Below are 57,671 nucleotides of genomic sequence, written 5' to 3' on the forward strand. Positions count from 1 at the left end.
TGGACGGCCACGAACCTGCGGCTAAGACCGGCCACACCTGGGGGCATCCCTGGCCGACAGGGCAGTTGAAGGCGGGGCAGAGCCTGCGGTTATTAAATAGCAGTGGTGAACGAGTGCCGGTACAAACCTGGCCAACCGCTTACTGGCCGGATGGCAGTATTAAATGGACCGGGCATGCGGTGCCCGCCAATATTGCACTGGGCGAACAATTCAAACTCGAAAAAGGCAATGGCCCTGCACCTCGCGCGCCGGTTAAAGTTCGCCAAACCGCTACGGCCATTTCTGTTGATAACGGCATCTTTACCTGTGTGGTGAATAAACAAGGTAAACACATTGTTGAGCGTCTGGAGCGCAATAAAAAAATCATTGCGCAGCATGCCCGCCTGGTCGGTTTGCGCCAGGACAAGCCGGTAAATGAACCGGAATCACCCGCGCGCGTGGAATCTTTCGAATCCAGTATTGAACGTATATCCGTGGAGCAGGAAGGGCCGGTCAGGGCGGTATTGAAGCTGGAAGGAAAGCATCGCACCACCAGCGGTCGTGAATGGTTGCCGTTCAGTTTGCGTTTGTATATTTATGCGGGCGGTGAGTCTTTACAAATCAGCCACACCTTTATTTATGACGGTGATGATCAGCAGGATTTCATCAAAGGCCTTGGTTTACAGTTTGATGTTATTCAGCACGATGAATTTTATAACCGCCATGTACGTTTTGTGGGCGAGCAGGGTGGTTTGTGGGGCGAGTCGCCGCAGGGCATAACCGGTTTGCGTCGCGACCCCGGCAAAGCAGTGCGCGATGCACAAGTGGCCGGTATTGCCACGCCGCCATTAAAAGAATGGGATGAACGCGTCAGCAGCCGTTTGCATTGGGTGCCAGTGTGGAATGACTACACCTTATCGCAGCTGACGGCGAATGGCTTTGGTATTAAAAAGCGTACCAAACCCGGCCATGCCTGGATTGATGCTGACCAGGGGCGGCGCTCGAATGGTGTTGCGTTTCTTGGCGGAGTATCGGGCGGTATTCTTTTTGGTATGCGTGATTTCTGGCAATTGCATCCGGTGCAAATTGATATCCGTAACGCCGGTGCCGATGTGGCTCAGGCAACGCTGTGGTTCTGGTCGCCGGAAGCCGAAGCCATGGACGTGCGCTTTTATCACGATGGACTGGGGCAGGAAACCTACGAACAGCAACTCGACGCACTGAATATTACTTACGAAGATTACGAACCGGGTTTTGGCAGCGCCTACGGTGTTGCTCGCACCACCAATATGAGTTTGTTTGTGTTGGCCGCAACACCTTCCCGCGAGCAAACCATTGCCATGGCAGACACCATTGCCACACCGCCGCGGATTATTGCCGCACCGGCAGATTATCTGGCAGCGGGCGTGTTTGGTGGTTTATGGAGCTTGCCGGATCGCACCTCACCGGAAAAACGCGCGATTGAAGAACGTCTGGATTGGCAAATCGAGTTCTATCACCGCCAGGTGGATCAACGTCACTGGTACGGCTTCTGGAATTACGGCGATGTGATGCACGCCTACGACGAAGATCGTCATGTATGGCGCTATGACATTGGTGGCTACGCCTGGGATAACTCGGAGTTATCGCCGGACTTGTGGTTGTGGTATTCCTTTTTGCGCACCGGTGATGCCAATACCTTCCGCCTTGCCGAAAATATGACCCGCCACAATCGCGATGTGGACATGTACCACGCCGGTCGCTTTAAAGGTTTGGGTACACGGCACAATGTGCAGCATTGGGGGTGCAGTGCCAAACAACTGCGCATCAGCACCGCTGCTTACCGTCGCTTCCATTACTACATTACCGCTGATGAACGCACTGGCGATGTATTGAATGAAGTGATTCATGCCGACAGAGCATTGGCAACGCTGGATGCAACCCGCAAAGTGGCCGCGCCCAGCCCGATACCCGGCAAAGCAAAAATTGGCGTGGGTACAGATTGGGGCTCGGCAGCCGCCAACTGGCTGACAGCCTGGGAGCGCACCGGTAGTGATGAATACAAACACTACCTGGAAAAATCCATGCGTGTCATCGGCGAGCATCCGCTCGGATTTTTTGCCGGTGGTTTTGGCTACGATGCGGATACCAAAACCCTGCATCCGTTCCCGGTAGAAAAGCCTTCCATTTCCCATCTCAGTTCCGTGTTCGGTTTAATCGAAGTCTGTACCGAGCTGAACCAGTTACTGGATGTGCCTGAATTCAAAGCCGCCTGGTTGCGTTATGGTCGACTCTACAATGCCAGCCGCGAAGAACAACGTGCAGAGCTGGGTGCGGAATTCAATAACAATCTCGTTGTTGCCCACTCACGCCTCACGGCTTATGTGGCGCAACAAGAGGGCGATAACGCATTGGCCAAACGTGCCTGGACAGAATTTTCCAGGGAGTGGGGCGGCAATCGTAAGATCGCGTTCGATGAAATCAAAGGGCCGGATGTATTAAACCCGATTGATGAAGCTGCGTGGGTATCTACCAATGATGCGGCGCAGTGGGGGTTGGCGGCGATTCAAAATTTGGCGTTGGTGCCGGAAGCGTTGTAAGTCTTGGAAAAAGCCGGCCTGGGTTCAGGCTGGCTTCAATCGGATAATACGGTTTTTTTGAAGATAAAAATCCGTGCCATTCTGCCCGTTTGTCATTAGGCTGTATGCTCCAAAAACGCATAAATACATCCCTGTAGCTCCTTCGAGTCGTCCCTGACTCGACGGTTTTGGAACATACAGCCTAACGCCAAACTCATATTGTGCTGACCTGAAATTTGTCAGCATTCAGTACCGACCTGATTCCAGGTCGGTTTCTTTTTAACATCAATAGGTAATACTTGCCTCCGGATCCGTATTTACGATACTGCCATCCTGCATCGTTAACTTGAACATATACCAGTAGGTGGTTCCGGGTTCGAGGTCGTTGCTATCAGTCAGTTCGCCTTCTTCGGGCGCGCTGGCAAGAACGCGGGTTCTGCCGTTCGCCTGGTTGCGAGTATTGCGGTAAACCTCTACCACCCGAATAGGTTGCGCAAAATCTTCCAGTTTCCAGCTCAAATGAATACCTTCCGGCACCCGTGAACTGACCAGATGCGTTTGCGGTTGGAGTACGGTTGCTATGTAAGCCGGTTCTGAAATTACCACATCATTGATAACGGCATTATCAATGGCTACCCAGTAATAATATTTCTCTCCGGCAGTTGCAGTCGCATCCTGCCAGGTCAGGCTGTTGACAGCTGGCGCAGCAATAACCTGGCTGGCTGCGAAGTCCGCCGGTGTATTCGCATCGGCAACTTGTTGGCGATAAATCGTAATGCTGCGAATATCCATATTTGCTGCACGCCAAGCCAGCTCCACCGGTACGCGATTATTGAGAATGTTGACGTTCAGTTGGGGAATGTTGCTTACCGTCAGTTTCGTTTTGGATGGGCTGTTATCAAAATTTACATTGCCCCGCAGTGGCTTGATTTCCACCCAATAGAAATAATCCACATCAACTACTACATTAGTGTCCACCCATTGATGCTGACCGGGTTGCAAAGTAGCAACGAGCGTTTTGCTGGCTGAATCATTCACGGTGCTGCGAAAAATTTTTGCAGATTTGAATGCGGTCTGGTGAACATGCAATTGCACGGTAATTTTTTCGTGATCACCCCGCGCTATTGCTTTTATCCAGGGTTCGCTTGCCGGCGTATAAACTCCGTAATCCGGAATATTATTAGCGCTTGCGCCCAGGTTGAAATCCGGATGGGGTGGCTGGTTGTAACCCACGTTTTGCCAGGCGATAGCAACGCGATATTGCGGATTTTGCATCAAAGTCGGGATGGCATAGTTGGTGGGAATGGTGGTAGAAAAAATCATCAACTCAGTGCTGTCTGCATTGGCCCAGACCACTTCTTCTCGCCAGTCGCCAAAAATATCTGCCGACAAGGAGGGGGTTGCTTTGGTGCCGTTGTTGGAAACCGCATTGAATAAAGCGCCTTCCAGAATCGGCACCGATTGTTCATTCTGATAATCCCACTTAAAAATAGTGGTTCCGTCCAGTAATTCCCGCAGCAAATCGCCATCCCACCAGATCGCAAAATTGGTTTGTGACGGGCGGTTTTCAGAAATGACTTCGCCATTCGCAGCTACAAGGCCACCGCGGGTTGCCCAGTTTTCATTGCCGGGAAAACGCGGGTCGATATCAGCACTTAAACCCCTGCCAACATCAGCACCGTTACTGGGGCGACTCCAGAGAATTTCGCCGGTGGCGGCATCGTGCAACTCCACCCCGTATTCAATGCCGTCCTGTGTGTAGCTGGCTGCAGATTCATGCACCATATACACTTCAAGCCCGGGACGCTGCGGGTCGATGTCGCTGACATGCAGTGCGTCACCATGACCAAGGCCGGTGCTGTAAAGCGCATGGCCGTTATCATCAATCACTGCCGCGCCGTAAATAATTTCGTCGCGACCATCGCCGTCTACATCGGCCACGCTGACACTGTGTGCGCCCTGGCCAAAAACAATTTCATCACCATTGCCGTTGTTGGTATCAAATACCCAGCGCTGGCTGAATTGCCCGTTAACCCAATCGTAAGCTGCCACAACCGCACGGGTGTAATAGCCTCGCGCCATAAACAGGCTGGGGCTTTCTCCATCAAAATAGGCTACACCAGCGAGGAAGCGATCAACGCGGTTGCCGTAGGTATCGCCCCAGCTTCCCACATTACCGCGTGGCGGAATATAGTCGATGGTGTCCAGTGCTTCGCCGGAAAGCCCGTCAAACATGGTGAGGTATTCCGGGCCGTTGAGAACATAGCCGGCAGAATTGCGGTGATCCGCCTGAGCGTTACCGATAATATTACCTCGTCCATCGACAGTGCCATCTGCGGTTTTAATAGCAATTTCTGCACGGCCATCACCATCAAAGTCGTAGGCTATAAATTGCGTGTAGTGCGCACCGGCACGGATATTTTTACCCAGATCAATTCGCCAGAGTTGCTGACCTTCCAGCGTATAAGCATCTATGTAAACGTTGCCGGTGTGGCCACTTTGCGAATTATCTTTAGCGTTGCTCGGGTCCCATTTGACAATAATTTCGTACTGCCCATCACCATCAAGGTCCGCCACCGTTGCGTCATTGGCGCTGTAGGTATAGGGCACTCCCAAAATAGAATCGCCAGCGGGTTTATTCAGGGGAATGGAGAGATAAGGTTGCGACCAGGCTTTTGCGGTGCGGTTGGTTGCATCAGGAATCAGTTTTTCACCCACGGCCATTACCTGATAAGTATCCCAGGCTTTGCCATCACTATCGGTAAAGAACGTGGAGGATTTTATTGCCTGTGGCGTTATTTTTTTACCATTGCGATAAATGTGAAAGCCTTTACTGGTATCGTCTTTTTGCAACAAACGCCAGCTGATTGCATTGCCTTTATTTACAGGAATGACCACCAGCCCGCGATCCAGATCTTCAACCCGCTTGCCGGATACGCAGTTCTGTTGAAGTTTTTGTAATCCCGGTGGCAATGCATTGCCAGAGCGATCGTTGATGGTTTTGCAGTAACCTGGCTGGTTGCTTTTTGCTGCAAAAGAGGGAAGGGCAGCACAGGTTAATAAGGGAATCAGCGCAACGCCCAACCAACGGGCTTTCCATGCTGATTGCGGTATCGCTTTCGAGGTCGATCGATGAACTTCATAGGTAGTTTTCATTATCAATTATACTCCCTGAACAGTTGAGGTTAGTTTTTACATAACAGTGTTACTTCCAACAGATTGACGACAACAACAATGAAATAAAAAATCCCCGACGAATTGCCGGGGATTGTTGAAGGCCTGATTAGAAATATGTCAGGCAGATCCTACTCCAGACAATAATTACATTCTGTAGCTTAATCCGATCGCATATTCGCGACCAGTCCAGTCATAGCTTGACATCCGGCCAGGGCCTGAATTGGTTGAACGAACTTCTCCAGTTAAGTTTTTTCCATCAATGTAAACTTTCAGATTGTCATTAACGCTATAGTTGAATTTCGCATCCAGATAGCCTGCGTCATCTACATACAACGGGTTACCTGATCTATCAGCTGCACTTTGCAGAAAACTGTCACGATAGTTGTAGGCCACACGAGCACTCCATCTATCCGTTTCATAGAAGACAGTGATGTTATAACTGTTTTCAGATTGTCCCGGGAAGGGAAGTTCTGCCCCTGTCAATTGGTCAAACAGGCCAACGTCTTTGGAATCCATCCATGTATAATTGACGCTGCTACCAAAACCATCAAATGGTGCAGGAAGCATAGTGAAAATAGTGCTTGCTTGTAACTCGATGCCCTGTGTTTTTGCGCCCCCACCGTTAACTTTTTGTCGAACATCCCATTGACGATTATCTCCAAAGAAATCTGTATTGAACTGTGTATCAGGATCTAATGGCCAACTGGTAATATCTTTGGTAAACCATGCTGCAGAGAGCACAGAATCTTCATTTGGATACCAGGTTAACGCTATATCCATTTGCTTGGCACGGAAGGGGTCGAGATACGGATTACCCGCCGTACAAACGTTTGCTGTTCCATCGATAATGCTTTGCTGATCGCGGTAGATAGTGCAGTTGGCGTTGATGTTGATATCAAGAATTCGGGGTTGCGCCATGACTTTTGCGATACCGAAAAACAACTCCAACTCATCTGGGATCAGACCTAATGTCAAGTTCAGGCTTGGCAGTACATCGTCATAATCATTTTTAAGAGTGTCTCTCCCGGTATATTGCTCTGCGTGATTTTGTGCTTCAATAGGCGCAGTAAAACCACCTGTATTAGGATTGATCATGGGGTTTCCATTTTCATCCAGTTCATTAACCATTACCCGGATACGTACATCTCCATTGGCATCACTCTCGGTGCGCACATAGCGGACACCTGTATTGCCTTTTAATGGCAAGCCAAAGAGGCTGGTTTCGAAGTTACCCTGTATATAAAATGCGTTAGAGCTTAAATCCACGTCGAAGTTGCCGGATTGCACATTCAGGTCAGCACGCGTGGTGTTATCTGCGCTAACAGCTCTCAGGTCAGCAAGGAAAGAGGGATTGTTAACTGCTTGCCAGGAATTTAATGTAGGAACATCAAGGCTGTAGTTGTTGAAAAATTTCGGTGTTTTAGTTGTATTTCCCTGAAGTAGAGCGATCTGATCATCCATTGTCCACGTGTAACCTTCGCCTCCGCCGACATTTCGATTGATGTCGTAACGCCAATTCCAATTGGCGAACATTTGTTTGGTGTATTGGTAACCAGTCTGGAATTTAGTGAAGAAGCCGGATTCAGGTGTAAACACAAAATCCAATTTCCCCATATCTTCTTGGGTTTCATCTCTTGATGGTCGATAATTGAAGGAGGAGCCACCTGTGTAACTAGCCGGACTGTTGATATCAAATTTATTGGATTTATCCGTAGGGTCACTGACATTGTGAATGTAGGCATTACTTAAATCTATATGTGGCAACCCGCTGCCATCAAGCGTAAATTGTATATCAGTTACACCGCTGGCCCATGCTGTAGTGCCTCGTTGGTCATAATCCTGGTCTGCTGTAGATCGAGCAAGTAGACCTATCAGCTGAATGTTATCGCGTTTCAATTCGAAGCCGGTTTCAAACATGTCATTCTTTTGCATCCATTCCTGCTGGATAACTCGGTTACCTACCCGAGCACCCGGGCTGCTTCTGAAAGAAACGACATTTTTTCGGTCATCCACAACTACACTTTCAGGGTTGACCCTGGCGGCTGACTCGGTTTCAAACTGCAGGTTAATATCATGAGCATCTTTATCTCGTTCGTTAAAGGTATAACCTGCGTGCACTGACAAATCATCAGTAACGGCAAATTGCACCATGGCATTAGCACTCAAACGTTTTTCTGATCGCTCCCATATAGCATAGCGGGGCAAATAGGGAGAAAACTCTGACCATTGTCTCGTGCATTCATTCCGATCTGCTGCTACAGAGAAGCTTGAAGCACAGTCGGATTTATTAGCAATATTGGAAAATTTTGGATTCTGACTGATGGTGGTTTTTTGTGGGTCGTTATCGTAATCGTCAAAGCGTTGCCACTCTGTATTACGAACCGCATGCATCATTGTGGTTTTGTCTGATGCAGTGACATTTAGCAACACACCCAGGCGATCATTAATTTTTCTTACGCCGGTGATATTAAACTTCGGCATTACATCACCGATCAGGTCATTATATTGCCCTTCAGCGGATACCGAGAAATAGTGATCGTCAAACTCGTTGGGTTTGCGGGTGTTAACCTGAATGGTGCCACCAATCCCACCTTCAGTCAGGCGTGCTTCAGAACCTTTAATTACATCAAGTGATTTGACCAGCTCGGATGCCATGGATCGGAAGTCGATCTCTCTGCTACCTGCATTACCCATCGCACCTACACTGTTAACTTCTACACGCAGCAGGTCGGGAGATACACCACGTACGCTGACAAGGGAGCCTTCTCCACCATCTCCCGCTCGGGATATTTGCACACCCGGAATACGCGATAGCGCTTCTGCAATATTTTTATCCGGGAATTCGCCGATATCTTCTGCAACCAATGAGTCACTCATGGTTACCGATTCTTTTTTTCTGTCCAGCGCGCTGCGCTGACTGAAACGAATACCGGAAACAATAATTTCTTCAACGCCTTCGCCGTTTTGCGCATTGCTGGAAGTGGTTGTTTCCTGTGCGAAGGTCGAGGCAGTGGGAATCAGAGTTAAACCGGCGGCAGCCATAAGAATGGATGCAACACCAACCGCTAATTTCTTGCGTGAAAAAGGAATGGAGGTGCAGTGCACGCTTCCTGCGTGGGATGATTTGAAGTAAGTCATTTATCGCCTCTGATAAGCAGATTGCATTAGTTATTAGTAAGGACAAGGCGAATACTATTATCATAATTTTGCAACGTCAATCATATTTAGTCACTGCTAGTCACAATCATTCATTTTGTATTTTTTCAGTATTTATCGTGATGAGTGCAAAAAATCCGCTGTTATTTACTGGTTAAAAACGCGCAGGCTGCGCCAAATAAAGGCTGTGAGGAAATTTTCGATTTGCGTAAATCATAAAAAATGCCGCTTTTTTATGATTATTATTTCTATTTTTTGTCGTTTAAATTTCCTTTTATTTTTAAAAATTAGATGTCACCTTATTATTTTTTGAGGTGTATTTGTCACATTTATCATGGGTTGAATGAAATATTCAGGTAAATTCGTTGGACTTAATCAATCATATTTGCTCATAATTGATCATTTGCTTGTGGCCGGAGTTTTTTACAGCAAGCCGCTGCCAAAGGCTGCATCCGGTTCTTGTGTGTGAGCCATTTTTATCAAAAATCTCTATCAGGATTGGTAAGTCTTATGAAACCTTTATTTGGCCTGCGCGCCCATGATTTTGGAACCCGTTCTGCTGAAACATTGGCGCCCGCCATTGCTTCGTCAGGGGCTGCCTGTGTGCAGTTGGCGTTGGCGAAAGCGCTGCCGGGCGAGCGTTTAATGCCGGCTGATTTTGGAGAAGAGGGTTTGCGACAGGTGCGCCAGGCATTTGACGATAATCATTTGTCTATTGCGGTGTTGGGTTGTTACATCGATATGGTGACGCCCGATTTAAACGAGCGTGAATTTTCATTACAGCGTTTTGAAGCGCACCTGGCCGCCGCCGCCGCTCTTGGCTGTCGCATTGTGGGTACCGAAACCGGTTCGCCGGTTCCGTATCTGAATCAGCCGGGTGGTCGCGAGACTGGATTTCGCACCGCTGTAGAATCGCTGCGCCGCCTGGTAAAGGCGGCTGAAAAGCATAAGATTTTTATCGGTGTAGAAGCCGTAGCGGAATTCCACGCGCTGTCTTCTGTAGAGCATGTGAAATGTATTATTGAGGAGTTTGCATCACCGGCACTGGGTATTATTTTTGATCCGGTTAATCTGGTGCCGACCTCCGGTATTGATGATATCGATATTTTTCTCGACGAGTGCTTCGCTGCATTTGGTGAGCACATTGTCGCGGTACATGCTAAAGATTATCGAATGATTAATAGTGAAACCGGTTTAAAAAAATCCGATGCCTTGCCGGCCGGCTTGGGTGAAATGGACTGGGAAGGGGTGTTTCGACGTTTGATTAAAGCTGGTAAGTATCAGGTACCGATTTTGCTGGAAGAGGCTGGCCCTGCGGATGCGCCGCAAGCATTCGTGCGTATGCAGGCAGCGTGGGACAGCGCTGTCGCTAATCCCTGATAGGGTATATGAGGCTCTTAACGCTATTTGAACAATGAAGGGAATCCAAATAGCGTTAAGAGTGTTTCTATTTACATTTTATAGGTCAAACCGATCGCGTATTCACGTCCGGCCCAATCGTAGCTGGAAATACGTCCCACGCCGGTATTGGTGGTTTTGACTTCACTGGTTAAATTGCGACCATCGGCGTGAAATTTCAGTTGCGGTGTAATGTTGTAACTGAATTTCGCATCCAGATAGCCGGCATCATCCACAAAAATCGGGTTGCCCGAGTGGCCCGCCGCACCGGCCAGATATTGGCTGCGGTAGTTGTAGGCTACGCGAATACTCCAATCATGGGTTTCGTAAAACGCCGTCAGGTTGTAACTGTTTTTGGATTGTGAAGGAAACGGCAGTTCCTGGCCGGTGAGTTGATTGAACAGCCCCACATCATCGGCTTCCATGTAGGTGTAATTCACCGCGCCACCCAAACCATCAAAGGGGGCGGGCAGGTGAGTGAAGGTGGTCGAGGCCTGTAACTCGATACCCTGAATTTTTACACCGCTGCCATTGAGTTTTTGCCGAACGTCCCACACCCGTCCGTCCCCAAAGAAATCCACACCGAAGTTGGTGTCGCGATCAATAATCCAGCTGGTGACATCTTTGGCAAAATACGCGCCCGAAACAATAGAGTTTTCATCCGGGTACCAATGCAGCGCTATATCAAACTGGGTTGCGCGGTAAGGGTCCAGATCCGGGTTGCCACCGGCACAGATATTCGCCTGCTGATCAATTTGCGCCTGAATGTTTTTATAAATAGTGCAATCTGCGTTTACATTGATATCGACCATTCTTGGCCGAGCCATCACTTTGGCGGCACCCACATAAAGTTCCAGTTTTTCCGGAATCAATCCCAGGGTCAGGTTGATGCTGGGCAGCACATCGGTGTAATCGGATTTAACGGTTTTACGTCCGCTATAAATGTCCGGGTCATTGGTGGATGGCACACCACCGGCGTAGCCACCGGTTTCTTCGTTAATCAGCGGGTTACCATTTTCATCCAGCCGGTCAACCAGTACACGAATACGCACATCACCGTTGGCAGCGGTATCGGTTTTTACCACACGCACACCCACATTCCCGGTGAGGAGCAGGGCACCCAAAGTTGTTTCAATATTGGCCTGGGTGTAAAACGCGGTGCCATTGACTTCAATGTCGTAATTGCCTTGCTCGCTGGTGAGATCGGCGCGGGTAGAATAATCACCGGACAGTGCTTGTAAATCGCGAACAAGGCCCGCAGGTTCTACCGCAGGGTAGTAGCGAATACTGTCTACCGGCAGGTTATAGCTTTTGAAAAAAGCCGGTGAGGTTTTCAGGTTGCCATTGATCAGGTTTACGTGGTCTTCCAGTGTCCACACGCTGCCCGCATAAGTGCCACCCACATCACGAATAATTTCATGGCGGAAAGACGCATTGGCAAAAGACTGTTCAGTGCGCTGTGCACCAAAGCGGAAGGCGCTGAAAATAGTGGAATCCGGAATGTAGGTAACGTCCAGCTTTGCCATCAACTCTTCGCTTTCATCCACGCTCGGTGTGTAGAGCGAGTTGACGCGTGATTTGTAGCTGGTGGGGTCATAGGGATCAAAGGCTTCATAGGTATTGGTAAGCCGGAAGTTGGCATTGCTGAAATCCACTACTGGCAAGCCGCCTTTGTGCTGGGTTACGCGAATGCCCTGCACGTTGTCTGCAGAAATCGTTGCATCGCGTGCATCAATATCCTGATCGGTGGTAGAGCGCGCAAGCAAGCCGGTAACGTTGAGTGATTCGGTATTAAATTCAAAGCCGGTTTCAAACTGGGACGTGGTTTGGTCCCAATTAAAATCCAGCGAGCGGTTGGAAACCGAACCGGCGCGAGTGGAAAAATCAATTACGTTATGATTTTCATCAACAACGGCAGTGGCAGCGTCAATACGCGCTTTGGATTGGGTGGCAATTTGCAGGTTTAAATCCAGCGCACGCTTGTCACGATTATTCCAGGTGTAACCCAGGTGCGTGGAAAGGTTGTCATTCACCTGATATTGCACCATGGCATTGGCGCTCAGACGCTTCTCTTCGCGCTCACGAATCGCGTAGCGGGGGATGCGCGGTGAATAGTCATACCACTGGGCTTCACAGAGCGCGGTGTTGCCACTTGAGGCGCAATCGGCTTTGTTGAGAATATCGGCATAGTCCACATTGACGGTGGTTTTATCCGGAGATTTATCGTAATCCTCTACACGCACCCAATCAGAGTTTTGCAGTGAGTGAATAACGGTGCTTTTATCCGAGCCGGTTATGTTGATCAATACACCCAGGTCATCGTTGATTTTTCGTACACCGGTAAAATTGAATTTCGGCATTACCTCGCCCAGCACATCGTTGTACTGACCTTCTGCCGACACCGACAGAAAATGATCATCAAATTCGTTAGGCTTGCGTGTGTTCACCTGAATGGTGCCACCAATACCGCCTTCGGTAAGCCGTGCTTCAGAGCCTTTAATCACGTCCAGCGATTTCACCAACTCGGAAGCCATATCCCGAAAGTCAACGCCACGGCTGCCGCCCATGCCCAGCGCACCGACGTTGTTTACTTCCACGCGCAACAAATCCGGATCAACGCCACGAATACTGACCGATGAGCCTTCGCCGTTATCGCGTTCCAATTGAATGCCCGGAATACGTTGTAATGCTTCAGCAATATTTTTATCCGGAAACGCACCTATATCTTCGGCCACTAGGGAGTCGGTAATCGTGCCGGCTTCTTTTTTACGATCCAGCGCGCTGCGCTGGCTGAAGCGAATACCGGATACCACCACTTCTTCAAGGTTATCGCCGTGCAGTACTACGGCATTGCTTGCGCTGGATGAACTGGCGGCTTGCTGTGCGTAGGCAGTACTCGCCAGAGTTACCGATGCTGTTGCAATAACAACAGATGTTATTTGAGCCAGAGTTTTGCGGGAAAAAGGGAGAAACAAATTTCGTAAATTATGATTGGGGACGTACAACATTTATCGCCTCAAGGTGATTGGTTTTGTGAGAGAGGCGAATACTAATGAACTATTTTTTTCATGGCCAAGCATATTCAATCATATTCTTATGCATTTCATTCATAAGTGGACGTAAAAATTTTATTTGATTAACGTCAAACAATAATTTAAAAAAAGCCGCTACGATCTAACGACGGTAGCGGCAAACGGACTGCTTTTTTTTAAACACCGGAGTGTTTATTTCCCGACAGAATTTTTCCCCCAAAGCTTTTCATAAGGCCAGCCGGAAAGGTCTTCAACCACTTTACGGCTATGCTCGCTGGAAGGTTCGGTGGCACCGGTTTTCAGGTGAGCAATTTCCTGCATTAACAATTCGTGCGTGTCTTTGTTCAGTTTGAATTTTCCCGCTACCCAAAAACCGAACAGCAGCAAAATAAGCGGGCCGACTACCATGGCGAACACAATCGTATTAATGGCTTCGGTGGATTGCGTTGTGCTGCCGGAGGTAAAACCGCCCCATTCCAACACAATGCCGACCGCCATAACGGCAACGGCTTGCGCGGCTTTACGTATAAATGTCATCACCCCGGCGAAGCTGCCTTCGCGGCGCTTGGCGGTTACAATTTGATCGACATCGGGAATATAGTTGTACACATTCCAGGGAATGTAATTCAGCGCACCACGACCCAGCCCCGCCAGTACTACCGCGCCAAGCAACCAATACATGGATGGCAGTTCAGAGAACATCAGGAAAAGCGTGAGCAGGGCGGAGATACCCAGCAGATAAAAAATAACGGCGATGCGGTAGGTAAATGCCGGGCCAATGCGAATTACCAGGGTGATGGCCAACATGACCGCGATTAATTGTGCGATATAGGTATTGGCAATCAACGAAGACGCAATAGCAACCGAGCCGCCCAGTGCAAACACAATAAAATAAGTAAAGGCCGCGTTAAAAATATCCTGGCTGATATAACCGCCGAGATACATCCCCAGGTGCAAACGGAAAGCACGAATACGCAGAGTGGAACCGAGGTTTACAAATACCATTTTCAGAGACGCAAACGCGCTGGTTTTGGGTTTATCCGGTACATCCGGTTCTTCAACCGGTTCGCGCTCCCAGGTAAAGAAGTAGGTGATGGCCACCACGCACATAAAGGTAACCGCAAAAATACCACCCATGATTAAAAAGGTCGTTGCGTTCTCATCACCACCCACGTAGTTAACAATCCAGGCAGGCAAAATGCCGGCGAAGATGGCAGAAATTTGACCCACCAGAATACGTGCACCGGCAAATTTTGCTTTCTTGGTGTAGTCATCGGTCATTTCTGCGGCAAGCGTTTCGTAAGGGATCAGTACCGAGGCATACACCAATTCAAAAAACACGAACGTCAGCAGGTAATACCAATAATGCTGCCCGCTCACCCACATAAAAGCGAAGCTGGGCAAGAGAGGAATGGCGGCTAATAAAAAGAAACGGCGACGGCCAAAGCGGCGGCCAATGCGCGTTTTGCCCAGGTTGTCGGAAATATGGCCAATAAGCGGGCTGGCCACGGCATCGAGAATGCGCGCAATGGCGAAAATTGAAGCAGCCTCTACGGCAGACAAACCACAAAAGGTGGTGTAGAAAAAAATTAGCCAACCGCTGATCACGGCCATGGAACCAGCGCCTAATACATCACAAAGACCATAGGCTACATAATTACGGGGTTTTATCTCGCGCTTTATCATGGTTGATGCTCATTATTGTTGTAACTTGTTATCGGGCGTCCAGAGAACCTCTGAAGATAAATGTGTTTGCACCGGCCGGTTATTCTAATGAGTCAGTGCTTACGCGTTGTTCGGTGTTTGAAAAAAGCCCTGTGCTGCACGCAGCAGCAACAGGGAAGCTGAAACGACTACAGGGGTTAAATATAACGGTTCATAAATTCCACCAGGGCAAGGATCGCCATGGACTGTCCGTAAGGCATGGAGGTTAAGGGAATATCACGGTAGCCTTGCAGATCATCAAATACCGGCGTACCAAACGAAACCTGTTGCAGCTCGCCATCGGCACTGATATTTGCCAGCACGGCTTTAATCGCTTTGGTGGCCATCGGCTCATACTTCGCATCCAGATAACCTTTGCGCACGGCTTTCAAAATACCGTAAGCAAAACCGGCTGCTGCCGAGGCCTCCAGATAAGAAGATGTATCGTTGATCAAGGTATGCCACAAGCCCCCTTCATCCTGATACTGCTCCAGCGCTTTTACCTGGGCTTCCAGGGTTTCAATCAGGAACAGGCGCAAACCATCTTCCGGCGGCAAGTCCAGCAACTCAATAAATTCCGGAATCGCAATCGTCACCCAGCAATTACCGCGAGCCCACAAGGCATCGGCAAAGTTATGACGGCCATCGAACGTCCAGCCATGGAACCACAAACCGGTTTTACGATCCGCCAGATATTTAATGTGCAACATAAACTGGCGCTTGGCTTCTTCAACATAAGCCGGGCGATCCAGTAACAGGCCGATCTTGGCCAAGGGCAACACGCACATCATCAGGGTGTCATCCCAGATTTGCTGGTAATTCACCGAGTTGAAAACAATATGTTGCAAGCCGCCTTCTTCGGTGCGCGGCATTTCGTTCATCACCCACTCTGCCCACACATCCAGATACGGCAAATAACTCCGTGTGCCAAGACGTTCGGCCAGGTAGGCGAGGGTAAGGAAAGGAGAAACGGTATTCACGTTTTTGGTCGGGGTGCCTGCTTCAAAACGGTTCTTGAACCAGTCTTGCATAATCTGCAGCGGCTTTTCGTCACCGGTAATGTCCCACAGTTTCAGCAAACCGTAGAGGCCTATACCGTGAGTCCATTCCCAGTCATTCCAGCCTTTGGTGTCAATAACGCGGCCATCATCCAGACGCAGCAAAAATTCGCCACTGGTGTCTTTGATGTTGACGAGATTATCGATCAGATTTTCGATTGTGCGCGTTAATTCGGAGCGCTGAATGCCTTGTACTGTAGCAACCATAGAATACTCACAACATATTATTGGTTTATAAAAAGAAGATTGGTTCTGCCTGACCTGCTCGCTCCCGCAGTGAATGTGGCGGGAAAGGTTCGTTCGGGCATGTCGTGGAGTTGATCCTACCAGTGAATCTTCATTGTGTCGATCATATTCAATCACAACTAGTCATTATGATTCAAGCATGATATAAACGTGATTGAAAATCTTTACGTTTCTGTCATTAAAATCCTTGTTTTGCGTCTGGTTATGGAGTTTTTACCCGGAAATTTGGAAAGAGAAATGTATTACGCACGTGAGTAGAGGCATCTCTATCAGGTTTCAGACGAGTGGGAAAACCTCACCTCCGGCATGGCGCGAGTTTGGCATCCGAACAGGTATTCCAAAACCGTCGAGTCAGGGATGACTCGTCGGAGCCACAGGGATGTGTTTATGCGTTTTTGGAATACCTGTTCGGATGCCAAACGGACAGAGGAGCGCCGGTTTTTTTAAAAACTCACAGCACATATCCATCGCAATAAAGTACCTCAGGGTTGATAGACAAGAACAATAATTGAAGAGAGTGTAGTTATGGTATTTCGAGTTTTTTCCAACAGCTTCCGTTTGCTTCGCTGGTACCTTGCCTTATTACTGGTTTCCCTCCCGGTTCACGCGGCGGAAATACAAATATTTATTGCCGGCGACTCCACCGCAGCCACCTACAGCGCCCCCGACCAACAAGGCTGGGGCGCATTACTCGGGGACTACATCGACCCGCAAAAAGCCACTGTACACAACCTCGCCCGCGGTGGCCGTAGCAGTCGCACCTTTATTAGCGAAGGCTCATGGCAAAGCCTGATTGATCAGGTAAAGCCGGGTGACATCGTCATCATCCAATTCGGCCACAACGACGCCAGTAAAATAAACGACGACAGTCGGGCGCGGGGCACCTTACCCGGTATAGGTGACGAATCCGTCACTATTGATAACCTGCTAACCCGCCAAACAGAAACGGTATACACCTTCGGTCACTACCTGCGCAAAATGGCCAACGACGTATTGGCCAAAAAAGCAACGCCGGTGCTCATGTCGCTCACCCAAAGCAACAACTGGCAAAACGGCAGCCTGCTGCGCAATGGCAGTTACGGACGCTGGGCTTACGAACTGGCACTGGAATTAAACGTTCCTTTTGTTGACCTAAACAATCTGGTGGCTGATCGCCTTGAAGCGCTCGGGGCAGAAAAAGTCGCTGCCTTCTATCCCAAAGACAACACCCACTTTAATCCCGACGGCGCAAGAATTCATACCGAAACTGCACTGTCCGCTTTCAAAGGCCTGCGGCCGGATATGTTTACCGGCCTGCTCAATGAAAAAGGGCAAGCACTAAAAAAAGATGACCTTAGCTGGCTGCGCTTGCCCATACCGGCCAATGCCAACTTGCGTTCGGTATTTCTAATAGGCGACTCCACCGTGCGTAATGGTGCCGGTGATGGCGCCAATGGGGAGTGGGGATGGGGTGATTTTCTGCTGCCACATCTGGATGCAAAAAAGGTCAACGTGGTCAACCGTGCCGTCGGTGGTTTGAGCAGCCGCACTTTTTATACCGGCGACTACTGGAAACGCGCTCTGAATATGATGCGCTCCGGTGATGTGCTGGTCATGCAATTCGGGCACAACGATGCTGCCCCCATCAACGACGACAGCCGCGCACGAGGCACACTGAAAGGCACCGCAAATAATGAAGAGCAGATTGATAACCTGCTGACCGGCAAACCGGAAACGGTTTACAGCTACGGCGGCTATTTGCGTCGTTTTATCGGCGAGGCCAAAGCGCGTGGCATTACGGTGGTTGTCTGCTCATCCATCCCGCGCAACGTCTGGAAAAATAAACAGATTGTGCGTGCTGAAAACTCCTACCCGCAGTGGGCAAAAGAAGTGGCACTGCAAAGTGGCAGCGCTTTTATTGATCTTCACCACCTGATTGCACACGAATACGATCAGTTGGGTGCGAAAAAAGTGGAAGCGCTGTTTGCCGATGAGCGCACCCACACCAGCAAGGCCGGTGCAGAGCTGAATGCAGCTATTGTAGCGAAATCATTGAAGCCTCTTTTGGGCCTCTGACAACGAAGCGATCCGCTTTATTTTATACCAAGCGAGTCATTTCATTTTATGGAGCATGAACAATGACGTTTACTTTTACTAAAAAGCGCCTGCCGCTTTTTGCTGCGCTCGCAGCCACCCTGGCGGCAGGTTTGACAGCCTGCGCACCGGTAGAAAAAAGCACTGGCAACGAAACAACCGCTGCGCGACAAATGGAGTTTCTGGATGCCGGGCTCATCGCGGTACCGGCAGAAAACGGCGTGCTGGTATCCTGGCGCAAACGGTATGACGATGCCGATAATCAACTTATTGATATCTACCGTGATGGTAAAAAAATTACCGCGCAACCCTTAATCGGTAAAACGTCATTTTTCGATACCCGTGGTGGTGCAGGTGCAAATTATGAGATACGTGCTGGCCAGAAAAAGCTGGCAAATACCAACGCCTGGCAGCAACCCTTTTTATCCATTCCTATCACCCCGCCAGCAGACGGTGTAACACCGGACGGAAAAAGCTATTCCTACACCGCAAACGATGTCAGCGTGGGGGATCTGGATGGTGACGGCCAATACGAAATCATCCTGAAATGGGACCCGACCAACGCCAAAGACAACGCTTTTGGCGGTTATACCGGCAATGTTTTTATCGACGCCTACACGCTGGAAGGTGACCGTCTGTGGCGAATTGACCTGGGTAAAAATATTCGCGCCGGTGCCCACTACACACAATTTATGGTGTACGACTTTGATGGTGATGGTCGCGCTGAAATCGCCATGAAAACCGCCGATGGTACGGTAGATGGCAAAGGGCAGGTTATTGGTGATGCCACCGCTGATTGGGTAAGTCACGGTGGGGAAACCGAAGTACGCGATCGTACCGGTTCGCTGGTAACACCCGATGGCCGTTTACTGGGCCAATTACAGGGGCGCATTCTTTCCGGGCCGGAATATTTTTCAGTCTTTGATGGCAGAACCGGCGCGGCACTCGACACTGTACCTTATATTCCTCAGCGCGCACCGGGTAATGACAACCCGACGATAGATGAGATGAAAAGTATCTGGGGCGATGGCTACGGCAACCGCTCCGAGCGCTATCTGGCCGGCGTCGCTTATCTGGATGGTGAACGCCCCAGCGTGATTATGGCGCGTGGCTATTACGCACGCTCCGTTATCGCCGCCTATGATTTTCGCGATGGAAAAATTTCCACCCGTTGGGTATTTGACTCTGCTGCACCGGGAATATCCAAAGACTATTCCGGGCAGGGCAACCATCAACTTTCTGTAGCGGATATTGATGGCGATGGTAAAGACGAAATCATTTACGGCTCCATAGCGATTGACCACGATGGTTCACCCAAATGGACCACCGCTCTGCGTCATGGCGATGCCATGCACGTATCCAACCTTGACCCCACCCGTCCCGGTTTGGAATCCTTCGGTGTGTATGAGGATATTCGTGGTAATGGTGGTATAGGTTCGGCATTGATCAGTCTGGAGGATGGCAGAATCCTCTGGAGCAAACCGGCTGACAAGGATACCGGTCGTGGCGTTGCGGTAGATATTGACCCACGTCATCCGGGTGCAGAAGTATGGGCAGCCAATTCTGAAAAATTATTCAATATTAAAGGTGAAGAAATTGCACCGGTTCGCCCCAGGCAAATGAATTTCGCCGTCTGGTGGGACGGTGATTTGTTGCGTGAATTGCTCGACGGTAACACCATTTACAAATGGGATTGGAATAATAATGTTGCGGTTCCATTGATGGTGGCCGAAGGCGCAACATCCAATAACGGCACCAAAGCGACTCCGGCATTGTCCGCTGATATTTTCGGTGACTGGCGCGAAGAGGTAATTTTACGTGCAGAAGATAATCGCTCGCTGCGTATTTATTCCACTGCGATTCCTACCGATTATGCCTTCACAACCTTGATGCACGATCCGCAGTACCGCCTTGCGGTGGCCTGGCAGAACACCGCTTACAACCAGCCACCACACCCGGGGTTTTATTTGGGGGAAGGGATGGAGAAGCCTGAAAAGCCGGTTTTGAAAATTATTAAAGCAGACTAATTTTGGGTTATTCGAAAACGCTTAGGTGTCAGGGATGACTCGTCGGAGCTACATGGATGTATTTATGCGTTTTTGGAACCTTTATCCTGTCAGCAAACGTATGATGAAAAACAGAGATTGCGGGTTTTATTTATAGTATTCGCCAGTCTGTCCGCTTTCCCTTACGTTATTTGTTTCAAAATCGCATGAATACTTCCCTGTAGCTCTATCGAGTCATCCCTGACTCGACAGTTTTGAAACAAATAACGTAAGGAAAAGCTGCTTTTGTACGCATAGGAAATTTTCTAAAAGCTTTAAATCACCGCTGAGGCCGACCACCAGAGTCGGCCTTTTTAGAAAAACTACAGCGGATATTTTGGCGCATCTACCATCGGGTCGAAAGCCAGTTCCTTCACCGCGGCGTGTTCGGCATTGCGACGATCATACTCGCGAATCTGATCGGGTGTAGCATTAACCGGGTGCGGTGTTATCACGATATCGCTGGCGTGATACTCAAACGCTGGCGGGGTTTTTACCGGCTTGGGCAAATTGCTAACCGGATCATTCAACTTCGCCATCTCAAGCCCTGCCAAAATATAACCACCCGACGAATAAAGTGTTGTTGCCTCGCGTCGTGTCGGCACCGGTTGATCGCCGGCAGTCTGTACCTGGCCAAGAATACCATTAGGTAAAATATACTGGTTAAGCCCGTTCCAGCCTTTCAGTGCATGCGGCAAATAGGTTTTGCGATCGAGAATGCCGTGGTTGATGCCGAACGCCAGTGCGTAAGTAAAAAATGCTGTGCCAGAGGTTTCTGCTTCCGGGTAGGCTTCCAAATCCAGCAAACTGGCTCGCCATAAACCATCCGGTTGTTGCAAGGTTATCAAACGAGCAACCATCTCCTGAAACAAGGCGACATATTTAGGCCGCGACGGATAATCCGCAGGCATGGATTCCAGAATACGAGCTATACCCGCAACCACCCAGCCCTGGCCTCGCGACCAGAAAATTTGCTGGTTGTTGGCAGAGCGGCGCTCGATAAAGCGTTCGTCGCGAGCGAAGAGATGTTCTTTTTTATCGTAAAGGCGGTCGTAAACTCGCCAGAACTGTACATCCATCGCATCAATATATTTTGCATCGCCGGTAATAGCAGACATTTGCGTCAGCACCGGTGGTGCCATAAACAGGGCATCGCACCACCACCAAACGAGGCGTTTTGGTGCTGGCGTTAATGTCAGGTAGGGCAATGTGTAATCAAGCCGCTGCTGCAATGGCATGAGTACACCGGGCAAACCGGTGTGAAGATAAATGGACTGGTACAAGTCACCAATCGCCTGGTCGTCGGCATTGATTAAATTAACCGGGGCGCTATTGCCCTGATGGGCATAGTTGAAACGTTTGGCAACCGCGAGGTTGTAATCGAGAACTTCCGGCACGTTGGCGGCTTCAACCAGTTTGGCGGTGCCCACGAAAAAGGTGGCAGAAATCCAGTTGGTGTTGATGCCACGTTTTCCCGGGCCGGGGTTTTGTTCTACGTCTTTGAGGCGATTAACTTCGGCCAGCGCCAGTTTTTCTACCGCGTCCATCACCTGCTTTTTATCCGGAATGGCAGTTTGGGCAGTGGCTGTGGTCGCTTGTGGCGAAGTTGCCGCATGAACATGTAGCGGTGAGATTGCACCGCCCAGCGATAGCATAATTATTAAACCCGACAGCTTTTTTAGACGCATAAAATCCACCTGTTATGTTATAGGTTGGTAAACGGGATATTTCACAAAACTACGGCATAGGTATGAATTGGTCCGTGCATATTGGAGCGGAATACGAGGTATTTATTATCGGGAGAGAATTGAATATTGGGTTCGACACGGTAATCGTGCTGGCTCATATCCACCAGCCTGGTACTTTTCAGTTTGCCTGGTCGAATCAGTTCTGCTGCATTGGGTGCGCTGACAGCGATGTCTTCGATAATTTGCGGTTCAAAAAGGTAGAGATATTTTCCGTCTTCAGCACGGGCAACCATTTCATGGTCGCCACCATCACCGGCCAGCAGTTTTCCATCTTGCGATATTTGAAAGTGTACCGACCATTCGTTGCGCTCCATGTGGTACCAGATGCGCTTGCCAGTTTCCAGGTGGTAGGTCGCCAGCCAGAAATCTTCACCGCGTGGTGTTTGCAGGTCGTAATAAATCGTTTTTCCGTCAAAGGAAAAAAACTCATGGCCGGCGATTTCCATGTTCATTCGTCGGGTATGAATGCTTTGTTTGTTACTGCCATCGGTGCGAATGGTCCAGATTCTATCCACCATATGCCAGGGGCCTTCATGGCAGTACATCAGCTGCTGCGGGTCGGTGGGCGAAAATTGAACGTGGTTTAACCAGTCAGTGGATTGGGTAACAACCTTGCGCTCACCGGTTTCGATGTTGATGGTGAAAATTTCCATGGGAATATTTTGTGCCAGCCGGTCAGCCATGCGCAGCTCTTTGGCATCGGCAAAACTGAGCGGTTTTCCATCCTTGCCTATGGCATTGTAACCGCCGTCGGTGTTAGCGACTTGTTTGCCGGGTTGCAGTGCAAACAGACGCGTGGCATAAGCACCGGCCATCAGTGTGTCGTCGGCATTGACGGTGGTAATGAATCCTTTTTCGAAGATGCCGATAAATTTTTCCTTGCCGCTGGGGATATCAATAGCGTAGTACTCAATATTATCGAACAGGTTGTTATTGTCTTTCTCCCGCGGTTCGCCAATCGTTTTTCTCGCGTAACACACCGCTTTGCTGCGAGATACCATAATGACTTCATACTTGCCTTTGGCCAGCAAGGTGTTTTTTTGCTGTTGGAAATCATATAAACCAATACCGGATGGCGTATTCATCACCATGTAGCGGCCATCATGGGTAAAGGCGTTGTCATGGAAATAGAGCGAGCGGGAGTTATCTTCTTCGGAAAGGCGAAGGATTTTTTTACCGCTAATCGGGTCAGTCCACCGGGTCGGGATAACAGATGGTTTTCCGGTTTCCGGTGTAGTGGGTTTTGATGTGCCAGTTTCTGAAGCCGCCAGGGTCTTATTGCCCAGCATTAAAGCAGCACTGCCAATAGCAGAAGAAATTAATAGCTGTCGTCTTTTCAGGGAAGGGTTTTTATGCATAAAATTTTCCTGTCAGTCGAAGTGTATGTTTGTCAGGTCAGAAGCTATTTTTAAGTTAGAGAGTTGCCGTAGCCAATAACCACGGTAGAACCCACTAAAAAGGCCAGCCCGGTAAAAACATAGGCCAGTGTCTTTTTGCTGGAGCCTTTCCACTCGCTTAAGGCAAAGCCCCACAATGATGAAAAAATAATGATGGATGCCATGTGCAGGGTCCAGGAGGAAAAACCGTATTCTCCCATCTGACTTTCGCCCATGACATAAAAGAAGAATTGAAAATACCAGGTAACTCCGGCGATAGCACACCACAACAGATTCCAGCCACTGCTGGCGACCCGGTTGGCTTTGCTATCCTGGCGGGGTTTTAATATTTCACGCGCGGTTTTGTTTCTGCGAATTAAATAAGCGCACCAGATAAGGTTGGTAATGGTGCCGCCAATCAGCACAATACAAATAACGGGCAAGCCTTTAAACAACTGATGGGTGCCAGCGGCGGCTGACAGTTCGGCAATGGGCGCTCCGGCAGCGATGCCAAAGGCAAAGCAGGAAGACATCAGCCCGCAAAAAAGGGCAATCCAGAGTCCCTTTTTCAGATCAAATTCAGCAATATTTTTTTGGCGTTCTTCCGGAGAGCTTTCTTTTTCTTTGTTGATGCCACCAGCGCCGACAATGGCAATACCAATAAGACACATCACCAGCCCGAGCATGACGATTTTCCCGTGAGTGGTCGGTAAAACCTCGGTAAAAAAAGTGCCTTGTACTATCGGCGGTACGATGGTGCCGAAAAAAGCACACAATCCCAGCGCAACCGCCATGCCTAATGACAAACCCAGGTAACGCATGGTCAAACCGAACGTCAGGCCGCCCATACCCCACAAAAGACCATAAAACACGCACAGTAAAAGCGTTTCGCTATTCGCTGCGGCGATAACGCCGAATAAATTTTCGGTGCGAAAAAATGCAAAAATCCAGGGCGCCAGCACCCAGGAAAACAACCCGCCAATCAGCCAGTAAATTTCCCATGACCAGCCACGCACTTTGCGAAAAGGCACATAAAAACTGGCTGAAGCCAAACCGCCGAGCCAATGAAATAAAACACCTAATAATGGATTTGACATAGAAGACGACTCATCATGGTTTTTATTTGAAGAAACTGTTTTTTATGTTCACTGCGCGATCCCTGAAGAGTGATTAAAAACCTGTACCGGAGGACATAATCGGGTGTTAAGCCAATTTTGAGCAAAGCAATAGCGACCAACCCTGTGTAGCGGTTAGTGGATGTAAGCGTTGAGGGAGAAAAAAGCTGCCGGATGTATCCGGCAGCCAAAGACCCAGGGTTGAAACAGTTTTAGAAGCGAGCAGTTACGCCCACGGTGAAGGTGCGGCCAATACGGGTTTCGAACAAAGTATCCTGGCGCACACTGTCGATATACAAGGTATTGCGTTCATCCGTGAGGTTTTGTGCTTCAAGAATCAGCGTGACATTGCTGGTCAGGTTGTAAGACGCAGAGGCATCGACGAACAAGGTTGATTTGTTGCCCAGTACGTCACTGTCGTTACCGCCAGATGGAATGGAACGCAAATAACCGGAGCGGTAGCTACCTGTGGTACGGATGCTGAAATCGTCTTTTTCGTAGTAAAGCGTGGCGCTGGCGGCATCCTTGGACAAACCGATCAAATCGTTGGTTGTAGTCAGGGTGGGTACGCCATTGGCACTCTGCAACACATAATTAATGTCAGAGGTTACGTGGGTGTAGTTTGCCAGCAGGCCAAAGTCTTGCCAGAAACCCGGCAGGAAAGTGAACGGCAACTGCATGTTCAATTCAACACCTTTCAGCGGACCGCCCGGGGTGTTGGTAGAACGCATTACCGTAAACAAATCCGCAGGTGTTGCAGAAGAACCTTCCAGCAAGGTGTTAGGCAGGCCGAGTTCAGAGTAGGGCACCAGACTTGAGATAGACTGAATGTAGGTATCAATATCTTTTTCGAAGTAAGCAACTGATGCCAGCGCACCTTCGTTGAAATACCACTCCAGAGAAGCGTCGTAGGTTTTTGCACGAATCGCTTCGAGGAACGGGTTACCAATGCTGCCGGTACGAGTAGTCGCGTTCACAGAACCGCTCGGAATCAGTACGCCGAGGTCAGGACGTGAAATCACTTCTGCAAAAGACAAACGGGCAAGCAGCGACGGGTTGATTTCAATAACCACGTTGGCAGATGGCAACAGGTCATCATAAGTACGATCTACCGCAACCGGTAAGGCAACCGTCGGGTATTTGGAGCCGGCGGGTGCAGCAGTGGGCACGAAGCCTACGCTGTGCTGATCGGTTTCTACATAACGAACGCCCACATCACCACGAATCGGCATGGCCAGATCTTCGAAGCGGAATTCAGTCATCAGGTAAGCGCTGTTGATGGTTTCCTTAACCTCGGGAGACTGAGCACCACACTCGGCGCCGCACCATTCGAAATCGTTAAAGCCAACCGCTTGTTTCCATTTTTCGTGATCAACACCCACATAATTGCCCAGGGTATTGGAGCCCAGTTTGTCATTTACGCCTTTAACAATACGGGTAAAGTCACTGACGCTTACGCCAGCCGGCAGATTGCGAGTGGCGGTGTAGGAAGGAGCCAGTTGTTGGGTACGAACTTTGTAATCACTTACACGGTGCTGCGCACCAAATTTGATTTTAAATGCGTCGGTTGCCTGCCATCCGAAATTTACACCGGCGGTGGTATTTTCAGTGGTGCGGCTTGAACTGCCGATATTCCAGTTGCCCAATACTGTACCGTCAGACAAGCCGGCGGCGTATTGGAAATTGTTCGGGTTGGCGACATCAATACCGTAACTCAAAATTGGAATGTTGCCACCGTTACGGAAATCAATGGAGTAGTTGTCGGTATCGACCGCATCCAGGTTTACGGTTAAACGCTCAAGGTTTTCCAGTTCGGATTTTGAACGGCCAATCAAACCGGTCACTTCAAAGGTATCGCTGAACTGATGAGAGAAACTCAGGTTGATTTGTTCAACGGTGGTGGTGAATCTGTCTACCAGGCTTTCAGAGCGCAAATCCACACCATCAAACAAACCGTATACCAGCGAACCGTTGGCATTTACTTCCAGCTCTTTGATAGACATCATCGGCTGGCCGTTGTTGTTGGCGTTACGGGCGAGTGACAGTGCATCAATATAGTTATCGCGACGTACCACATCGTAGCGGGAGAAAAGGCCATCGAGCGCAACGTTGGTGCGATCGGTAGGTTGCCATTCCAGTGTCACGCTACCGCCGCTACGCTCGGCATCCTGTTCGGAGTTCAGGTAACGCGGAATACGCGGCATAAATACACCACCGCCAGGCTGACCGGAAACACCGGTAAGTGAGCGCCACAAATCATAGGCTTCAGCACTGCCGGTACGCGGGTTGCCGGTGCTACAGTTCAATTCATCTGCGCCTTTTGCGGCATTGTTGGCTGGAACCTGAGTGCCGGTATAACCAACCGGAGAACAAAAACCGCCGTTTACATAACCTGGTAAAATGTTTACTGCAGAGTAACCCACTTCACGAATATTACGTTCGGAGTGAGCGACAGAAACCAGTACGCCGATGGTGTCATCAGCAAATTTTTTGGCAATCAAACCGGAAATACGCGGGTCGGTTGATTCGCTGATTTCGTTATACACACCACGCAAGGTACCGGTTGCGGTAAATTCGTCTTTGAAAGAAAGTGGTCTTGGCGCTTTGATGTCTACGGTAGCACCCAGCGAGCCTTCTTCTACATCGGCGCTGGGGGTTTTACGTACGGTAAGATCAGAGAAAATTTCAGAAGGGAAAACGTTAAAGTCAAAGCCGCGGCCACTGTTGCCCGCGCCGTAAATGTCAGATGAACCGGTTTGTGAAGCGCCTTCCATGCCATTGATTCGCACACGCGTAAAGGTGGAGCCGAGACCGCGCACGGAAATATTTTTACCTTCGCCGCCGTCCCCGCGCGACAGTGCTACACCGGGAATCCGCTGCATGGATTCAGCCAGGTTGGAATCAGGGAATTTACCAATATCTTCGGAAACAATACTGTCGATGGCTGCTGTGTTTTCACGTTTCTGGTTCAACGCTGTGTTCAGCGATGCCCGGAAACCGGTGACCACCACTTCTTCAACGCTATCGCTCGCCGAAGTTGTTTGAGCCTGAACAGAAGTACCGCTGATAGCAACCGCCGTCAGGATAGACCAGGCAAGCGGATTGATTCTGAATGATGCGTGTTTCATGGTGGATCCTTTATTAGATTGAGCTAATTATTATTGGAACGCTTTGATCAAACGACGGAATGAGGAAATTTCCGCGTTTTGAAAAGACTAATACAACCCGAAAAAGAAAACAATCATTTGCAATCATAATTGTTCTTAATTTGTCACTCAGGGTCATTTTCAATCCGATAAGGAATAAGCCGAGCCTGGTAACCGACAGTCTTTTCACTGTCGGTTATATATGCCGCTTAACAATCAGTTGCCATCGGGGCGGTGGTTGGAAATTTGCGGGCTGGGGGCGAGCGTAAATTGTTCTACCGGGTCAGGTTTGGCCGGATCATAATCGGGCAAGCCCGCTACCAGACTGGCTGCAAGAGGCAAGTGATTGCTGCGAATGCCAGCTACCACGCACTTCGCCAACTGGTAAGCGCCGTAGTTATTGTGATGGGTTGCGTCCCGTCCGTTGTCGTTAAAGGCAAGCGGCGCCCTGGCCACGCCCAGCGCTTCGTAGAGGGATACACTCATCCGATCAAGATCAATCAAAGCTACCGCTTCGCTCCCTGCCAAATCCCTTATCGCTTGCGGGTAAGCACCGTGGCTGTTAAGGATTTTCCCGTGCTTATCAAAGGTGCGGCGTTGCATGGAGGTAATCAGCACCGGCGTGGCGCCGCGCAGCCGGGCTTCGGCAATCAACGCGCTTAAATAAGCCGGGTAGGTGGTTTGTGCATCCGCCCAGGTTTGCGGCCAGTTTTGTTTCTGGTCGTTGTGGCCGAATTGAATAAACAGATAATCGCCGGCTTTTAAGGTTTCCAGCACCTTGGCCAGTCGCAAGCCGGACATAAACGACTTGATGGTTTCACCCGATTCGGCATGGTTGGCGATGGCTACATCACCCCCGAAAAAGCGCGGCAACATTTGCCCCCAGCTCGCCGCCGGTTCGTAACCCTGATCGGTTACGGTGGAATCGCCGATCAGATACACAGTAGGCACCTCGACTTTTTCCAGAGTCACTGCGCGCACCTGTGGCGCGCTGCCGTTAAATTCCAGCGTTAACTTGTCGTCCCAGTGCAAGGCATATTGCTCCCGCTCTTTTACCGCTACCCGGGTGCCGCCCGGTGCATTCTTTTCTGGCGGGGTTAAGGCCGGGGTGCGCACATTCACGACAAAACTGCGGGTTAATTGCTCTCCGGCGCGGGTTGTTACATTTTCCAGGTACAAGCGCCGCGATTCGGCTTTGACGGTATTGGCAGAGGGCAGCGTGTGGTGCCCCAGTTCAAGGGTCACCCGATAATTGCCTTCGGGTACTCGCACAGAAAAATAAAAAGGCTTGCCGTTTTGTTCGGGACTGGTGTTCAAATCAAAACCGTAGCCGCGCGCGGCGGTGTAGTTATCGGCGGCAGTTAGCGTCAAAACACCGGGCGACGTTTCACCGGGTAAAAAGCGGAATTGCTGCGGTTGGGTAAAGTCTGTCAGTAACGGGGTATTTGCCATGGATGGTTGATCGTCGGTTTGGCGGTTGTGGTGGCTGCAAGCGGTGTTGAGTGCGGCGAGCAACAGCAGTGCGGCTGACCAAAGCCGCCGGGAAGAATGTGTCATGGACGGGTTCTCTGCATAAATAATAAACACAAGAAAGAGGCATTTATTGTTAGTGGCCTATGTGTCTGTTGTATGTCATATTTCTTTCAATATCAATCATGATTTGTCAAATTCAAAAATTAATGCTTGATGAAGATGATTAAATTTGGCGTAATAGGGGCCAATACTGATAAATAACAGCTTCGTTTTTGCCGGTTTATTGGCTCGGAAAAACGGATTTTTACACCGCGAGAGCAGCTCGTTGCATAGCGGCTGATACCTCCACGTTATTGATAATAAAGATAATTTTTCACGCAATATACGAAAACACAGTAATAACACTATAAGGCGAGATAACGTAAATGATCACAACACGACGAGACACCATCAAATTGATGGCTTCTGCAGCCGGGCTTACCGCTGCCGCTCCCTATATCAGTGCCAACACCGCCAGCCTGGCTACTGGCAGCGCCACCCGGTCGGCAGTGCCTTATCAAATGAAAAAACTCGTGCATGGTGTTTGTTATTACCCGGAGCTTTGGCCGGAAGAAGATATTGATCGCGATATTGCTGAAATGACCAAGCTCGGCATCAATATGATTCGCATTGGTGAGTTCAGCTGGTCCAGCATTGAACCGCGCGAAGGTGAAATTTCTACTGCGTTTTTCCGCAAGGTGCTCGACAGATTTCACGCCGCCGGTATTTCAGTGGTGTTCTGTACGCCGACCCCGACACCGCCTATCTGGTTAACCCACGGCCATCCGGATCGCTTATTCGTTAATGCAGATGGCGATCGTCTGGTGCACGGCTCGCGTCAGCACGTCAGTTACGAACACCCGGCGGTTCGCACGGCCTGTTACCGCATCGTGGAAGAGATCGCCAAAACTCTCGGTGATCACCCGTCGATCATTGCCTGGCAAATTGATAATGAAATCAAATGTCACGTCGCGGAAGATTTCAGCCCGGGCGCGATTGTCGCCTGGCATAAATGGCTGAAAAATCGTTACGGCACCATCGAGCGTTTAAATGAAGAATGGAGCACGCATATCTGGAGTACCTGGTACCAATCGTTTGAACAGGTACCGGCACCGCTGAAAACACCGTTTCTGCACAGCGCATCACTGAGTACGGCCTACCGCTTGTTCAACCGCGAAAGCATTGCCGAATTTGTTGACCAGCAATCGGAAATTATTCGCCGCTATTCCAAAGCGCCCATTACGCACAACACCAACCCGGCATTTTCGGTAAACCACGAGCGGTTGTTTAAAAATCTGGACTTTGCCTCTTACGATGCCTATCCCTCCAGTACGCAATGGCACTCGCTGGTATTTCGCAGCGACATGTATCGTGCCGCAAAACCGGGCCGTCCTTTCTGGTTAATGGAAACCAGCGTCAGTCACAACGGCTGGCTGGGCACCCACAGCCCTATGCACCCGGACGGTTACCTGATGGCAGAAACCGTACTGGTATACGGCCTGGGTGGCGAAGCGGTGTGTTACTGGTTATGGCGGCAACAACGCGCCGGTTCTGAAATCAGCCACAGTGCGGTACTGAGCAGCTGGTACAAACCCACCACCGGTTACTCCCAGGTGCAACAGGTAGAAGCTGCGCGCAAACAACTGGAACCTTTTTTAATTGAAAGCGAACCACAGGTACCGGAAATTGCCGTTACCTGGTCAGACCACGCCCGCGCCATGATTGAAACCGAACCCATGGACAAGGACGAAAATTTCCCCGCGACCTACCAGGCATTAATCCAGCAATGGCAGGAATTGATATTAGGGTTGGGCTATCACCGCGATGTGCGTTTTGAAGGCGCCAGCCTTGAAGGGCTGAAAGTACTGGTTACACCGGCCATGCCGTTTGTCAGCGAAGAATTTTTGCAACGGGTGATTACTTTTGTGCAGAACGGCGGCATCTGGCTGGTTGGGCCTGGCACCGGTACCCGTGATCGTGAACACACCGTACCCTTAAATGCTGGCCTGGGGCTTTTGGATTCAGTTGCCGGTGTAGAAACCCAATTCGTATTTCCATTAACCGGCACCGATATTACCGGAACCGCAGCGAACAAAACGCTGAATTTTACCGGCTGGTGCGCTGCGGTTAAACCCGCCCATGCCGACACCCGTGTACTTGGCACCATCAACTCTCCGCTGATGCCAGACACCGCGTTTCTTACCGAACGTCGTTTGGGTAAAGGCAAGGTCGTATTATTATCCGCGCATCCCACCGGCGCAGAAGGCAAAGCTTTTGTTGAAAACCTGATTAAAGGCTACGCCAAAGAAGCGCAAATGGCAGCGCCCTTTGAAGTCAGTGCCGGCACTGTGGTATGCCCGCGTGTTGACCGCGAAGGCAAACCTTTATGGGTGGTTATCAATATGGACGGTGCAAGCGGCCGCCTGAAATTACCGGGCAAAACACTGGATGCGATCAGTGGTAAAACGATCGGTTCTACCCTTAACCTGAAAGAGTATGAGTGGCGGGTTTTAAAACCGGGTGTGTAATGCGTTTAAAGTTTCCAAAGCCTGCATCACTTTGTGAGGCAGGCTCAGTTTGCTGACAAACCCCATACAGGCACAATGCGAGTTTGGCGTTAGGATGTTGGTTCCAAACTGTCGAGTCATGGACGACCGCCATGGATGGCGGAAGTTAGAGCACCGCAGGAGCAGTTGCCGTTGACTCGTCGGAGCTACAGGGACCGTATGCATGCGATTTTGGAAGAGCGGTTCTGCTGACAAACGGACATAGTGGCACCGATTCAAGACCATCCGCATAGTTTATGCTTTTGCCAGCTGGTTCTTACAGGAAATAGATGATGGAAAAAATTGCTTTTGTAATGCAGCTTAAACCCGGCTTTGAAGCCGAGTATAAAAAGCGCCACGACGAACTCTGGCCGGATATAGCTGCTGAATTAAAAAAAGCCGGCGTATCCGACTACTCCATTTTTTTGCACCCGCAAACCTTGCAACTGTTTGCCGTATTAAAACGCACCGATAATCACACCATGGACGGGCTGCCAGCCACCGCCGCGGTAAAAAGATGGTGGGCATTTATGGCAGACATCATGGAAACCCACCCGGATAACAGCCCGGTGGAAGCAGCGCTACTACCGGTATTTCATTTCGAATAACCACTGCACAACACCAGCGCGTTGCCCGGCAAAAGGGCGGGCAGATAACCATAAAAACTCGCAAACCTGACGGCGACCTGCCGGTCGTCGTTGCTTATCAGAGAACATATGCCTATGTCCCCGACATCCCTTCCCGGTGCCATCCGCAATAGCATCACTTCTCAACGTAACACAAGGGTTGCGTCTGCCCCCAACCGATACTGGCATCGGGTATTTGCCATTATGGTTTTTCTCTCGCTCTTTATGCTGCCGCACCTTCAAGCCCGGGCCGCCGACAGCTGGGTTGCCAGCCACGAACGGGCCGGAGACTTTCCGCTGGTCAGTAAAAAAGTCGCCGCGCCCATTGTATTTTCAGGTGACGATTTTACGGTAGTAAACCTTGCCGCCAAAGACCTTGTTGCCGATGTTGAGCGGGTAACCGGTAAAAAACCGGCTCTGAAAAATAGTTTAAAAGATCTGCAAGCCCCTGCCGTGGTGGTGGGTACTCTGGGTAAAAGTGCGCTGATTGATCAACTGGTTGCCGCTGGCAAACTGGATGTTTCCAACCTGCGCGGCGCCTGGGAAAGTTTTTTGATTACCACGGTAGATAACCCGCAACCGGGTTTGGCCAAAATACTGGTCATTGCTGGCAGTGACCGCCGGGGTACTGCTTTTGGTATTTATGAACTCTCGCAGGCCATCGGCGTTTCTCCCTGGTACTGGTGGGCAGACGTAGCGCCGGAAAAACGCACCGCTTTATTTGTAAAAGCTGGCACACATCGTTTTGGCCCCCCTTCGGTAAAATATCGCGGCATCTTTATCAATGATGAAGGCTGGGGAATTCACCGCTGGGCGGCCAACACCTTTGAAGCCGAAAATGGCGGCATTGGCCCGAAAACCTACCGGAAAGTTTTCGAATTAATGCTGCGCCTTAAAGCAAACACCTTATGGCCAGCCATGCATCCGGTAACCAAACCTTTCAACTTTTTTCCGGAAAATGCGCAACTGGCAGATGACTACGCCATCGTAATGGGCTCTTCCCATGCCGAACCTATGTTGCGCAATAACGTCGGCGAATGGTCATTACCGCATGATCAATACAATTATGTGGATCACCGTGAAAAGGTGTCGGGTTATTGGGAAGAGCGGATGAAAAGTAACGGCCGCTACGAAAACATTTATACCATCGGTATGCGCGGTATACACGACTCGCTGATGCAAGGCCCGGAAAATGATGCAGAGCGTATTGATTTATTACATACCATTTTTAACGACCAGCGCGCCTTGATTAATAAATACAGCGAAGCACCGGCAGAGCAAGTGCCACAAATGTTTTGTGCTTATAAGGAAGTTCTGGGGCTGTACCGCCAGGGGCTGCAAGTTCCGGATGACGTTACCATCGTCTGGCCCGATGACAACTTCGGCTACATGCGCAATTTTGCCAATGCCGAAGAGCGCAACCGCTCTGGCGGTTTCGGGGTTTATTACCACATCTCCTACCTGGGCGCGCCCATGGCGTATTTGTGGTTAAACACCGTACCGCCGGCATTAATCTGGCAGGAAATGTCCAAGTCTTATGAGATGGGCGCCGACAGAATGTGGATTGTCAACGTGGGCGATATCAAGCCCGGTGAAGTGGGTATTGAATTGTTCCTGCAAATGGCATGGGACATCAACCGCTGGCAAGGCGACAACATTGATACTTTTCTGACGGATTGGGCGCAGCGTGAATTCGGTGCAGCCAATGCACAGGAAATCGCTCACATCATGAAAAGTTATTATCAATTGAACTACCAACGCAAACCCGAGCATTTGCAATGGTGGTTACCCCGTACAGAGCCTCGCCTCAGCCTCTTAAGCGACACTGAATCCGCTGAGCGCATTCAAGCTTTCAGCCGTCTGCGCTTGCAGGCAGAACACCTCTATCAAAAAATTCCGGCAACGCAGCGCGATGCTTTTTTCCAGCTGGTTGGTTATCCGGTGATTGGCTCGGCCTGGGCGAATTTGCGCTTTCTGGAAGGGGAACGGGGTAACAGCGAAGCCGCTCACGCTGCCGATGCGCGCTTGCAACAGGAAACTGCCCGCTGGAATACGTCTCTTGCCAAAGGAAAATGGAAAGACTTTATGGCAACCGAACCCGCTGATGCCTTGTGGGACAAGTACCGCCTTACCGGTTGGACAATGCCCTCCGATGCGCTGCTGGCTGCAAAAAAACAGGCAAAGCCTGCCACCGCAGGGAAGCATTCTTTTGCCATTGAAGCAGAAGACTTCAATCGCAAAACTGACCGCTCGGGTGTTGCCTGGCAAATTATCCCTGATCTAGGAAAAACCGGCAGCGGCTCGGTGGCTTTATTTCCGGTAGCGCGCCATGACTTTGCCGAAAATCAACTGGCCGAAAAATCGCCCTATCTTGAATACGAGGTGAGTTTTGCGAAAACCGGGCAATTTACGCTGCATGTTCATCTTATTCCCACCCATCCGCTCAGCGGCACGTTGTTACGTTTTGCGGTTGGCTTGAATAACGATGCGCCTGAAGGGGTTGCTCTTGATGTACAGGACGGTAGCCCGGCGTGGGCGCAGGGTGTTTTGAATGCGACCCGTATTGCAACCAGCACCTTAAATGTAACCCGCACCGGCAAGCAGACACTGAAAATTTACGGTGTTGATGCCGGTGTTGTGCTGGACAAAATAGTGGTGGATATTGACGGTATTCCGGATAACTATCTCGGCCTGTCTGTCAGAGAGAAACCGGAAGCTGATTCTTCAACCCTCAAAGCCTTGTAAATATTTTAATTAACACCTGAAACAGTGAATCCAAGATGAAAGCAGTGCTGGATATCGGTAAAACCAATGTCAAACTCCAACTGGTCAATAGCGTTGGCAACATTCATGAGAGCTTTTCCCGCAAAAATATTCCCTTGCAGGATGGACCTTATCCGCACGCGGATGTAGCAGGCATTTGGCAATGGCTATTGGCAACCCTGAGCAAAGTTTCTGCGGAAAATACGCAGGAAAAAATTACCGATATTATTATCACCACCCACGGTGCTACGGCGGCGTTGGTAGACACAGCAGCACCAGATGGCAGCGATGGACTGGTGTTGCCGATCCTCGATTATGAATATGTAAACATCAACCAGTGTGATACGCCCTACAATGCGGTGCGCCCGTTATTTTCTGAAACCCTTTCACCATCACTGCCCGCCGGTTTGAACCTCGGTCGGCAAATTTTCTGGTTGCAACAATCATTTCCTGAAGCCTTCAACCGCGCTACGCAATTATTAATGTACCCGCAATACTGGGGTTGGCGGCTTACTGGAAATCTCGCCGGTGAAGTGACCTCACTGGGTTGCCACACAGATATGTGGTCGCCGGAGCACAACCGCTGGTCGAGCCTGGTAGATAAGTGTCAGTGGCAGGCGCTGATGCCACCGATGAAATTTGCCGGTGATGTGTTGGGTAATATCACTGCCGAATTGGCACAACAAACCGGCCTTGCGGCAAACTGCAAAGTCTATACAGGTTTACACGATAGCAACGCCAGCTACCTGCGTTATTTGCAAAATAACCAGACAGAAAAGGGCGAATTTACTGTGGTCTCTACCGGCACCTGGACTATCTTGATGCAGTCCGGTGGCGAACTGGCAGGCCTCAACAGCGAACGCGATATGCTGGCCAACTGCGATATCTATGGCAACCCGGTAGCTTGCGCCCGTTTTATGGGCGGGCGTGAATATGCGGTGATTTGCGAAAAACTCGGTGGTGATGCCGCCACGCCAGTCACCGGTGAACATATCCAGGCTGCGTTAAATAACCTCTGGATGGTCACTCCGGATTTCAGTGAAGGCAATGGGCCTTTCGGTGGGCGAACCCCTCAACTGCTTACGCCGCTGCCAGCTTCTTCAGCGGGTGCTATCGCAACTCTCTATTGCGCCCTGATGATTGATCAGCGGCTGGATGACTTGCAGGCGAAAGGGCCGGTTTACATTGAAGGTGCTTTTTTGAAGAACCTGCTGTTGTGCCAACTGGTAGCGCAGCTGCGCGGCCAGCAGCCGGTTTATCTGTCTGCCGACGATACCGGCACGGTGCAGGGCGCCTTGTTACTGACCGGGCAACAGCAGAAAGTCGAATTCAGCCTCTCATTGGAAGCCTGTGAACCCGGAAGATTTACCGGGTTGGCAGCTTACCAGCAGCATTGGCGCAGCCTTTTATAAGTGAGCGGTTAGCGGAAGGCAGTATTGCCGGTTATTTGGATGATTCGATCATGATTTGGTCATTATGATTGATAATGATTGAAAACCTGCGTATCATCGCGCTATCTTGAGGCGTTACTCATTTATCACTTAATCCTTTTCAGGCTGGGGAAAACAGAATGCTGGAAAAACAGCGTCAACAATTAATTTTGGATTTCCTCGACGAAGCAAAATTTGCCAGCGTTCGGGTTCTCTGTGACCAACTCAACTCGTCTGAAGCGACTATTCGTCGGGATTTAAACAAGCTGGCCACCGTTGGCAAGATCAAAAAAATCCGTGGCGGTGCTGAAGCTATTCAATCAGCCGCGCCACCGGCAGCGAAAATTTCCGGTAAATCCTTCTGGATCGACAAAGAGAAAAATGTTGATACCAAACGTATGATTGCCAAGCGCGCTGCCGAGCTCTGCGACGATGGAGAATCGGTCATTATTAATGGCGGTTCTTCAACCTTTATGATGGCGGAATTTTTACAAGATCGCCGCATGAATATTCTTACCAACTCCTTCGTGTTAGCGCACGAATTGTTGGAAAGCAGCCAGAACCAAATTACTCTGCCGGGCGGTGAGGTATATCGCAAGCAAAGTATTATTCTCAGCTCTTTTGAAAATGACACGACGCAAAATTATCACGGCAGCAAAATGTTTATGGGCTGTCCTGGTATCAGTGAAGTCGGTGTTATGGAAACTGACCCGCTGTTGATTCTGGCTGAACAAAAATTACGTAAGCGTGCCGATAAATTAATTGTATTGGCCGACAGCACCAAAATCGGCTTGAAAGGCAACCTTATTTTCAGCCCGTTAACCGGTGTCGATATTGTTATCACCGACAGCAATGCCAATAGAGAGACTCTGAAGTATTTTGAGAGTCAGGGCGTTGAAGTCATTGTTGTTGATGCGTGCGATTAACAACGCAGGGTTTGGCACCGTTTTTTTGAGTAAATTTTCTGTCAGTTAAAAAGTTAGCGCTTATCAATGCCCGCAACAGCGTAGTTTGTTGCGGGCTTTTTTATGTGAGCAAATAAAAATAATTATCATTAAATTTTTCACCGCGTTACCCGGTATCCCCACCGCGAGCACCTCATTACCCTTTTTGCTGATAATGTTATTTTTTCGCCAGGTTGCGGGAAGGAAAGAGTCTGTTGATTAAAATGCGCCCGGTTTTTATAAGAAGGAAGCGCAAAAATTTCGTTTATAAATAACCAATTTATCAGTCGGGCAGGGTGGTTTTCATATGATTGAAATAAACCCTCACATCGGACTTAATATGATTGAAAATGATTGTAAATGCTTCTGAATGTGTTTATATTGACTATATTGTTGGTTTCGCTACTCCGAACCGATCAAGTTGTATCTACTACACATCATAGGAATCCTGAATGTCTTACCAACCCGATGAATATAAACATGTTAAATACCTATGGGACGATAAGGTCGCGGATAAGCTGGACCCGGTTGAGAACCTGGTTTACCGTTCCAACAAGCTCGGAGAAGATCAACGCATCACTAATACCGGCGGTGGCAATACCTCTGCCAAACTGATTGAAAAAGACCCTTTAACCGGCGAACAGGTTGAAGTTTTGTGGGTGAAGGGTTCCGGTGGCGATTTGCGCACCTCCAAAAAAGAAAACTTCTCTTCTTTATACAGCGGCAAACTGCACGCGCTGGATAAGGTGTACCAGAACTATCCGGACAAGGGCTACAAGTCTGCCGGTGAAGACCGCATGGTGGGTATGTTTACCCACTGCAACTTCTGTCTCAATCCTCGCGCTTCTTCCATCGACACGCCGCTGCATTCCATGATTGCAGAAAAGCACGTTGACCATTTGCACCCGAACGCGGTTATCTCCGTTGCATCCTGTAAAGATCAGGAAAAGCTGACGCAGGAAATCTGGGGTGGCAAACTGGCTTACGTGCCCTGGATGCGTCCGGGTTGGGAAGCCGCCAAAGTCTGTGAAGACACCTACGAAAAAAATCCGGATATCTGGGGTATTTTGCTGGGCCAGCACGGCCACACCAACTGGGCTTCAGAAAGTAAATCCTGTTACGAAACTTCACTCTGGGTTATTGAAACCGCCGCCCGCTATATTGAGCAACACGATAAAGGTGATGCGACTTTCGGCGGCCAGAAATACCGGAGTTTGAGTGACTCTGCCCGTGATGAACTGCTGCGTGCGTTCTTGCCGGTAGCGCGTGGCCTCATCTCTGAAAAAGTAAAATTTATCGGCACCTTGCAAACTGACGAAACCACCTTGCGTTTTGTTAACAGTGTGGATGCACAGCGCCTTGCGGAACTGGGCACGTCCTGCCCGGATCATTTCCTGCGCACCAAAATCAAACCTCTGTATGTTAATTTTGACCCGCAGCAGGACAACCTTGAAACCTTGATCAGCCGTTTCAAAGAAGGTTTGCAGCAATACCGTGCGGATTACACTGCCTATTATGAAAGCTGCAAACGCGCTGACTCGCCAGCCATGCGCGACCCAAGCCCGACGGTGGTGTTGATTCCTGGCGTAGGTATGATTGCCTGGGGTAAAAACAAAAGTGAATCCCGCGTTACTGCCGAATTTTACAACTGCGCCATTGAAGTGATGCGCGGCGCGGAAGCGATTTCCGAATACACCGCCTTGCCGGTTCAGGAAGCGTTTGATATCGAATACTGGGCGCTGGAAGAAGCCAAGCTGCAACGTATGCCGAAAGAAGCCACCCTTGCCCGCAACGTGGTTGTGGTGGTGGGTGCCGGTGATGGTATCGGCAAAGCCGTAGCGCATCGCGTTGCTAAAGAAGGCGCGCATGTGGTGTGTGCTGACTTGAAATTGGAAACCGCTGAAAAAACTGCTGCTGAATTAACAGCGGTTTACGGTCAGGGTATCGGTGTTGCCGGTAGCGGAATTTCCAGCTGTGGCCCGGCCATTGCGCTGCAGGTCGATATCACTAACCGTAAAAGCGTGCAGGAGATGTTCACGCAAGTCATTTTTGCCTACGGTGGTATTGATAATGTGATCGTAACCGCCGGTGTGTTCCTCGCCGAAGGTGCCGACGCTGAGCAGAATGACAAGATTTTTGATATCAGTTTTGGTGTTAACGTCAAAGGCGGTTACATCGTAGCCTCTGAAGCACAGGGCATCTGGAACAAACAGAATTTGAACGGTGCCATGGTATTAACCACCAGCGTCAATGCGGCGGTCTCCAAAAAAGGCTCGCTGGCCTACGACACCAGCAAAGCGGCGGCCAACCACCTGGTGCGCGAACTGGCAGTGACTCTGTCGCCGCTGGTTAATGTTAACGCACTGGCACCGGCTACGGTGGTGCAGGGCAGCAACATGTTCCCGCGTGACCGCGTCATTTCTTCGCTGGCAAAATACGATATTGCGTTTGATGAGAGCGAGAGCACTGAATCACTGCGCAGTAAACTGGCAAACTTCTACGCGCAACGTACCTTGACCAAAAAGCCCATTACGCCGGATGACCAGGCAGAAGCTGCTTACCTGTTAATCTCCGGGCAATTGAGCAAAACCACCGGCCAGGTCATCAGTGTTGATGGCGGATTACACGAAGCTTTCCTGCGTTAAGCATGAATAACGATAAGAGAAGATGACAATGACAAAAATTGATTCCGCTTTTGTTAAAGCGCAAAACGAAAAAGAAGCCGCTTTTTTGCAGCGCGATTTTGACGCGCTGGGTGAAAAGCTGTCGCGTGATGGCATTGATATTGAAGCGCTGACCAAAGCCGCCAGCGATTTCCAGATAGCCGTGCCCTCCTGGGGCACCGGCACCGGTGGTACACGCTTTGCGCGTTTCCCCGGTATTGGCGAGCCGCGCAACATTTTTGAAAAGCTCGAAGACTGTGCCGTTATCAACGAATTGTCCGGTTGTACTGACAGCGTATCGCCGCATTTCCCGTGGGACAAGGTTGACGATTTCACCGAGCTGAAACAGCGCTCTGACAGCTATGGTTTGAAATGGGTATCGGCTAACTCCAATACCTTTCAGGATCAACCCGGTCAGGTTGCTTCGTTCAAATACGGCAGCTTGAGCAACACCGAAAAAGCCTCGCGTGATGCAGCCATCCAGCACAATATTGATTGCATCCAGTGGGGCGAGCAACTGGGCACCAAAAGCCTCACCATTTGGGTAGGCGATGGTTCCAACCACCCTGGCCAGCAGCATTTCCAGCGCGCCTTTGAACGTTACCTCGACAGCGCCGCGGAAATTTACAAAGCATTGCCAGCTGATTGGGAAATGCACCTTGAACACAAAATGTTTGAGCCGGCCTTTTACTCAACAATCATTCAGGACTGGGGCAGCAACATTCTCGCTGCTATGCAACTGGGGCCAAAATGTAAATCGCTGGTTGACTTGGGGCACCATGCGCCCAACACCAATATTGAAATGATTGTTGCGCGTTTGATCCAGTTTAAAAAACTGGGCGGCTTCCACTTCAATGACAGCAAATACGGCGATGACGATCTGGACAGCGGTTCAATCCAGCCTTACCGTCAGTTCCTGATTTTCAACGAACTGGTGGATGCGGCTTACCGCAAAGAGCCGGAGTTTGATCCTGCGTACATGCTGGACCAATCACACAATGTGACTGACCCGATTGAAAGCCTGGTGAATTCTGCGATTGAAGTGCAGCGTTCTTATATCAAAGCCTTGTTGGTAAACCGCGAAGCACTCTACGGTTATCAGGATGCCAACGACGCGATGATGGCATCAACCGAATTGAAGAAAGGTTTCAACACCGACGTGTCGCCCATTCTGGCGATGGCGCGCTACCGCAAAGGTGCTGCCATCAGCCCGATTCCGACTTACCGTGCCTCCAATTACCGCAAGAACGTTGACAAGGTTCGCCCACGCGATCCCAAAGCAACTGGCTCCGGTATTATCTAAATAGAAAAAGCGCCGCAAGGCGCTTTTTTTCTGTCTTTAAAAAAGGTCGGTAAGGTCGTGTCCCCAAACCGGTCGCTCTATTATTTTCAATCAGGACGGCCTGGTTTTTGGATGGCTTAATGTTCCTCCATCGCCAATAAAAAACGGGCCACTTCGCTAATGGAACGGCTTTGTTTCATGGCTATCTGTTGCAGCAGGCGGTGGGCCTGATCTTCGGTAATATTTCGCTGCCGTATCAATACTGCTTTCGCTTTGGCAATGCGTTTTCCTTCTACCAACGCATTTTTGGTGGTTGCCAATTCACTTTCAGTTTGCTGCAAGCGGCAGGCCTGCTGGTAGAGCATTTCAATCATGGTGCGACCAATGTGCGGGCTAATCGCATCGTCGTGGTAATGCCGCACCGGTTGTTTATCTTCATGAGGCAACACATCGACAGTGGTGCCCATCACCACAAAAAAACTGTTGTGAGCATCTGCGCTCGGCAAACTTTGCGCTTCGGGCACATGTGTGCACTGTTGCTGTAAGACTTCAATGAGATAATCTTCAATTTCTTTCAGTGCATTCATCCGCTGGCTGGCGAGCTGAAACCAGCGTTCGCCGGTGTGCTCTGCAAAGTGTGTGTCGCTGTGGCTGGTACAAGCCTGGCGGCGCAAACTTTCAAACTTGCCGTAATCCGGCAACTGGCTGATGTGCTCACAAAGCTGTTGCGCATGCAGGTCAGCAAACCCGGCAAAGACTTCCAGTGTTTTCTCCTGTGCTTCTATCAAATGTTGCCATTGTCTGCTTTGTGCCGCGCTGATGCTGCTGCCGGCAAAGGCACCGGTGCCGGTGGCACGCTCCTGACCGGACAATTCCTTGCATTGCATAATATTAACCAGGGCTATCAAGGTCCGGGCCATGGCGGGTTCGGCGGCAATATCGGCGATCTCGAACACCACACACAACAGCGTATGCACAATACGGCTATAGCGATGAATCACCTCGACGGTAGACAGCTGGCGGCGGTTAATCTGTTCGCGAATAACGATAAGGTTTTCCAACGACTCCAGGGCTGCTGCCAGTTGCAGCAATAACCGATGGCTGAGCTGGCTGCGTTCCACATGAGCAGGCGAGGGCAGTGCGCGCATAAAGCCAAGGGTAAAATGCCCGGTTTCTGCGATCATGGCTTCGCGCAAATGACAGTGTTGCTCGCTGTTGTTCGCCACATACAGATTGGATGCGCCGCGTTCGCTTTGAATGGCATGAATCAGGTTTGATGCCGCCTTGATCAACTGGCTCTGATCTACAAAGGCGTCGCGAATGGCGCACTCCAGCTGGCGTGCTGCCGCGATAAAGTCACTGGCACGGGGAGTCGATGGTTTTGGCATAGTAATCCGTTCTGCTGTCTCTTACCTGTTTAAAGCAAGCCTTGTACCATCTGCTGAAAATGCTTTTATCTTACCGGCGCGGGTGCATACCATTTACCGCCAGGCACTACCGACATAGCGTTGAAAGTGCTCCCTGACGGATTTTTCTTTCGTAACGGTTATCGCTGGCACCGGCATCGATCATCCGCCGGTAATGGAAAGTCGAATCCCGCTGGTTCTTTTACCCGATTATGATCACTTATAACGCATGCCATGCATCATGGTGGAGCACAAGTTTATAGTTTCGGTATTTAAAAAACGGGCGAAAAAATTTTAACTATTAAAAACGCCAGCGTTAGCGCGGCTTTTTCTGATTTGGCACGAAGCTGGCATAGAGCCAGTTGTAAAAAAATTCAGACCAGTCGTCCAATGGGGGGCGACGGGTTCCAGCAAAGACGCTTACCGGCCTTCAGTGCCGGTAGGCGTTTTTTTTTGCCTGATGGGAGATAACACCATGTCGAACTCTTTATCCAACTACAAAAAAACTGCAAAAAAACGACTCGTCACCTGGTTTGCAACGGTCGCGATTGCAATCACCGGCCTGCCGGTAAATGCCGATGCACCGGAAAAAGAAGACTTGAAACTCGGCTTTATTAAATTGACTGACATGGTCGCCCTGGCGATTGCCCACGAAAAAGGTTACTTCGAAGACGAAGGGCTTTACGTTCAGCTCGAAGCCCAGGCCAATTGGAAAGTACTTTACGATCGCGTTGCCAGTGGTGAACTGGACGGCGCACATATGCTGGCACCGATGCCGCTGGGTGCAGCAACAGGCATCACCGGCAGCGCCGATATTATTACGCCTTTCACGCTGTCTTATAACGGTGCCGCTATCACGGTATCCAACGCCGTTTGGGCTGAAATGAAAAAAACCTTACCGGTAGGGCCAGACAATAAACCGGTGCATCCTGTCAGTGCCACAGCACTTAAACCGGTGCTGGAAACCTGGAAAACCGCCGGTAAATCTTTCAACCTCGGCATGACATTTCCGGTCGGTACGCACAATTATATGTTGCGCTACTGGCTTGCCGCCGGTGGTATTCATCCCGGTTTTTATGCGCCGGAAAAAGGTGAGAACAACGGCTACATCAATGCTGACGCCTTGCTTTCGGTAGTGCCGCCACCGCAAATGGTGCCAACCATGGAAGCCGGTACTACCGTGGGTTATTGCGTGGGCGAACCGTGGAATCAGCAAGCGGTTTCTACCGGGCTGGGTGTTCCGGTTGTTACCAGCGAAAATTTATGGGCGGGCGGCGCCGACAAAGTGTTTGGCATTACCCGCAGCTTTGCCGAGAAAAACCCCAACACCACTTTGCGTATGGTGAAAGCGTTAATTCGCGCGTCCCATTGGCTGGATGACAACAACAATGCCAACCGTATGGAAGCGGTAAAAATTATTGCTCGCCCCGCTTACGTTGGTGCTAACGAACAGGTCATCGCCAACAGCATGACCGGCACTTTTGAATTTGAAAAAGGTGACAAGCGACCGGTGCCGGATTTCAACACCTTCTTTCGCGGCCAATACGGCATTCCTTACTACTCCGATGCCATCTGGTGGATGACGCAAATGCGCCGCTGGGGGCACATCAGCGAACACAAACCCGACAGCTGGTATATGGAAACAGCCCGTCAGGCATTTCGCCCTGATATCTATGTCGCGGCTGCAAAAGCCTTGATTGCCGACGGCACCATGGATGCAAAAGATTTTCCGGATCTCGATGCAATCACCTTTATCAAACCGCCACAAAAAAGCCCGCTCGATGGTATCGAGTACGACAGCACCAACCCCAATGCCTATATCGACAGCTTTGCTATCGGTTTGAAAGGCGAACAAAAACCCTGAGTGTTTAGGCAATAGTGCAGCGCTTATGGCGCTGCTTGTAAAAACGGATCTTCGTTAATTAATCATTTTTTGCTTCAAGGAGCCTACATCATGTTCGCATCATTGCAACTGCCCGGCTGGCTCGAGCCTTACGTCAAACTGGTGCGTGGTCAGCAGGCGGCAGTACAACTGAACATTATTGTTCGCCAGATTGGTTTGCCGATGCTGGGCATCCTTCTGTTTTTGTTTTTTTGGCAAGCCGCTGCACCTCAGGTGCAAACCAGTCTGGGGCAATTACCCGGCCCGGTTCAGGTATGGCAGGCCGCCAAAGGTTTGCACCAGGATTACCGTGACGATAAAGAACGCGAAGCGGCTTTTTATCAACGTCAGGAGGATCGCATTGCCACCTTGCTGGCAAAAAATCCCGAGGCGATGCCACCGGCAATTCGTAATTACAACGGCAACCCCACCTTTTATGCGCAAATTATAACCAGCCTGAAAACAGTGATGAGCGGCTTTGCGCTGGCTTCACTGGTGGCGATTCCGTTTGGTATTGCCATCGGTTTAAGCGGCGCTTTGTACAGTGCGGTCAATCCGTTGATTCAAATATTCAAACCGGTCTCGCCACTCGCCTGGTTGCCGCTGGTCACGCTGGTCGTTGCATCGGTTTATCAAACACCGCACCCGATGGTACCGCGCTCGTTTATTACCTCACTGGTAACTGTCGCGCTGTGTTGTTTATGGCCCACGGTTATTAACACGGCGGTGGGTGTAGCTACGGTCAGCCCGGACCTGAATAACGTTAGCCGGGTGTTGCGTTTGAATGCCTTTGCACATGTTCGAAAAATTGTTTTACCGGCATCGGTACCGATGATTTTCACCGGCCTGCGTTTATCGCTCGGTGTTGCCTGGATGGTATTGATTGCTGCGGAAATGCTCTCGCAAAACCCCGGCCTGGGTAAATTCATCTGGGACGAATTTCAAAACGGCAATGCGCAATCGCTCAGCCGCATCATGGTGGCAGTCATTACTATCGGTTTTATCGGTTATTTGCTGGATCAGTTAATGCTGCTGATACAACGCCGTGTTTCATGGGACAAAAAATCGGTCACCCGCTAGGTCGTTTTGCAGATTGGAGAAATATTCATGAAAACATTACTGGAACTTACCCAGGTGGGTATCGAATTCAAAACGGAGCGCGGTGCGTTTCGTGCCCTTGAAAACGTCAATTTGAAAATCAGCCAGGGCGAATACGTTTCGCTGATCGGCCACTCCGGCTGCGGTAAATCCACGGTGCTGAATATTGTCGCCGGGCTTTTACAAGCCACTGAAGGCGGTGTGGTGCTGGATGGCAAAGAAGTTAACGAGCCTGGCCCGGAAAGGGCGGTGGTATTTCAAAACCATTCTCTGCTGCCCTGGTTAACCGCTTATGAAAATGTCGAGCTTGCGGTGAAAACTGTATTCAACGGCAAAAAAAGCAAAGCTGAAATGCGCGAGTGGATTGAACACAACCTTGCTTTGGTGCACATGACCCACGCACTGCACAAACGCCCGGATGAAATTTCCGGCGGTATGAAACAGCGTGTCGGTATTGCCAGAGCATTGGCGATGGAGCCGCAAGTATTGTTAATGGATGAACCCTTCGGTGCACTGGACGCCTTAACCCGCGCACACCTGCAAGACTCGCTAATGGAAATTCAGCGGGCGCTGAACAACACCGTCATCATGATTACCCACGACGTGGATGAGGCGGTACTGCTATCTGACCGCATCGTGATGATGACCAACGGCCCGGCGGCCACCATCGGTGAAATTTTAAAAATTGATCTGCCCCGCCCGCGGGATCGCCTCGCGCTGGCCGACGACCCTCGCTACAACCACCTGCGCCAGGAAGTGCTGCGTTTTCTCTACGAAAAACAGCGCAAGCCGGAGCTGGTCAACGGCTGAAACAGGTTGCGTGGGTATTAACAATTGACGTTGTGATTCAAGGGCGTCTCTGGTTTTTAACGTCGCGATAGCCGCGCGGGTTATTTCCAGCGGTTCCCAGGGCATTTATCAGAAAGGAATAAACATGAAAGTCTGTAACAAAAATTTCCCGTTATTGTGGTTGGCTCCGGTGCTGGCAAGCACCATGTTTTCTGCACAAACCTCCGCAAGCGAAAATTTCTTTGAAGCACTCTCGTCGGGTAAAGTCAGCGGCAGTTTGCGTTTGCGCAGTGAAACGGTAGATGACTCGGTGAACAAAGATGCGCACGCCGCCACCTTAAGAACCCGGCTTGGTTACACCACCGCAGACTACCAGGGGTTTTCCGGTACCTTGGAGTTTGATAACACCAGTGTCTTTGCCGGGCAGGATCGCTACGCACCGGAAACGCCGGGTTATGCCGTTGTTGCTGACCCGCGCGTGTCTGAACTGAACCAGGCATTTGTTCGTTATCAATCCGCATTTGGCGTGGCTGCGCAGCTGGGGCGGCAGCGTATTGTGCTGGACAACCAACGGTTTATCGGCGCAGTGGGCTGGCGCCAGGACGACCAGACTTTTGACGCGCTGCACACGCGTTATCAACACAACAATCTCACGTTCACTTACGCCTACGTTGACAAAGTTAACGGCATAACTCCGGCGTTTGATGCGGATGTGAGCCACCATCTTGCCAACATCAATTATCTGTGGACGCCTGCGCTAAACAGCACCGCTTATCTTTATCGGTTGAACGATGACAAAGACACCCTGAGCGCCGATAAAAACTCACGCACCGCCGGTGTACGTTTGAGCGGGAAAACCGCAGCCGGTGCCGCAACCATTCAATACACCGGGGAATTCGCACAGCAGAGCGCCCGGGATTTCGAGGCGGATTACTGGTTGGCCGAGCTGGGCATAACTCTGGGCAACTACAACCTGACGCTGGGTTATGAAAATCTGGGCAGCGATAAGGGCGCTTACGGCTTTCAAACGCCGCTTGCCACCAAACACGCCTTTAACGGCTGGGTGGATAAATTCCTCAATACACCGGTTACCGGCCTGCAAGATATTTACCTGCGGGGTGGCCTGATCCTGGGGGATATAAACCTCGCGCTGGCCTATCACCGTTTTGCTGCCGACTACGGCAGTGCCGATTATGGCGATGAGTTCAATGCGATGGCGCAGTGGAAACTTAACAAGAACATCACTACCGGCCTGAAATATGCGAATTATCAAGCGGACAATTTCAGTGCAGATACTGACAAGTTCTGGGTATGGGCCGAGCTGACTTTCTAACCCCGCGCAGCAATAGCAATTCGCCTTATTTGGGCAGCCACAGGGACGTGGCAGCTGAGGGATTTACATCCGTAACTCACTGTTCGATGGCTGCTCCGCCGTATGTCAGACCTCAAGTATCCAATGGCACGTTAAGGCGATGCGGCAACGTGTTGCTAACCTTCCAGATTATTAGCCCTCCCTATACTGGCACCCCTCAAGTGAGAGGGTTTTCAGTCAATTCAATTCTCATCTGATTCAATCTGCTTGAAAATCAGCAATGATTGACCATTTTTGTGATTGTTATTAATTTAAAAAGATTGAATATGATTGAAATTTGGCGAAATTTACTCTATTTTGTGCAGGCTGATCGGAGATGTCACGGGTTCTTGTGTCCTGCAAGGGTAAGCAGGCCGCTATAGCAATCAACCCCTGTGCCCGGTCATGCAGTCAGTCATTTATTCCTGAAAATCTCCTGAAACAATAAAGAGCCAAATCATGACGAGCCTCCGAAACCTGGTTCAACCTGGTGTTGTAACCGGCAGCGACTTGCAAGCGGTATACGCCGATGCCAAAGCCAATAACTACGCGATTCCTGCAGTGAATGTTATTGGCACCAACTCCATTAATGCCGCACTGGAAGCCGCAAAAATTGCGGGTTCGCCGGTTATCATCCAGGTTTCCCACGGCGGCGCCAGCTTTTTTACCGGCAAGGGGCTTAAGTTTACCGGTCAGGAAGCTGCCGTGCTGGGCGCTACGGCGGCTGCAAAATACGTGCATTTGGTGGCGGGTTTTTACGGTGTTCCGGTTATTTTGCATACCGACCATGCGGCAAAAAAATTGTTGCCATGGATTGATGGTTTGCTCGAAGCAGGGCAGGCGCATCTTGAACAAACCGGTAAACCGCTTTTCAGCTCGCACATGATCGACCTTTCAGAAGAACCGCTGGAAGAAAATATCGCCATCAGCGTGCGCTACCTGCGCGAGTTGAAAGCGCTGGGTATGGGGCTGGAAATTGAACTGGGTTGCACCGGTGGTGAAGAAGACGGCGTGGATAACAGCCATATGGACAAGTCAGCGCTTTACACCCAGCCAGCCGATGTGGCTTACGCCTGGCAGCAGTTATCCGCCATCAGTAATGCGTTTACCATCGCCGCTTCGTTTGGCAATGTGCACGGCGTTTACAACCCCGGTAACGTGCAGCTGCGCCCCGGTATTCTGCGCGATTCGCAAACTTATGTGAGCCAGCAATTCAACCTGCCGCACAACGCGCTGGATTTTGTATTCCACGGCGGCTCCGGTTCGGCGGCCAGCGAAATCGCCGAAGCCATTCAATACGGCGTGGTGAAAATGAACATCGATACCGATACCCAATGGAGTTTTTGGCAGGGCGTGCTCAACCATTACCAGCAAAACAGCCAGCGTTTGCAGAGCCAACTGGGTAATGAAAAAGGTGCAGATGCACCGAACAAAAAATTCTACGATCCGCGGGTCTGGTTGCGCGAAGCCGAAGAATCCATGACGGCGCGTTTGCTGGAATCTTTCACGCAGTTGAACTGCATCGGTCGATACAAGGCAGGCGAATGAGCAAGTTTCTGAGCACTTTGCAACAGGATATTAGCGAGCCGCATTTAGCCTCGCTGGTTTGCGCGATTCTGGATATTACGGCGGTTATTGCCGAGCGCGTCAGTCACGGTGCGCTGGGTGATACGCTGGGTGCAACCACTCAGGAAAATGTGCAGGGTGAAGTGCAAAAAAATCTGGACGTCATTGCTAACGATTTACTGGTAAGCACTTTACTTTCGCACAGCGCGGTGCGGGCGATTGCGTCTGAAGAAGAGCAGCACACCGTTGCAGGCACTGCTGGCGCGCCCTATATCGTTGCCTTTGATCCGCTGGATGGTAGCAACAATATTGATATCAACGCACAAATTGGCACCATCTTCACTATTTTGAAAGCGCGTGATGATGTGCCGGATGCGAGCGACGAGCAGTTTTTTCAAACCGGTAGCCAGCAGGTGTGCGCCGGTTATGTGCTGTATGGCCCTTACACGACATTGGTTATTACCACCGGTAAAAGGGTTCATGAGGCAACGCTGGATAGAAGTGCAGAGGAATTTATTCTGTCCAAATCACCGGTAGTGTTACCGGCGGGTGTACGCGATTTTTCTGCAAATATGGCCAATCTGTTTTACTGGGCACCCAAAATGCAGCAGTACATGACTTCGCTGATTCAACCCGCGCCAGCGAGTGAGCGTTTTAATATGCGTTGGCAGGGGGCGATGGTGGGGGACGTGCACCGCATTTTGACGCGCGGCGGGGCTTTTATTTATCCATCCGATTCCAAAGACCCGGCACAACCGGCGAAGCTGCGTTTGTTGTATGAGGCGTTTCCGATGGCGATGCTGGTAGAGGCGGCGGGTGGTTGCGGTTATAGTGAAACACAACCTTTGCTGGAGATGACGCTTACCAGTTTGCACCAGAGAACGCCGGTTTTTCTGGGGGATAAGAAGTTGGTTGAGGATTGTTTTAAGGCGGCTTCCTAATTCAGTCACTACTTGTGGTTGTTAAGTAGAGACTGGTTCGCTCGTATGTGAGGATGGAAGGCGGGATATGTGCCGCTCTGTACGTTTGCCGTCAGGGGCTGCGTTCCAAAAACGCATAAACCCATCCCTGGGGCTCCGACGAGTCAACGGCAACTGCTCCTGCGTTGCCCTAACTTCCGCCATCCATGGCGGGCGTCCATGACTCGACGGTTTTGGAACGCAGCCCCTGACACCAAACTCGCATTGTGCCAGTATCAGCATTACAGTATTTTGAGCCGGTTGATGACCGGCTTTTATTTTTTTCGATCTATAAAAATAAAACGGAGTGATATCTCAATGCCTTTTTATTCCCGTATTTTTCGTCGGATTCTGTGCGTAGCTATGGCAGCTTTTCTGGTTGCGAGCTGCGTATCCAATAAATCAAAAACCGAAAGTAAGAACGGCTATATTTTTACCTATTTCACCAAAAATGGTGAGGACGGTTTGCACTTGGCGGCGAGTAGGGATGGTTATAACTGGCAAAAAATAGAGCGCCCAAAAGATTTCTGGTTGCCGAAAATTGGCAACTCCAAACTGATGCGCGACCCGTCAGTGGTGAAAGGACCAGATGGTACTTACCATATGGTGTGGACTTCGGGCTGGAATGAAAACAACATTGGTTACGCATCCACCAAAGATTTTATTAGCTGGAGTGAACAGCAGGAAATTCCGGTGATGGCGCACGAGCCGACGGTTCGTAACAGTTGGGCACCAGAAGTGGTGTACGATGAAAAGATCGGCAATTTCGTTATCTTCTGGTCGTCCACCATTCCTGGTCGCTTTCCGGAAACCGATGGTGCATCGGAAGAAGGTTACAATCACCGCTTGTATTACACCACAACCAAAGACTTCAAAACCTTTACGCCCACCGCATTATTCTACAACCCCGGTTTCAGCGTAATTGACGCGACTTTTCTTACGTTTAACGACCAACTCTATTTAATCGTAAAAGATGAAACCCGTTTCCCGCCGAAAAAATATTTACAAATCGCCGTAGCCCACAGCAAAACCGGCCCGTTTGAAAAGCTCAGCGACCCGATAACCCCGGAAGGCTTCTGGGTAGAAGGCCCAACCGCCGTGCAAATCGGCGACGCAGCCATCATCTACTACGACGCCTACATGACCCGCCGCTACGGCGCCCTGCGCTCAACCGACATGAAAACCTGGGAAGACATCTCCGAGCAAATGCACTTCCCGGACGAAAACACCCCAATCCGTATGCGGCATGGTACGGTGATTGAGGCTTCAAAAAGTATCTTGGAAAAGCTTGGTTTGAATGGAAGCCGCTAGGAAATTTCAAAGTGGCCTCATTCGCATTAACCACATTGACCAAACCCACGAATGTGAAGCGTACATTTTAATGCGCCTGCGTGGGCGTTACGATGCATTATTCGCCGTAAAAGAAGGCAACAGTCACCGCTACCTCAGTGCAGACCGCAACAACTACACCGGCGTGGTCGCCTACTGGAATAACGTACCCAGCGGCAAGCGGCAAGCGGCAAGCGGCAAGCGGCAAGCGGCAAAAGGTAACGGTGGGCAGTACAGCAAAAGCGCGAGAGCTGGGCGAAATCTACCAAGCGCAAGCCACGCTGCAGAATCTGAACTGAACGCCTGCAACGGGCAAAAATCAACTTCATCGTAAACCTCGCCCGTGCAGATTTAAATCTGTCACCAGAGCAGCCATTAAAGCTGCAAGGTTACAAGCCGGACATAGATAATCAGGCGTGGATAATCGTGAGGGTAGTCCACCATCTCAATGATGGTGGATTGGTGAGCGCAGTGGATTCGGAGTTGAAAATATAGCTATTGTAGCGATCTAATATTAAATTGCTTCTTTACTGCTTCGATAATTACCGGATTTTGACTGTTCGTGAACTCTATATTTTTGAAGAAGTTAAATTCTTGAATAAATTTTATCAAGGGGTCATCTAGCCTTGTTAGGCAAGTGTACAAAACTAGTAGTCTTTCTGACATGCACAATGTTTCCGATAGTAGATCAAGATAAAAATCCTTATCAATATTATTGTTCGCCTGTTTTATGTATTTAATTATGAAAAATATTTTTCCTACGTGTTGAGGAATTATCCCCAGTTTTACCGGATCTTCAAGGCACTCTAATATTTTTTTATAAAAGTCTTCTTCGCTTGTGGCTGATTTAATAAAACTATGGGATTTTTCTGTAATTTCTTCCAGTGCCCTTTGTCCCTCCATGTCTATTTCTTCTTTCTCTAAATTCCTAATCGCCTCTTTGGTATAATATTCATTAAGGTTAAAGTCGATTAAGCTTTTTCTTAATATATCCAAAAGTGAAAAAAATGTGGACTCAAAATTCTGTTTTTCCCATAGTAGTGCCTGAGATTCTAGGGTTTTGGTTGTTTTTTGAAGTTCCGAGGATTGTATTTTAATTGTAAATAATAGTGCTAAAAAAGCACAAAGTCCGATTATCGGGTTAAGGATTCCTCCGAAATAATCTCCGAATGCTCCCCAATCTTCATGGTTTGGCGAGGGGGTTGTCCCGAAATTAATTAAATATTGCCAGATCAGAATAATAATTGCCGCTATGATAATGCATGTTGCAACTAGAAAAGATCCCATCACTCTCTGGTTAATTTTGTTTTCTTGTTTTTTGTCTTTTTTTAAAATATGCACGGCAAGATATGCTCACTAAAAAATATGCGGTTATTAATGAAAAAGTTATTATAGAAAAATTAATATATTTATTCTCAACGCCAATTATTTTGACAAGGTTTATATAGTGGTCCGATATTGTATTTTCGTTGATTTGAGATATAAGAATAATTAGCAATATTAAATATAAGGTCAATAGAAAGAGATTTATTAGGCCTATCCTTAGCGTTAGTTGTTTGTGGGCGATAAAAAGTTCTTGGTCTATGTCTCCGGATGTGAGAATTGACTTTTTGTATTTTTTGTGATGAAAGGAGTTTTTTATTTCTTCCGATATTTGACCTAGTGAGTCCACTGTGTAAATTATTATCACCATCATTAGTGCTGTATACATAATAATAGGCAGTGAAAGATTCAGCTTTTCAGCGCCAGTTGTAATTCTTGTTGCTGCTCCAATTAATGGTAAAAATAATAGTTTTAGTCCAATATCTGAAACTATTTTATTAATTTTTTCTATGAAGGCTATTTTTTTCTCTGATAAGTCACTAATGAATTTAGAAAAGCTGAATTCATTAAGATAAAGGTCAAGACCATTGTTGTAGTCTCTCCTTAATTCATCAATATGATTAAGCAAGTGAGAAAATTTTTCGGAGTCTTTGTTTATGTGTTTTGTTATTTCCACTATGGATTTCTTTAATATTTGTGATTTTTCTTTTTTGTGAGTAACTGCTGTTTCATTTGGTGCTTCAATATCTCTGATTAAGTCATTTATTTTAGTATTATCGATTTCCAGCTCTCTACTGGTATAAATCGTATCAAATTCTATTCGCTTTTCGCCAAATATCACTATTTTTTTTGTGTTTTCTATTGAACATTCACTATTGTAGTCACAGAAACCGCCATCCTTATTTGTGACAGTTTCAATAAGTTTCACTATTGAATTGTAAGTTTCTATTTGTGGCTTATTAGTATTTTCAGAGCTCAAATAGTCAATCTCTGAAATATAGTAAAAATCAGGAATTGATATTTTGTTGTTATTGAGGAAGTTATCTATAGAGTAGTAAATATAGCCAGCTCCATAAATAGAGACGGATTCAAATCTAAATGAAGCTGCTTTTCCTAAAGTGATGTTGCTATTTGATATCGACTTTGCTCTAATTATTTTTCCTTCGGTTTCAATCTCTTCAATTATTTTTTGTTCGCATGACTCTTCTATTTCCTTGTTCAGGTTTTCTATGTCATAAATTAATGATTCGGTAATTTCAACATTAAATGAAATATCGGATATAGATTGGAAGCTGGATTTTTTTCCATATTTTCTATAAAAATCAATTACTTTAAGGATTGGTTGTTTCATTTTTTTTCAGATCCAGTGTTCTTTCAAAATCTTCGGGAACATTTCTAATTGTAATTGTCTTTGCATCTTTATCGTATGTAATTGTCTTCCCTTCATACAAGTCGTGATCAAAGCTTAAAGACCATTTTTTTGAACGGTATTCGTATCTTTTCAGTTTTCTTAATGTTGTAGGATCTGCTTCAAAAACATCGCTACACATAATGTTGTTATCATTTATATGTATTATTAAGGCCTCGCTGTTGGTCGGGTCAACCAATTCCGATATCGCACTTAGGTAAACTGGTTTGTTCGACTTTCGCTGCGATACACAGTAACCCAAAATCTGAGATTCTATATTTCTTCTAGTTTCTGTATCGTAGTTGATGCTTGACATGTAGTCTCTAACCGCTTCAATCATTTCATTTGTTGACTGGGCAGGAGGAATATAATCTTTGCATCCAATAAAATTTAGAAAATATTCGGAAATTCTTTGCGCAGTTCCTCGAATAAAGCTGATATAAGGGTCTTCTGGTGTGGGTTTTGTGAATTCAGTAATGTTAATTTTCACTGCATATCTCATTGTGTCAATATGAATCGCCCCGACTTTTTCGGAGGCGGTTTAATTTGAGTCATGCTACATGAGCCAACTCGGTTTGTTGATAAAAAAATTCCTCGAACTCCTTTGGCGGCACATAACCCAACGCACTGTGAAGCCGACGGTTATTAAACCATTCAACCCATACAAGTGTCGCCATCTCCACAGCATCAAGATTTTTCCACGGTGCGCTCTTATGGATAACCTCGGTTTTGTAGAGTCCATTAATCGTTTCAGCTAAGGCGTTATCGTAAGAATCGCCCACGCTCCCAACCGACGCATTAAATCCTGCCTCAGCAAGGCGTTCGGTGTAGCTGATGGATAAATATTGGCTGCCCCTGTCACTGTGATGAATCACGCCACGCGGTTTTCCTCTTGCCCACAATGCCTGCTCCAATGCATCCAGAATTAAATCCGCCTGCATTGTCGTCATCGCTCGCCAACCAACAATGCGACGTGAAAATACATCGATTACAAAGGCGACATAGACAAAGCCTGACCAGGTGGCGACGTAAGTAATGTCGGCAACCCAAAGTTGATTTGGCTTGTCCGCTTTAAAGTGACGGTTAACCAGATCTTGCGGGCAATGTGCCTTGTGATCGGGGATCGTTGTTTTACACTTTTTGCCACGACGCACACCTTCAATACCCAATTGACGCATGAGCCGCTCAACGGTACAACGAGCCACATCAAACCCCTCTCTACGCAGTTGTTTCCAGATTTTTCGCGCACCATAATTGCGATTACTCTCAGTCCAAACACGCTGTATTTCAACGACTAAACGCTCATCCTGCTGAATTCGCCGCGCCCGCAACTCGGGTGTTTTCTCCAATTGCTTGTGCCGATAATACGTTGATGGTGCAATCTGTAACTGCTGACAAATCGGCTCGACACCAAAAACACTTTTATGGGCATCAACAAAGTGGATTAGAGTTTCGGTTTGCGGTCGAGCTCCGCCTGGGCAAAAAAAGCCGAGGCTAAACGCAGGATTTCATTCGCACGTTTGAGTTCACGGTTCTCGCGCTCCAAGGCTTTAACTCGCTCGGATTCGGTAACGTTTGCAGTGTCGGGAGCGGCGCTATTGGATTCGATTCGGTTTATCCATGCACGGAGTGTTTCAGGTGTACAGCCAATCTTGCCGGCAACAGAAGTGATCGCCGCCCAGCGCGAGCTGTGATCTTGTTCGGTGGTGAGCACAAGCCTTACAGCTCGTTCACGCGTTTCAGGTGAATATCCGGGTCTCTTTTTCATAGGTTAATTCTCTCAAGAAAGTTAGCCTCCGACAAACCCGGAGCGATTCAATATCCATTGCTTCCAAATCTTCTAAGACAAAATTATTAATATTAAATACTGTCTTTTTACTTAAAAGAAGGATCATGAAACTATCATCATAATGCATAAAAACAACAATTCCTCCTGTTGCTTTAATGATGTTGGTTGCAGCATTTACTAGATAATCCATTGCTTTTTCGGTGAGTTCAATGAAGGATTTAGAGTCTTTATTTTCTAATGATAGATAATTATTTAGTAGGATTTGCAAAGGATAGGCATTGGTGTTTGGATCAAAATTTCCCAAAGCCTTAGGTCTTCGCTTATAGGATTTGTCTGTTGATGCTATAAATCTCTGAAGAATAGAAGAGTTTTTGTCGAATTCACCTTTTGGATTAATTATTTTTTTTGCATTTTTATCATCTATTTTTTTATCTAGTTCGTGCGCTATTACGTGATGAATGTTCAAGAAAATATCCTCTTTTAGATTGATTGCAATTAATTTTTTTGTTTTATTTCCGATTTTTACAAAAATCACTTTGTTGTTTTTTATATTTCAATGGTGGTTTTTCTTCGGCCACCGATGCTCGTTGTTGCTCTGCAAAGAGTGCTTCACATTCTTTTGTCGTGGCTTCGCCTGTCGAGTTGTTGATGTATTTGACGGAGTGATGCTGAGGCCCCCAAATTTGCATGACGCAGGAGCTGTTGACTTGCCGTTGTGCTAGCTGTTCGGATATGTTTTCTCTAAATAACTCCCAGGTGGAGCCATCTTTACTTGTATAGAACGAATAAGTTTCCTGATGAGCACAACTAGTGAGAAACACGGATAGGCAAAGAGTGGTAAGAATTGAGCGTCTCATACAATTTCCTTATTGATACTGAACTTTCTTGTAGATGTTACTTAGTTTGTTCCGGTTTTTGTGTCCGGTTTCTGTACCGCACCGGCCATGTTTTCGAAGTTGTTCACCAAGGCAGCACTTCGAGGTGCCAGACCTTCTGATAAAGGTACAGTCCTGTTTCCTGTGATCACATACAACACGTCAACACCCGCTCCAGCAATGGCTGCTAAATAAGTAGCATCCGGGCTGAGATCACCTTTTTCGTAGTTAAATTGGGCAGTTTTGCTCACTCCAGCGGTAGCGCCGAAGTCTGCTTGATTAGACCCCAAACGTTCTCTTTCCGCCCTTGAGCGGTCTC

Annotated in this window: 37 protein-coding genes and 1 other annotated feature (2 of these 38 running past the window's edge); of the genes, 19 read left to right on the plus strand and 18 right to left on the minus strand. The window is 49.0% G+C overall.

Annotated features, from left to right (window positions below; all coding sequences use genetic code 11):
• Positions 1–2,558, plus strand: partial view of an exo-rhamnogalacturonan lyase family protein gene (locus C4F51_RS07410; protein WP_193908592.1) — the 3' portion only. Its footprint begins 145 nt before the window's first position; 2,558 of the gene's 2,703 nt are visible here — the last part of the coding sequence; its start codon lies off the left edge, out of view; it ends in the stop codon at positions 2,556–2,558.
• A 264-nt stretch (positions 2,559–2,822) separates the two neighbouring features.
• Here the strand turns inward: C4F51_RS07410 and C4F51_RS07415 are convergent, their stop codons facing one another.
• Together C4F51_RS07415 and C4F51_RS07420 are read right to left on the minus strand one after the other, a co-directional pair.
• Positions 2,823–5,693 carry a rhamnogalacturonan lyase gene (locus C4F51_RS07415; RefSeq protein WP_193908594.1) on the minus strand — a complete coding sequence of 957 codons (2,871 nt, stop codon included), beginning with the start codon at positions 5,691–5,693 and terminating at the stop codon, positions 2,823–2,825.
• A 165-nt stretch (positions 5,694–5,858) separates the two neighbouring features.
• On the minus strand, positions 5,859–8,852 hold the full coding sequence (locus tag C4F51_RS07420; RefSeq protein ID WP_193908596.1) for a TonB-dependent receptor: 2,994 nt from the start codon (positions 8,850–8,852) through the stop codon (positions 5,859–5,861).
• Positions 8,853–9,380: 528 nt separating this feature from the next.
• On the opposite strand from C4F51_RS07420, the gene C4F51_RS07425 reads away from it, so the two are divergent.
• Positions 9,381–10,250 carry a sugar phosphate isomerase/epimerase family protein gene (locus C4F51_RS07425; protein ID WP_193908598.1) on the plus strand — a complete coding sequence of 290 codons (870 nt, stop codon included), beginning with the start codon at positions 9,381–9,383 and terminating at the stop codon, positions 10,248–10,250.
• Between the two features lie 71 nt (positions 10,251–10,321).
• Here the strand turns inward: C4F51_RS07425 and C4F51_RS07430 are convergent, their stop codons facing one another.
• The 3 genes from C4F51_RS07430 to bglB all read right to left on the minus strand — a co-directional run bounded on the left by C4F51_RS07430 (position 10,322) and on the right by bglB (position 16,269).
• The gene (locus C4F51_RS07430; RefSeq protein ID WP_193908601.1) at positions 10,322–13,276 is read right to left on the minus strand and encodes a TonB-dependent receptor; all 2,955 of its coding nucleotides are present in this window, start codon (positions 13,274–13,276) and stop codon (positions 10,322–10,324) included.
• A gap of 216 nt (positions 13,277–13,492) precedes the next feature.
• Positions 13,493–14,986, minus strand: a complete 1,494-nt coding sequence (locus C4F51_RS07435; protein ID WP_193908603.1) for an MFS transporter — start codon at positions 14,984–14,986, stop codon at positions 13,493–13,495.
• A gap of 176 nt (positions 14,987–15,162) precedes the next feature.
• A complete protein-coding gene (bglB, locus tag C4F51_RS07440) occupies positions 15,163–16,269 on the minus strand; it encodes a beta-galactosidase BglB (RefSeq protein ID WP_193908605.1) in 1,107 nt (368 codons plus the stop codon).
• Between the two features lie 564 nt (positions 16,270–16,833).
• On the opposite strand from bglB, the gene C4F51_RS07445 reads away from it, so the two are divergent.
• Both C4F51_RS07445 and C4F51_RS07450 read left to right on the plus strand, forming a co-directional pair.
• A complete protein-coding gene (locus C4F51_RS07445) occupies positions 16,834–18,363 on the plus strand; it encodes a rhamnogalacturonan acetylesterase (RefSeq protein WP_193908607.1) in 1,530 nt (509 codons plus the stop codon).
• A gap of 62 nt (positions 18,364–18,425) precedes the next feature.
• A complete protein-coding gene (locus tag C4F51_RS07450) occupies positions 18,426–20,408 on the plus strand; it encodes a rhamnogalacturonan lyase (RefSeq protein WP_193908609.1) in 1,983 nt (660 codons plus the stop codon).
• 341 nt (positions 20,409–20,749) lie between these two features.
• On the opposite strand, the gene C4F51_RS07455 is transcribed toward C4F51_RS07450, so the two are convergent.
• The 5 genes from C4F51_RS07455 to C4F51_RS07475 form a co-directional block, all read right to left on the minus strand.
• Entirely contained in the window at positions 20,750–22,114 is a 1,365-nt protein-coding gene (locus C4F51_RS07455; RefSeq protein ID WP_193908611.1) for a glycoside hydrolase family 88/105 protein, read from the minus strand.
• 41 nt (positions 22,115–22,155) lie between these two features.
• The gene (locus C4F51_RS07460) at positions 22,156–23,532 is read right to left on the minus strand and encodes an oligogalacturonate lyase family protein (protein WP_193908613.1); all 1,377 of its coding nucleotides are present in this window, start codon (positions 23,530–23,532) and stop codon (positions 22,156–22,158) included.
• 50 nt (positions 23,533–23,582) lie between these two features.
• Positions 23,583–24,647, minus strand: a complete 1,065-nt coding sequence (rhaT, locus tag C4F51_RS07465) for an L-rhamnose/proton symporter RhaT (protein ID WP_193908615.1) — start codon at positions 24,645–24,647, stop codon at positions 23,583–23,585.
• Between the two features lie 230 nt (positions 24,648–24,877).
• Positions 24,878–27,793, minus strand: coding sequence for a TonB-dependent receptor (locus C4F51_RS07470; protein WP_193908617.1), 2,916 nt, complete (start codon positions 27,791–27,793; stop codon positions 24,878–24,880).
• A 234-nt stretch (positions 27,794–28,027) separates the two neighbouring features.
• The gene (locus C4F51_RS07475) at positions 28,028–29,368 is read right to left on the minus strand and encodes a rhamnogalacturonan acetylesterase (protein ID WP_202987641.1); all 1,341 of its coding nucleotides are present in this window, start codon (positions 29,366–29,368) and stop codon (positions 28,028–28,030) included.
• Between the two features lie 341 nt (positions 29,369–29,709).
• Here C4F51_RS07475 and C4F51_RS07480 point away from each other — a divergent pair, with 341 nt between their 5' ends.
• From C4F51_RS07480 to rhaI, 7 genes are all read left to right on the plus strand, one after another.
• Positions 29,710–31,851 carry a beta-galactosidase gene (locus C4F51_RS07480; protein WP_193908619.1) on the plus strand — a complete coding sequence of 714 codons (2,142 nt, stop codon included), beginning with the start codon at positions 29,710–29,712 and terminating at the stop codon, positions 31,849–31,851.
• Between the two features lie 308 nt (positions 31,852–32,159).
• On the plus strand, positions 32,160–32,477 hold the full coding sequence (gene rhaM / locus C4F51_RS07485; RefSeq protein ID WP_235992295.1) for an L-rhamnose mutarotase: 318 nt from the start codon (positions 32,160–32,162) through the stop codon (positions 32,475–32,477).
• Between the two features lie 114 nt (positions 32,478–32,591).
• Positions 32,592–35,240, plus strand: coding sequence for a glycosyl hydrolase 115 family protein (locus C4F51_RS07490; RefSeq protein WP_235992296.1), 2,649 nt, complete (start codon positions 32,592–32,594; stop codon positions 35,238–35,240).
• A 35-nt stretch (positions 35,241–35,275) separates the two neighbouring features.
• Entirely contained in the window at positions 35,276–36,670 is a 1,395-nt protein-coding gene (locus C4F51_RS07495; RefSeq protein WP_193908621.1) for an FGGY-family carbohydrate kinase, read from the plus strand.
• Positions 36,671–36,828: 158 nt separating this feature from the next.
• Positions 36,829–37,614: a DeoR/GlpR family DNA-binding transcription regulator gene (locus C4F51_RS07500; protein WP_193908623.1), complete on the plus strand. Its 786-nt coding sequence runs from the start codon at positions 36,829–36,831 to the stop codon at positions 37,612–37,614.
• A 470-nt stretch (positions 37,615–38,084) separates the two neighbouring features.
• A complete protein-coding gene (locus tag C4F51_RS07505) occupies positions 38,085–40,277 on the plus strand; it encodes a bifunctional rhamnulose-1-phosphate aldolase/short-chain dehydrogenase (protein ID WP_193908624.1) in 2,193 nt (730 codons plus the stop codon).
• Positions 40,278–40,305: 28 nt separating this feature from the next.
• Positions 40,306–41,598 (plus strand): L-rhamnose catabolism isomerase, encoded by a 1,293-nt coding sequence (gene rhaI / locus C4F51_RS07510; RefSeq protein WP_202987642.1) that lies wholly within the window; start codon positions 40,306–40,308, stop codon positions 41,596–41,598.
• A 116-nt stretch (positions 41,599–41,714) separates the two neighbouring features.
• On the opposite strand, the gene C4F51_RS07515 is transcribed toward rhaI, so the two are convergent.
• Positions 41,715–42,965, minus strand: a complete 1,251-nt coding sequence (locus C4F51_RS07515) for a nitrate regulatory protein (protein ID WP_193908627.1) — start codon at positions 42,963–42,965, stop codon at positions 41,715–41,717.
• 493 nt (positions 42,966–43,458) lie between these two features.
• Between C4F51_RS07515 and C4F51_RS07520 the strand changes: the two genes are divergently transcribed.
• The 8 genes from C4F51_RS07520 (at position 43,459) to C4F51_RS07555 (ending at position 52,291) form a co-directional block, all read left to right on the plus strand.
• Positions 43,459–44,847, plus strand: coding sequence for a CmpA/NrtA family ABC transporter substrate-binding protein (locus C4F51_RS07520; RefSeq protein WP_193908629.1), 1,389 nt, complete (start codon positions 43,459–43,461; stop codon positions 44,845–44,847).
• 90 nt (positions 44,848–44,937) lie between these two features.
• Positions 44,938–45,945, plus strand: coding sequence for an ABC transporter permease (locus C4F51_RS07525; RefSeq protein WP_193908631.1), 1,008 nt, complete (start codon positions 44,938–44,940; stop codon positions 45,943–45,945).
• Positions 45,946–45,972: 27 nt separating this feature from the next.
• Positions 45,973–46,773 (plus strand): ABC transporter ATP-binding protein, encoded by an 801-nt coding sequence (locus C4F51_RS07530; protein WP_193908633.1) that lies wholly within the window; start codon positions 45,973–45,975, stop codon positions 46,771–46,773.
• 124 nt (positions 46,774–46,897) lie between these two features.
• Complete coding sequence (locus C4F51_RS07535) at positions 46,898–48,085, plus strand: alginate export family protein (RefSeq protein ID WP_193908635.1); 1,188 nt, start codon at positions 46,898–46,900, stop codon at positions 48,083–48,085.
• A 477-nt stretch (positions 48,086–48,562) separates the two neighbouring features.
• Positions 48,563–49,651 carry a class II fructose-bisphosphate aldolase gene (gene fbaA, locus C4F51_RS07540; protein WP_193908636.1) on the plus strand — a complete coding sequence of 363 codons (1,089 nt, stop codon included), beginning with the start codon at positions 48,563–48,565 and terminating at the stop codon, positions 49,649–49,651.
• Positions 49,648–50,610: a class 1 fructose-bisphosphatase gene (locus C4F51_RS07545; protein ID WP_193908638.1), complete on the plus strand. Its 963-nt coding sequence runs from the start codon at positions 49,648–49,650 to the stop codon at positions 50,608–50,610. The genes fbaA and C4F51_RS07545 overlap by 4 nt, the downstream gene beginning before the upstream one ends.
• A gap of 336 nt (positions 50,611–50,946) precedes the next feature.
• Positions 50,947–51,939, plus strand: coding sequence for a glycoside hydrolase family 43 protein (locus tag C4F51_RS07550; RefSeq protein WP_193908640.1), 993 nt, complete (start codon positions 50,947–50,949; stop codon positions 51,937–51,939).
• Positions 51,926–52,291, plus strand: coding sequence for a hypothetical protein (locus C4F51_RS07555; protein WP_193908642.1), 366 nt, complete (start codon positions 51,926–51,928; stop codon positions 52,289–52,291). The genes C4F51_RS07550 and C4F51_RS07555 overlap by 14 nt, the downstream gene beginning before the upstream one ends.
• Positions 52,292–52,452: 161 nt before the next feature.
• Here the strand turns inward: C4F51_RS07555 and C4F51_RS18315 are convergent, their stop codons facing one another.
• The 7 genes from C4F51_RS18315 to C4F51_RS07590 all read right to left on the minus strand — a co-directional run.
• On the minus strand, positions 52,453–53,298 hold the full coding sequence (locus C4F51_RS18315) for a putative phage abortive infection protein (protein WP_193908644.1): 846 nt from the start codon (positions 53,296–53,298) through the stop codon (positions 52,453–52,455).
• A complete protein-coding gene (locus C4F51_RS07565; RefSeq protein WP_193908647.1) occupies positions 53,255–54,631 on the minus strand; it encodes a hypothetical protein in 1,377 nt (458 codons plus the stop codon). Before C4F51_RS07565 ends, C4F51_RS18315 begins: the two co-directional genes overlap by 44 nt.
• The gene (locus tag C4F51_RS07570; RefSeq protein ID WP_235992297.1) at positions 54,612–55,190 is read right to left on the minus strand and encodes a nucleoid-associated protein; all 579 of its coding nucleotides are present in this window, start codon (positions 55,188–55,190) and stop codon (positions 54,612–54,614) included. The genes C4F51_RS07565 and C4F51_RS07570 overlap by 20 nt, the downstream gene beginning before the upstream one ends.
• A 49-nt stretch (positions 55,191–55,239) precedes the next feature.
• A protein-coding gene (locus tag C4F51_RS07575) for an IS3 family transposase (protein ID WP_193906707.1) occupies positions 55,240–56,456 on the minus strand; the annotation gives its coding sequence in 2 pieces (ribosomal slippage) (positions 55,240–56,177 and positions 56,177–56,456; 1,218 coding nt in all).
• Positions 56,062–56,178, minus strand: a sequence feature (AL1L pseudoknot). Its footprint overlaps the gene before it by 117 nt.
• Complete coding sequence (locus C4F51_RS07580; protein ID WP_193908651.1) at positions 56,428–57,012, minus strand: nucleoid-associated protein; 585 nt, start codon at positions 57,010–57,012, stop codon at positions 56,428–56,430. Before C4F51_RS07580 ends, C4F51_RS07575 begins: the two co-directional genes overlap by 29 nt.
• Positions 56,987–57,334 (minus strand): hypothetical protein, encoded by a 348-nt coding sequence (locus tag C4F51_RS07585; protein WP_193908653.1) that lies wholly within the window; start codon positions 57,332–57,334, stop codon positions 56,987–56,989. The genes C4F51_RS07580 and C4F51_RS07585 overlap by 26 nt, the downstream gene beginning before the upstream one ends.
• A gap of 41 nt (positions 57,335–57,375) precedes the next feature.
• Positions 57,376–57,671: the 3' portion of a helix-turn-helix domain-containing protein gene (locus C4F51_RS07590; RefSeq protein WP_193908655.1), read on the minus strand. The gene runs 10 nt beyond the window's last position; only the last 296 of its 306 coding nucleotides appear in the window; its start codon lies beyond the right edge, outside the window; its stop codon occupies positions 57,376–57,378.

Origin of the sequence: Cellvibrio polysaccharolyticus (assembly GCF_015182315.1) — a bacterium.
GTDB classification, from domain to species: Bacteria; Pseudomonadota; Gammaproteobacteria; order Pseudomonadales; family Cellvibrionaceae; genus Cellvibrio; species Cellvibrio polysaccharolyticus.

Coding starts and splice junctions, on each gene's coding strand:
- C4F51_RS07450 (WP_193908609.1), top strand. CDS start 18,426: ATGACGTTTACTTTTACTAAAAAGCGCCTGCCGCTTTTTGCTGCGCTC.
- C4F51_RS07455 (WP_193908611.1), bottom strand. CDS start 22,114: ATGCGTCTAAAAAAGCTGTCGGGTTTAATAATTATGCTATCGCTGGGC.
- rhaT (WP_193908615.1), bottom strand. CDS start 24,647: ATGTCAAATCCATTATTAGGTGTTTTATTTCATTGGCTCGGCGGTTTG.
- C4F51_RS07530 (WP_193908633.1), top strand. CDS start 45,973: ATGAAAACATTACTGGAACTTACCCAGGTGGGTATCGAATTCAAAACG.
- C4F51_RS07480 (WP_193908619.1), top strand. CDS start 29,710: ATGATCACAACACGACGAGACACCATCAAATTGATGGCTTCTGCAGCC.
- C4F51_RS07470 (WP_193908617.1), bottom strand. CDS start 27,793: ATGAAACACGCATCATTCAGAATCAATCCGCTTGCCTGGTCTATCCTG.
- C4F51_RS07415 (WP_193908594.1), bottom strand. CDS start 5,693: ATGAAAACTACCTATGAAGTTCATCGATCGACCTCGAAAGCGATACCG.
- C4F51_RS07550 (WP_193908640.1), top strand. CDS start 50,947: ATGCCTTTTTATTCCCGTATTTTTCGTCGGATTCTGTGCGTAGCTATG.
- C4F51_RS07445 (WP_193908607.1), top strand. CDS start 16,834: ATGGTATTTCGAGTTTTTTCCAACAGCTTCCGTTTGCTTCGCTGGTAC.
- C4F51_RS07535 (WP_193908635.1), top strand. CDS start 46,898: ATGAAAGTCTGTAACAAAAATTTCCCGTTATTGTGGTTGGCTCCGGTG.
- rhaI (WP_202987642.1), top strand. CDS start 40,306: ATGACAAAAATTGATTCCGCTTTTGTTAAAGCGCAAAACGAAAAAGAA.
- rhaM (WP_235992295.1), top strand. CDS start 32,160: ATGATGGAAAAAATTGCTTTTGTAATGCAGCTTAAACCCGGCTTTGAA.
- C4F51_RS07495 (WP_193908621.1), top strand. CDS start 35,276: ATGAAAGCAGTGCTGGATATCGGTAAAACCAATGTCAAACTCCAACTG.
- C4F51_RS07565 (WP_193908647.1), bottom strand. CDS start 54,631: ATGAAACAACCAATCCTTAAAGTAATTGATTTTTATAGAAAATATGGA.
- C4F51_RS07515 (WP_193908627.1), bottom strand. CDS start 42,965: ATGCCAAAACCATCGACTCCCCGTGCCAGTGACTTTATCGCGGCAGCA.
- C4F51_RS07425 (WP_193908598.1), top strand. CDS start 9,381: ATGAAACCTTTATTTGGCCTGCGCGCCCATGATTTTGGAACCCGTTCT.
- C4F51_RS07570 (WP_235992297.1), bottom strand. CDS start 55,190: ATGAGATATGCAGTGAAAATTAACATTACTGAATTCACAAAACCCACA.
- C4F51_RS07460 (WP_193908613.1), bottom strand. CDS start 23,532: ATGCATAAAAACCCTTCCCTGAAAAGACGACAGCTATTAATTTCTTCT.
- bglB (WP_193908605.1), bottom strand. CDS start 16,269: ATGGTTGCTACAGTACAAGGCATTCAGCGCTCCGAATTAACGCGCACA.
- C4F51_RS07520 (WP_193908629.1), top strand. CDS start 43,459: ATGTCGAACTCTTTATCCAACTACAAAAAAACTGCAAAAAAACGACTC.
- C4F51_RS07525 (WP_193908631.1), top strand. CDS start 44,938: ATGTTCGCATCATTGCAACTGCCCGGCTGGCTCGAGCCTTACGTCAAA.
- C4F51_RS07505 (WP_193908624.1), top strand. CDS start 38,085: ATGTCTTACCAACCCGATGAATATAAACATGTTAAATACCTATGGGAC.
- C4F51_RS07490 (WP_235992296.1), top strand. CDS start 32,592: ATGTCCCCGACATCCCTTCCCGGTGCCATCCGCAATAGCATCACTTCT.
- fbaA (WP_193908636.1), top strand. CDS start 48,563: ATGACGAGCCTCCGAAACCTGGTTCAACCTGGTGTTGTAACCGGCAGC.
- C4F51_RS07420 (WP_193908596.1), bottom strand. CDS start 8,852: ATGACTTACTTCAAATCATCCCACGCAGGAAGCGTGCACTGCACCTCC.
- C4F51_RS07430 (WP_193908601.1), bottom strand. CDS start 13,276: ATGTTGTACGTCCCCAATCATAATTTACGAAATTTGTTTCTCCCTTTT.
- C4F51_RS07585 (WP_193908653.1), bottom strand. CDS start 57,334: ATGAGACGCTCAATTCTTACCACTCTTTGCCTATCCGTGTTTCTCACT.
- C4F51_RS07555 (WP_193908642.1), top strand. CDS start 51,926: ATGGAAGCCGCTAGGAAATTTCAAAGTGGCCTCATTCGCATTAACCAC.
- C4F51_RS07500 (WP_193908623.1), top strand. CDS start 36,829: ATGCTGGAAAAACAGCGTCAACAATTAATTTTGGATTTCCTCGACGAA.
- C4F51_RS07475 (WP_202987641.1), bottom strand. CDS start 29,368: ATGACACATTCTTCCCGGCGGCTTTGGTCAGCCGCACTGCTGTTGCTC.
- C4F51_RS07545 (WP_193908638.1), top strand. CDS start 49,648: ATGAGCAAGTTTCTGAGCACTTTGCAACAGGATATTAGCGAGCCGCAT.
- C4F51_RS07435 (WP_193908603.1), bottom strand. CDS start 14,986: ATGATAAAGCGCGAGATAAAACCCCGTAATTATGTAGCCTATGGTCTT.